A 48,772-nucleotide genomic window follows, 5' to 3' on the forward strand; every position below is an offset into this window, starting at 1 on the left:
GGGCTATTACAATAACAAAAGATTTCAAAAAAGATTAAACAACCTTAGTCCTATTGAATTTGGAACTAAGGCTGCTTAATGAAAAGACACCTAATCTATTACTGTCTACTTGACAGGGGTAAGACCAATATGCTAAAGTCATCTTTTTCTACCTTATTATTTTACTAACTCTCCATTATAAGCTTTTATATTAAGCGGAGCAGTTAAAAACTGTGCTGCTTTACTAACGAAAGATGTGAAGTGTTCACTCGTATTATGGCTCGCAACTGCTGCTTCATCTTTCCATACTTCTACCATCGTATAAACACTTTCTTTTTCTGTATCTTTATATAAGTCATAAGATACATTTCCACTTTCTTCTCTTGAACCATGAATGAGTGGCTGAATTTCTTCTAAAAATGCTTGTTGTTTTGCTGGGTCTACTTGAAATATTGCGTGAATAATAATCATGGTGTTTCCCCTTTCATATTCCATATATTTCTATGATCTAATTAGATTACTTCCACTCAGCAACTTTGTCAATTGGAAGACGTACTGATTGGTAACCACTGTCAGCAGCTTTCCCGATTGAAATTAGCATTACTGGTACGTAGCGTTCTTTATCTAGTCCAAACGCTTCTGCGATTTGGTCTTTTTCAAATCCACCAATTGGACAAGTGTCATAACCGTGCGCACGAGCTGCTAGCATAAATTGCATCGCTACAAGACCACCGTCAATTAATACTGTATCTTTCATTACTTCTGGTGTAACCATAGAGAAGTAAGCTGAAAGTTTTTTCATTTGATCTTCTTTTACTTCTGCTGGCATAAGTCCACGCTCTACTGCTGTACCATAAATTTCTTCTGCGTTATCAAAGTTGTTTAAGTCACCAAATAAAGCGATCATTGCTGAAGATGTTTCTACTTGAGATTGATTGAATTTCGCAAGTGGCGCAAGTGTTGCTTTCGCTTCGTCACTTTCAATCACTACGAATCTCCATGGTTGCATGTTTACTGAAGATGGTGCAAGTGTTGCTTCTGTAAGAATTTCTGTCATTTCTTCTTTGCTAATTTTCACTGAAGGGTCGTACTTACGAATTGAACGACGTCCTGTTAAAATTTCGTTAAAATCATTTGTTTTTACTGAGTTAGTCATAGTTGTATTCTCCCTTTTTTATAATTCTTTTATATTTTCTTGAATGTGATTTAACATATTTAAAAGATTATCGCGTTCTTCCTCACTTAATCCTTTAAATGCAGATGCTGCAAAACGTTCTTTTTCCTCTTGAAATGCTTGAATTTTATTTCGTCCCTCTTCAGTAAGAGAAACTAACGTAATTCTGTTATCATCTGGATTTTTACGTCTTACAATCATTTCATTGGCCTCAAGCTGCTTTAAATGCCTTGTTATCGCAGCATTATCAATATTCACTTCTTGTTGAAGTGCTTTTTGACTAATTTCACCTACTTCATATAACTGAAGTATAAGCTCTAATCGAGACTGGCTCATACCCGTACACCCTTCAAATTTCGAACTTACTTCTTTATTTAGAAAGTGTAATTTATATAAAATAATCGCTTCTTTTGAGCATGAACTTGTCAAATTAACCCTCCTTTACAATCAAAATAAAAACATTTGATGTATCAATAGTTGATATGTCAATTAATATAATCTATATCGATTTAGAATGCAAGCATTTTGTTTTCATTTTATTTTTTCCAAATTAAGGCGCTTTGTAGCGTTACAAATAATGTTAATTGCACTATAATAATACTAATTTAAAGAACTGGAGAGTGATTGATAATGCGGCAATATACAAATAGAAATGAGGAATTGAAAATGGAAAATGAAATGAGGATATTCACAAATGACAACAATAAATATAGGGATTGTCGCGCACGTAGACGCTGGCAAGACGAGTTTGACTGAGCGTATTCTTTATGAAACGAATGTGATTAAAGAAATTGGCCGAGTAGATAGTGGTAATACACAAACTGACTCAATGGAATTAGAAAGACAACGCGGAATTACGATTAAAGCATCTGTCGTTTCTTTCTTTATTGATGCTGTAAAAGTAAATGTCATTGATACACCTGGACACGCTGATTTTATCGCTGAAGTGGAGCGATCATTCCGCGTTCTAGACGGTGCGATTTTAGTTATCTCTGCCGTTGAAGGTGTGCAAGCACAAACAAAAATTTTAATGCGAACATTACAGAAACTAAACATACCGACTATTTTATTCGTTAATAAAATTGATCGTAGTGGCGCAAACACTGAAAAAGTTATGAAACAAATAAAAGAGGTTCTTTCAAATGAAGCATTCCCCTTCTACTCTGTTCTAAACGAAGGAACGAAAGAAGCCCGGATCATTGAATACAAATCATATGACGATTGTATGGAACTGTTAGCACCATTTAATGAATCGTTACTTGAATCATATGTAAATAACGAAATAATACCGGACGCACTATTAAGAGAAAAACTAGAACAGCAAATACAGCAAGCGAATGTGTATCCAATCTTTTTCGGTTCAGCAATGACTGGTATGAGCGTAACAGAACTTCTTGAAAAACTTCCGGCTCTCATTCCAGCTCTTACATCGGCACAAGAGGAACCATTATCCGGTGTTGTTTTTAAAATTGAACGTGAACCTTCTGGAGAAAAGGTTGCTTATATAAGAGTTTTTTCAGGTAGCTTACATGTTAGAAAATATGTTAATATACAGCGCAGTAAGTCTCTATTCCATAAAGAAAAGATAAAAAAAATGTGCCTATTTCATAATGGAGATACCGTTCAAACTTCTACCGTTCCTAGCGGTGAGTTTTGTAAAGTGTGGGGGCTGAATGATATTAAAATTGGTGATATTATCGGTGAACGTACGGATTATATAAAAGATATTCACTTTGCCGAACCACAAATGGAAGCTGCCATTGATGCGGTACCTAAAGAGCAAATTCATAATTTATACGCTGTTCTTATGGAACTCTGTGAAGAAGATCCGCTCATTAAAGTTTGGAAAGACGATGTTCATAATGAACTATATATTCGCCTTTTCGGTGAGGTACAAAAAGAAGTAATTGAAACAACACTTTATGAGAAATATAATTTGCAGGTTAATTTTTCAAATACGCGAGTTGTATGTATCGAGAAACCAATTGGCGTAGGCAATTCTGTTGAAGTAATGGGTGAAAAAGAGAATCCATTTTACGCAACAATCGGATTCAAAGTTGAACGTGGTGAACTTAATTGCGGTATAACATATAAATTAGGTGTTGAGCTCGGCTCACTACCTTTAGCATTTCATAAAGCGATTGAAGATACGGTATTTCAAACGTTAAAACAAGGATTATATGGGTGGGAAGTTACAGATATTATCGTCACGTTAACACATACTGGTTATGCTAGTCCTGTTACAACAGCGAGTGACTTTAGAAACTTAACACCGCTCGTTTTAATGGATGCTTTAAAACAAGCTGCAACATATGTATATGAACCAGTTAATGCGTTTGAATTAACTGTACCGGAGCAAGCAATTAGTACCGCAATGTATAAGCTCGCTGCCGTTCCAGCAACTTTTGCAGAGCCTATATTCAATAACAATTCTTATCAGTTAACAGGATCATTACCTGTTGCGAAAACAGAGAGTTTCAAACGAATACTACATTCATTTACAGAAGGAGAAGGCATATTTACAACGAAGCCAGCTGGTTTCACAAAACTTATGGCTCCCTTCCCTACTCGAAAACGTGTTGATTATAATCCGCTGAATCGTAAGGATTATTTACTTCATGTTTTGAAGGCTTATTAAAGTAAAAGAGGTGCAATTCGCACCTCTTTTGCATGTATTAATAGGTTAGTTTGTCCTAACAACTTCTTTAAGTTTTCCTATTATTTTCGCTATAGCCTCAATTGAATTTTCCGTTTCATATCCCCCAACATTTACAGAATGATTTGCATTTTTGACAACTTCAATCTGTAAATTCGTTTTATATAACTGATCAATTTGATCTGCATTGTATTGGTGATCTTTATCCCCAATAACTAAAAACCCTTCGTGTCGACTATGTAAGATAGAATCAAAAATTGTATCAAACGTCAGTAAAGGTGTAAGTAGTATCATTTTTGACTGCGCGAATTCTTCTCTCTTCATTAAATCATTTGCAATCGGAATTGTTCCGAGTGACTTCCCTAAAAACATAGTCTCGTTGTATTGCTCATCTTTTAATACTTCATTTATTACAGGATTAATATCATCCATCATTACTTTCGTTACTTCTTCCATTGGTTTATTCATTAATTGTCCATCATAAGAATAATGAATATGTACAACATCTATTTTATGTTCAAGCATTAACATCGTTGCGTAATAAAATAACGGCTTATCATAATTGTATCCTGAACCTGAAAACATAAAGCAAACGGTACTAGAGCCTTTTTCGATATATGTGTAATAAATTACTTTGTCATTTATATGTACCTCTTTTTTAGTTCCCTTCACCATTTTCCCCTCCGAATACATTTACTTTTGTAATACGATATGTTCTGTGTGAACTGATACATCCTTTACTTTCTCTTTTATAAATGCAGGCTGTAAGTTATATGTATGCAGTTCTTCTACTGGCACCCATCTAAACAAATACGTTCTACCCTCTTCTTCCAAAATATATTGATCTGCTCCACTCGCAGGTAACTCATGTAGCTCTACTTCATAATAAAAACTAATTTCATGAAACTTTCGCTCAGAAAGTGTAAAGAAATTTTCTACTGACCATATTAATCTCTTCCCTTTAATAGGAACACCTAGTTCTTCTGCAAGTTCTCGTTGTAACGCATCCTCACTATTTTCTAGCATTTTCACTCTTCCGCCTGGTACATACCAATAATGTTCCCCTTTGTTTTGAAGAATAAGTATTTTATTATCCAGTTTACAAATTGCTCCGACGCGGTAATTAAAACATGTTTCCTCTACTTTAAACGTAAGATCCAATCTTAACGCCCCCCTTATACAAATATTGAATTATTACAAAACAATTATGTAATTGCTGTACAAATAAGGTTACTAAATTTATTCACTTCATTCAATCATTTTCTAATTTTCTGAACCATTACTTTTCATCGTTACAAGTGTATATACATATGTTACAATCATATTGCACACTAGAAAACATTATGGGGGTACGGATGGAAACGTTATTAATCCAGCAAACTGAGAAATCAAATAAGTTTTGGAAAATCGTTGTGAAAGAAAAAGACTATGTTGTGTTTTACGGAAAAATCGGCACAGCTGGCAGTGTGAAAGCGAAAGAGTTTGAAACAGAAGAAGAATGTATGAAAGAAGCTAACAAACTAATTGCTTCCAAACGTAAAAAGGGATATACAGACCCGTTGCCTGGGGAAGATTACATAAAAGAAAAAACGATAACAGAAGAAGAATTTTGGGAACTACTTAATCGTGCAAAAACGAAAGGTGAAGACCAAGAAGAACAAATAGAATGGCTTACTTCCCACCTTGCTAAACGTACAGTACATGAAATTGTAGCTTTTGATACGCATATGCATCGTCTTTTGAAAGATTCCTATACCTCCCGTTTATGGGCAGCAGCCTATATTATTATGGGTGGTTGTTCAGATGATACTTTCGATTACTTCCGCGGATGGTTATTATATCAAGGAAAAGAGACATACGAAGCTTGTATTGAAGATCCAGAACGATTAATTCCTGTATTAGAAAATTTGAGTGAGTATGACGTCCCAGAAATAGAAGAACTTTCTTTATATTTCGGTTTCACTGTATATGCAGAAAAAACTGGTGACGAAGATGATACTTACTTTACACTTTACCATGTCTTATCTAATGAAGAATTCGACGATGTAGATTTTGAATTTGACTGGAATGAAGATGATGAAGAAGGTTTAAAAAAGATGTTTCCTAAGCTATGGGAGATGTACGGAGAAGAACCGATTGAGTGGTAGATTAATTATTCGTGAAAAAGTGCCTTGTTTCTTTAGTAACAAGGCACTTTTTTTGATACTATATTTAAATTATCATCTTTCCACTCTCCCACCACTCCATAAAAGTCTTTAAAGAAGGAGCAACCCACGTTCTACTATCATTTTCATGGTTCCATACATATATATCATCTCTTTGTACTTTTCCATTCAAAATGGAATAGCCAAACAAATCACCATTTCCCCCATCAGCAAAAAATAATAAACAGTCAAAAGGCATGTATAAATCCTTAAAATCAACTATATTTCTCATACTCATATTTTCAGTTTTAATTTTTGAAGCAGACCATATAAAGTCACCGTATTCACCTTCTATACCGTTTGTTTCCTGTAATAATTGATATAAATCATTCGGTAACTCCACATGTAAACATTTTTGTATATCAGTAAGTTCATCCTTCGTAGCTGGGTTTTTCAAGCTTAAATTTGATGAGATACTGTGAATGGTGTCTTTCCACATCACCTTTTCCTCCTTATGTGCAATCAAGCATATTCAAAGAACTCCGCTAAATTTATTGATACCATCTTTCTAACAATTCCTTCTCCCTCTCGCCTGAAATACCTGCTTTTAATTCCCATTCTTCCGTACTCTCCATCCACTCATACACATCTGTAACTGTCTCGTCTATTCTTCTAAAAGTAAGCCCTTCATTAACCGCACTTTCGATACAAATAGAAAACCCGCCTCTCCACGGCTTCGTCCCACCATCTAATGGGAAAGTTTCTGGAATCCACAAAGGCATTTCTGTCCAAGGCTGCACATTGTGTTCACTCATAAACGATTCGTCTACCCAAACAAATTCAGCATCGCTATTCGTAACTTTTTTACACGTATTTAATAGCTCTTCCATCGTCAATTCATCATTCGGACCTGTTATATTGAATGTACCTGCTTTATTATTTTCTGCCATGTTGAGTCCAAATCTCGCGACATCTTTTATATCAACTATCTGCACTGGACGATTTTTTCTTCCTGGAACTAACACGTTACCTCCTTTTGCTACACGCCCGATCCAGTATGGAAGTCGATCTGTATAATCGAACATTCCTGAAAGAAGTCCTGCTCTTACGTGTAAAACACGCCCCGGCCAATACTTCTCTGCTTCTTTTTCGCATAATACTTTCAGCGCACCATAATGCTCATAAGGAGATATTTCACCATTCTCTACAGCCTTTATTTGCTCTTCCGTCGGTTCAGGTTGTAATATATAGTCTTCTTTTATGTCATGCGGAATCCAATCTTTATATACGGAAAGGCTTGAGATGAATATATAGTGTTCAATATTATCTTTAAGTACTTCTCCAACATTTCTAATGTGATGCGGAGAAAACCCACATGTATCCACAACAACATCCCATTTTCGATTTTCTAAACTTGATACATCACCATTTCTGTCACCGATCAGCTGCTCCACTTCAGGAAAAATTTCTTTGTTTGTTCCGCGGTTAAATAATGTAACTTCATGCCCTCTGTTCAAAGCCTCTTCTACAACAGCTCTTCCCAAAAATCGTGTACCACCTAGTATTAACATTTTCATGGTTCTCCCCCATTCATTATTAAAAATCGTTTCTTTTGTTAAACGAATTTCTATCATAAAAAGTTACGGGGGATTTGTTGTTTTACTTTAATCCTACAAATAAAAAGAATCCATCTTGAAAAATTAATCAATACGGATTCTTAAATTAGATATAATTGTTGAATTACTAACTCCGCACAACTTCCCCATCAACTAACTCAATAATTCTATTACACTTATTCGCTACTTCCATATCATGCGTTACAATAATAATTGTTCGCCCTTCTTCATTCAGTTGTAATAGCAAACTCATAATTTCTTCTCCCGTTTTCCTATCTAAATTCCCAGTCGGTTCATCTGCCAATATTAATTCTGGTTCGCCTACTAACGCTCTTGCAATTGCGACGCGCTGCTGCTGTCCACCCGATAGCTCGTCCGGTGTTTTATACATATGTTCTTTTAAACCTACTTTTTCTAAATAGAACTTCGCCTTATTTTCTCTTTCCCGTTGCTTTAACTTTCTATATGTGAGTGGTAGCACTACATTATCTAGTACAGTATGTTCTTTTAACAATGCAAAATATTGAAAAATAAATCCAATCATTTCATTTCTTGTTTTATGAACTTTATTTGCTCTAATTTCAGTTAATGATTTTCCATTTAACATATATTCACCCTCATTTGGCATATCAATTAACCCTATAACATTTAGTAATGTACTCTTCCCTGAGCCTGATCGCCCCATTACCGCTATAATTTCGCCCTTATTTATCGTTAAATTTATACCGTTTAACGCGAACGTATTATGATTCTTATTACTATACACCTTCTTAATATCTTTTAGTTCAATTAACCCCATTATTCCATCCCACCTATTAATGTTTTCGGTTCAAGCTTTCTAATAAATAAGAAGACAATTACATTCGAGACAACGATGATTAATAATAAGAATAGAAATACTAAAAACAATATAGGCATATCCAATTTAAAGTCTAATACCGTTGCTTCCTTTAAATCCTTCGACATTTGTAATAGAACCCCATACCTCCATGAAAAGTAAGTTATCGACATTCCTAAGCCAGTTATTGCTACAATAATGTTCTCTAAAACAATTTGAATAAACATACCAAATTTCCTTTCGCCAAAAGCTATTTTTATACCAAATTCCCGCTTTCTCATCAAGATAGAAACAATGGTCGTTACTACAATTCCGACGATCGAGAATACAACGAATAAGATTCCTACTATAAGTTGAGGTATTTCCGAATAGCCGTTAAGAGTAACATCTTCATTTATTTCATCACCTAAACTTTTTAAATGAAACGTACCGCCGTTTCCTTTAAGTTGAATTGATTCTTCTAGTTTCTTTACATCTGCACCTTTTTGTAAATATAAAACTGTACTTTGATGTAGTCTTAAAAACATTGCTTCATATTTTTCAAATCTATCAAATGACATAGGCATTATCATTGCGTAATCCAACTTCAAATATGTGTTCGTCGTATTATTATTTACGATAAATTTATTTTCTGGCAAAAACCCTATAATTGTATATCGATCATTAATTGTATCTCCAACTTGAAAATATTTCTTAAAGTAAGAACCCATTAAAACTTTTGTTTTTTCTTCACTATTTTTTTGAAAGTCATCATGCGAGAAACCTTCTTCAGGTTTTAAAGGTAAACGTAACATTTTATAGTAATTTTCATCTACAAAAATTGTTTTAATAGTAGGTCTTTCATCGTGAAACGTTTTATGTTTCAAATCAGTAATCATACTGTTTTGAAATGGTCTATTACTTGACTCTATTTCAATAACTCGCTCCTCGTATGTACCATACGAAATCACATCTTTATTTTGATAAATTGTATTATAAACCGCTTGAATTTTCTCTTTATTAAATTGATTGCTTTGTAATCTATCTGTCGTCATTTCAAAAGTAACTAAATATGTTTTATCCACATTTAATACCGAGCTGGATTTATCGTTTAGATGGTGTAAATTATAAAATACATTAATTGAACTCGTTAGAGTTGCTAATCCAAATGTAATCTGTATTAGAAGAAGTACGGAAAATAGAAATCTCTTTTTTAATGCTATGAACGCACTTTTTATTCTCATCATTTTTACTCCTTTAATGCTTTAGCAGGTTCACTTTTAAGCACATATACAAATGGTATTACAGAGAGGATGAAAGCTATAGTAAGTGAAAGAAATACACACATTACAATATGAGTAGACTGTAAACTAATACTATAACTTGTAAACTCTATAATATTTTCACTCAAAATGCTAAAAATCCATTGTATGCATATTGCACAGGCTGATGCAGTGATTGCACATAAAAATAATTGACTAAATATAAAAATAAAAAGATTTATATTACTTGCTCCCAAAGCTTTCCTTAACGACAAACTTTTTTTCTTCGTATAAATCCAATAATAACTTACTATTATATTGGTAATGAAAGCTATACATAAAAGCCTATATGGAAAACTGAGTAACTCTTCTACGGCTTCACTTGAGTTTTTTTCCTTTTCATAGTTCTCTTTTTCACTAATCACTTTGGCATTTATATCTTTATTGTTCTGTTTCATATGCTGTATGAAAGTTTCTATTTCCTTGATAGGGTTTTCATTAGAACGAACAATCATTTGGAATGTATTATCTTTTTGTATCATCTGTTTCACCTCATCTGGCATGTCATTTAGAGAGACGAAAATTTTAATATTATACTCATATCCAGTATTTTCTCCAGCTACGCCTTTAACTGTATATTCCTTATTAAATAATTTTATTGTTGCCATATCCTTATAAATTTTCTTCCCCACTATTACACTATTTTTTTCATCTTGTCCCATCTGAGAACCTTTTAGCAAAGGTGGAGACCAATTTTTATTAAGGAGACCATTCATTATTACGTGGCCGATATCCGGAATAGTAATACGAATATCATTTGTAATAACACTAGCGTTTTTAAAATCAGATTCTATTAACGTCTGAAATTGTTCGAAATTGATTTCCCCCATATTAGTAAGTTGAACTGAATAGTAATAATTAAAATAACCATTTTTACTATCATAAAATTTCTCATCATAATAATCTCGCGTCGACATTGCGATCAGGATTGGCCATATTGTCAATACAAATCCAATAAATAGCATAATGAATATTGTTTTGTTCACCACTATTTCTTTTAATACTAGATTCATATATCCTCCTCATTTTAAAAACCGTGAAAAAGGTATGTATCCTTTTTCACGGTTTTTGTTGATTTTTATTTAATTACCATTTCCTTAGAAGTGTACGCACTATCCCCTACCATTATCCATTCATGACCCGAATAACCTCTGGTCACCGGTCCTTTGGATGCAACGCTAACGTTTATACGATCTGAAATTTTAGCATCATACAATGCTAACTCTTTAGAAGTCCCATCATCAAAGCTAGCTCTTACAGTCATCTTGTAAAAATGAGGTTCGTCCTTTTTTGCAGTATAGGCAGTTGCCTTAGCTTTTGCTCCGCTTCCTGTCCACGTTGCATTATTATCCCAACTAATCGAAGCAAATGAAACGGAAGAAACCATACCTAATAAAGAAGCAGTTAATCCTGTAACAGCTAAAGTTTTTGGAAGTAAGCTTTTCATATATCCTTAATCTCCCTTTTTAAAATATTCACTTAAATATTTAAGTATTTTTAGGCCTTGTCCCCATTATACATAAAGAAAGACTTTTTATATTAAAAAACCCTAATATTTACACTTTTAACAAAACCCTTACATTCCCATGAACTTTACGTCACAAAACAAAAAGATGGTATAAAACCAAAATTCACCCCATCTTTTTACTACCATTATTGATTTGACTGTATGCCAGGAAAAATATATTTCACAATCAATTCCCATCTATCCCGTGCATTCGGCATAGCTTCAGAAGCAATTACTACAACCAAATCCTTCTCTGGAATACAACAAATCATATTCCCACCGTCACCTATAGCACAGTATGAAAAGATTCCATCTTCTTCTCGAAACCACCATAAGTAACCATATTGATTTTGGTTCATTTCTGTTGATTCTTTTATCCATGATTTTGATAGTATTTGTTTTCCATTATGAATACCTTCATTCAAATACATCTGTCCAAACTTAGCCATATCCCTAACAGTTAACGTTAGTCCCCATCCGCCTGTCGAAATACCATTTGGATCGTGAACCCACCCTTTCACATCTTTTCCGAATAAGTCATCGAATCCAAATGCTTTCATATTATAGTTTGGAATTTCTCTCATACCGAGTGACTGAAATAGCTGTTCGTTCGCAAATTCACGCGCACTTTTTCCTGTTACGCTCGTAATAATTGCTGATAATAAATGAGCTCCTGCAGATGAATATTTAAAAGATCCAATTTCTCCGCCATTCCCCATCCTATTAAGTGTATACTGTACCCAATCCTGTTGTGTACATAATTCTTCTAACGGTTCCTGCCAGTCTACAAAAGGATATGGCGCTGTCATTGTAAGTAAGTGTCTCACTGTTACTTCAGATGCCGTACGTTTATATTCAGGGAAAAACTCTATTACTTTTTGATCTACACTTTTTATATAGCCCTTATCTATACATATTCCAATTAGCGCAGAGATTATCGTTTTTGTAACTGACGCTACATGAAATGTATCATTTTGTCCGTAATCGTTATAATATTTTTCAAAAATAACATTACCTTTCCGCACTACTAACATACCATTCATATTTTCATATTCTTCTTTTATAATCTGATCTAACTTTTCAGCAGTTTTCATTATTCTTTCCCCTTTAACCTATGATTAAAAAGGTTCGATAGGTACATATATATCAACTATATGTTTATGCTTTGGATGCTGCTTTGGATTATTTCTATATACTTCAAAAGGATACGAGTCTCTCGGTTTATATCCGCTATTTGGCAGCCATTCACCGTATAAGAAATCCCATGCTCCTTTATATTCATCTTGGAATATTTCAAAATGTCCTACTGCATATTTTCCAGAAGGTATTACCATTATTCCAACGTCGTTCGTTTCTACTGTGGATTCATCTGAAATTGTTACACATAGACTTGTTCTTAAATGATAGTCCTCAGTAAATTCATGATGATCGTGGTAAATGGTTAATACTTTCGTATCCTCAAATACATGATAGTTTTTCTTCGCCGCGTAATGAAATAATTTTTCTATCATTTCTGGAAAAGCTATAGCTAACTCTTCATATGTACCTGTATGTCTTATGTATGCGACGTTTATATCGTCCGCTGTTACAATTTCAACATTTCCTCGAACCTTCTTACATTCATTGTATTGAGGAATTCCCCTTACGTCTTTGCAATTCTTGCTATTATCGTTTCGATATTGAGACGGACTTACACCGTAATGACTTTTAAATGTTCGGGAAAAAACTGCTGAATCTGTGAATCCGAAGTGATACGCAATATCTGTAATCGTCATGTCTGCGCGATATGTAAGTAGATGTGTTGCCCTTTCTAGTTTCAAGCGATTCACATACCGAGATAATGGCTCATCAACTATTCCTTTAAAAATCCGATGAAAATGATACTTCGAAAATCCTGCTATATCAGCTAGCTCTTCAATGGATAATGAACTGTCTATGTTTGATTCTATATAATCTTGAACCTTATGTATGCGTCTTACATACTCATTTCTACTCTGTTTATTCTCCATACTCTTTATCTCCTCACAACAAAAAGAACCATCCTAGAATACTTTTAGGACGGCTTTCTATTCGTAATAGATTCTTCCATATTCTATTGTTAAATCGATATAATTTCACTATATTTTTTAAATTGATGGTAATGTGGCAGTATCCCGATTTAATTGAAAGAAACAACTATTTTTTTATAGCCCTACGCAAATTAATAATATTATTGGGATTTAGCTCCCATTGTCTCATAAGTTCTTTTTGTCTTGTTTTTAAGTCTTCAAATGGTTCTTCCACTATGTCGATTTTATTAAATTTCCCTTCGAAAACTAAAGCATTTTTTATCTTTTTATATCCACCAAAACCTAAGTCATCATTTAGTAACCAGACTACTCTCTGTATTTTTGCGAATAAAATACCCCCTGTACACATTGGACACGGTTCCAACGTGCTATAAATAGTAAACTTCTCATTTTTTATTTTTGCATCAAACATTGCTTCCCCTGCATTGCGAATAGCGTCTATCTCTGCGTGAGCTGTTATGTCTTTTTGTGGATGCACTCTATTTCTTCCTCTTGCAATGACATTATTATTTCCATCAACAATAACTGCTCCTACTGGATATGTATTTTCTTTTAATGCCATTTCAGCTTCTTCCAATGCCATCTGTAAAAAATATCTATCTCTTTCAAATTTCATATAGATCCCTCTTTTTTAGATGAAATTTTGTTACGGAAATTCATTTCGACTATCATACTACCCTCTATCAAGCTAACAAAATCAGTCATTCTTTATGCAACGGATAACGTTTTGATATACATTTAACTCAGTACGTTTAGGTAAAGCTTATTTCACTACACATGTTTCAAAAATAAAACTCTACTCCCGCCATTCCCATCATAATTTGTATGTACCGATACACCCTCTACCTCATCATCCCCAGCCTCAATTCGAAAACCGATTTCTTGATGAAACTGTATCGACTTTTTATTAGTTGGTGACGTAATTGCTCTTACAACTTTACGATTATTTGCACGAGCGACATCAAAGAAATAAGAATACAATGTCGATGCGATTCCTCTTCTTCTATACTTCGGATTTACACCGATAAAATGAACGTATGCTTCATCTTTATATGTTTGTGAAAAAAATCCACATAAGAAACCTAACGTTTCGCCCTCTTCTTCAATGATAAAACTCGTTTCTTGAAAGTGAACGAAAAACAATTTTGGCAACATGGCAGCCATGTCTCTCCCGCCCCACCAATCATTTAAAACAGAATGAATCTTTACATAATCTTCCCCTTGGATGTTTCTTACTCGCATATGTTTCTCCCTCTCACTCACTTCATTTTTTCATAAATTTTAATGACTGTTTCTACTAAAAGGATAAATACCCATATCCCGCAAAATACGAGAACGGACTGGAATATAGAACCTAGCATAACAATACTTATTAAACCTAATTCTGATCCTGAAATGGATATTTCATCAAACCCAAGATTATGTATAAATGGACCAGTAGAAAAAGCCATTAAAATAGAGCCTATTAAATAAATAGCACTCATTATTTTTAATATTTTTATAGAAAGATACGTAGTTTGTTTTTCTTCCACTTGTGATAATTCGATTTCTCCGCTTGCAATTCCTTTTTGCAAACAGTCCTCACATAGAAATTCTTCCTTAATTTTTTTACCACCGTGCAACGTACCTGTAATTTCTTTACAGCGCGTACACTTTCGATTTATCATTTTGTTATCACTCCAATCTCGTAAGATTATACTTATACAATTATTTCTACCTTATTATCCCTTTTATGTATTTTATAGAGAAAGGTTGTGTTTTATGATTTCAAAACTCACATTTGGTTCGAAAAAATCTACTGTTCATTATGTATTAAGACCTAGTTGTTATGCGATTATTTTCCATTTATCTTCTTCAATGATTGCTGTTATCCAAAAAGGAGACCGTTATTTTTTACCAGGTGGCGGTATGGAAGGTAATGAAACAAAAGAAGATTGTTTGCACCGTGAACTACTAGAGGAATTAGGATGGGCGATTGCAATTGATCAATATATCGGTAATGCAGCTCGATATTTTTATGCAGAAAAGGAAGATACATATTATTTGAATGTTGGGTTCTTTTACATTGCAAATATGGTACAGAAACAAACTGCAAACTGTGAGGATGATCATGTTCTAAGGTGGATGTCTCCTTTACTTGCTGTAGAACTTCTCATTCACGATCATCAAAAATGGGCTGTTGAACAAGCGCTTTTAATACGAAAACAAAAATGATCTCCTTCTATATGAAAGAGATCATTTTTACTGTTAACTTACTTTTTTCAAATTGAGAGCAGGCTTTTTCATTCCACCTTTTTTTACAACATATAAACCGATGAAGATAATAAGCCCGCCAACTAGTTGCATCAAATTAATTTGCTCTCCAATGGTTACTGCCGCAAAGATCACTGCAAACAATGGCACAAGATACATATAAACCATTACTTTCGTTGAGCCTATTTTACTAATACCGACATACCACATTGCAAGTCCGAATATGGTCGCAAAGACGATTGAATATGCTAGTGATTCCCAGCTTGGTGTATCTACTGGCCACGTTAGTGTGTTTACATTGAATAAACAGTATATAACGAGAGGTACAATTCCAATTAAAGTAGACCATGATGTGACTCTCATTGCGGAGTACTTTGTAATAAGAGGTTGTGCTAAAATTGGGTACCATCCCCACGCAATTGCTGCGACTAATCCAATTATATTTCCGAGCCACGCATACTCGTAAGTAGCTCCTCCTGTGTGTCCTGTTAATAAAACGAATGCTGCACCAATAAACGCTACGATTGAACCAATTTGTACTTTCATCGAAAAACGTTCTTGTTTGTGCAATACTGCTAATATCCCTGTAAAAATAGGGGACATCGCAATTAATAATGAGGCGTTCGTTGCTGAAGTATATTTCACGGATAGCATAAACATCGTTTGATACATTGTCGTACCAACGATGCCGACTGCTACTAATCGTAACCAATCTTTTCTTTCAATACGTAATGAGCGTTCCATCATAAAAGTAATAAGTAATAATACCGGTGATGCTACTAAAAATCGTAAACTATTAAATTGAATGGATGACATAAATGCCACGCCATACTTTCCTATTGTATAATTTGCTCCCCATACTAACGCAACTGATACTAGGAGCCATTCCATTTGCCATCGTTTCATCCGAATCTCCCCTTCCATATTTAGCATAGTAAAATTGGCTGGATATAACACCGTCCAATTGGCTGTTTTTTTACCCAGCCAATTTGCTATACTGGATTTATATAAGAGATACGGAGGCGTTTTTTATGGAATGGAAGCTAGATAATGACAGTAAAATCCCTATTTATCAGCAAGTTGTTGACTTTATTGAGAAACGTATTACATACGGAGAACTTCCTCCAGGAAGCTTCCTACCTTCCGAACGGAAATTAGCTACGCAGTTAAATGTAAACCGTAGTACAGTAACGACTGCTTATAATGAGTTACGTGCTATGGGAATTGTAGAAAGTACGACTGGTAAAGGTACACGTGTAAGTACACATATGTGGGGCGTTTCTCCAACATTAACGCCGAACTGGAGAAATTTCGTAGAAGGTGGTACGTTTTTACCAAACTTACCGTTACTTCGCCATATTCGGGCAGAAATACAACAAAATGAAAATATTATTGATTTCGCAAACGGAGAACTCGGTTGTAATCTCTACCCACACGATCAACTACAAACAATTTTACGAGAACAACCGTTAACGCATTCATTAAGTTATGATCATCCGCAAGGCTATCTCCCGCTAAGACAAGCGGTCGTAAAATATATGAAAGAATATTTAAAAGTTGAGGCGACTGAACAATCCATTATGATTACATCCGGCGCCCAGCAAGCACTTCACCTTATCGTGCAATGTTTATTAAATCCAGGTGATGCCGTCGCTTTCGAAAGTCCATCGCACTGTTATTCCTTACCGTTATTCCAATCAGCAGGTATTCGTATTTTCCCATTACCTGTCGATGAACATGGGATTAATCCAGACGATGTACAGGAGTTATATAGAAAACACCGTATTAAAATGATCTTTTTAAATCCAAATTTCCAAAACCCTACGGGAACGATGCTTCATCCAAACCGTAGAAAAACACTGTTATCACTTTGCGCAGATTTACGAATTGCAATCGTTGAGGATGATCCATCCAGCTTGCTGACGCTAGAAAAGAAACAGCCTTGTCCTACTTTGAAATCAATAGATGAAAACGGAACAGTTATTTATGTACATTCTTTATCAAAAATGATTGCGCCAGGATTACGAGTCGGCTGGCTCGTTGCTCCGCAATCTGTAGTAGAAAGATTATCCGACGCACGGCACCAAATGGAATTAGGTATGAGCATATTCCCGCAGTGGCTTATGCAGCAGTTTTTCGAAACTGTACCATTTCAGTCGCATATCGTACCGCTACGAAAACAACTAGCAGAAAAAAGAGACGTTATCGTTCACGCCCTAAACGAGCAACTTCATGATAAAATCTCTTTTTCAAACCCTACTGGTGGTATTTACATATGGGGAAAATTAAAAGAACCGATAAACGAAAAACAACTCATTATGCAAAGCTTAAAACAAGAAATTGCTTTTATGCCTGGTAGTATTTTCGGCGCGAAAGATGGTTATATTCGTTTATCTTATGGAAAAGTGGATATTGATCAAATTGAGGAAGGTATTTCTCGTTTGCGGGAGGCTATTTTAGTTTGTGAAAAATAACTTTACATAAAGCCCTATCGTTTGACAAAAGAAAAATCTACCATTATTATCAACACGAACCTAGTTACCCCGCATTAACGGGCAATAAAACTCCCAGCTCAAAATTCAGCTGTAACAAAGAAGTTAGGTGGGAGATTAACTGCCCGTAAATGCCCGATTGGTTCAACTAATAATCAGTGGAGGATGAACCCCCCACTGATTAAAGTTTCACTTTATAGGAGTGGTAAAAATGAAAATTTACGTTGATGCAGATGCTTGTCCTGTAAAAGATGTAATTATTTTTGAAGCTACGAATGCAGAAATCCCTGTAACCCTCGTTACTAGCTTTTCTCATTATTCTAATGCTCAGCAACCTAAAGGTGTGGAAACAATATATGTTGATTCCGGAGCAGATGCTGCAGATTACCGAATTATGCAGTTAGCAAAAAAAGAAGATTTAATCGTAACACAAGATTACGGTCTTGCTTCGCTCGCTTTAGCAAAAGGCTGTATCGTTCTACACCATAAAGGCTATAAGTATACGAATGATAACATTGAACAATTGTTACAAACACGATATTTAAGTGCAATGGTTCGAAAAAGTGGTAAACGTACAAAGGGACCGAAACCATTTACAGCAGAAGATAAAGAGAAATTTAGAGAGCTCTTTAAAAGTATGATCGCACTTTAAAAATGAATCGTCTATTTGCAAGGAAAACTTCGTAAAACAAAGAAGAGAATATCGTAATGAACATTCTCTTCTTGAGGTTTACCCGTTTAAAATGAAGGTAAATTATCAAAGTTATTTTCTTTTATTCCATCCGGTTCACTACGTATAATATCTCTGCCATACTTATGAAATACGTCCACATGAGCTAACTTCCCTGATTTTGCTTCACTAAGAGCAGTCATATGATCTAACTCTCTCCCGCTACTTGTTTTAAAAGCAATCAAATCACCTTCATCATTTTTACGAACAGCAACAATTTGTTCTGCTCCTGAAGTAACTTCCTGAGCTATTTCAAATTGAGCTTGCTCTTCCCCTTGATGTAAATAATCATTATATACTTTTTCAAAGTCTTTTTTGTCCATTAAACTCACCTCCAAAACATTTTATTAGTATGGTTGGGAGGTGTTGGTTTTATGTACTTTTCTGTTAGAAAAACGAATTTTTAATACCTACGCAAACCCTTCAAAGTCTCCAATATATCATCTGTAAAGGCTGTACTACCCTCTGTCTCTAAAGCTCTGAAATATAAACTTCTTAAGAAAGCTCTAATATTTTGTACTAAAATATCATATTGAGGATGCGGGATGTCTTCAACAATTGCTATACTATGTAACCAATTGCTCCACTCTTCTTCAGTTAAAAGATTTTGGTTACGTAACGACATAATTGGTGCTACTAATCTCTCATCCTCAAAGTGAATGTATACGTAGTCATGTAAGCGTACCTTCTGACGAACAGCTGCAAGAATCGCATACGAAAATTCACGATTTTGGATTGTACGTGCTAACGCATCAAGCGCATCTGCTGCATGTGCCGTAGAGTGTGCCCAGCCTTTTCCTTCTACGTAACCTCTTACATCTTCTTCTAAATATACATATTCCAGCACTTGTTCTGCTACACTGTACAGTTGTTCTTCGGATAACAACGGTTCCCTTTCATGAACAGATAAAATAAGTGGTGGAATTAATACGGAGAATGCACGTTTAAATACAGAGTCTGTTCCCTTTTCACCAATTTTATAAAATAAATAATCAGGACTAATTGCTTGTAGCATTAACCCTCGTAATTCTTTTTGTCTAAACACATCATTTGTAATCCATGTATGAAGCGTACTATAAATTAAATCATCACGTAATTCAGCATCTGGTGATCCGATATAATCTAGCATCCACTGCGCATATGGATATGCATCTACGTCTTCTGGTACAGCATAATTATTATTTTTAATTTGTAGTAGTTCTTCTTTTAGTTCTAGTACTTCTGTCATTTTTTTATCCCCTTTAAATTTCTCTTCCTAAATTATTCCCTATTAGTATCATAAAATTAAACCCATTCTTAACGCAATATAAAATGGAATCATTAATTATCTTCACTATGTAACAGTTCTTCCAATGTTGCTTTAACTTCTTCTTCTAATTCATTAATCGTTCCGCTATAAAGTGTTCCTATGCTACTACTTTTTCGATATCCTTGGTAATAATACCAAAGCGAAATAGTACAGACTTCCCATGATTTTGAAGCATCATATTCAAAATTAATTTCTGATCTATATTCATACTCTAAACAATTCTTAGATGTTAGTTCTTCTAATTCATCACCGTCTATATCTCTTTTAATTGACAGCTTCAAATTTAATTTACCCTTTTGCGCAAAACGTTCTTCATATATTTTTTGATACTTACTGCAAATGTCTTCACTTATACTCTCTAGTTCCATTATTTTTTGTTTTAACTGTTCATTTATCTGTTCATTTTTGATTTCTAAATATTGTTCATCCTTCTCTTCATTCACTTTATTATTTTTTTGAAACCATCTAAACAAATGTTCATTCCCCCTATATAAACTGTATTAATGTCTTTTAAATAGAACTACTGGATCATCAAATTTACTATTTTCAAATAAAACATCTGCAAGTTCTTTCGGATTATGCTCATCTATATACATTTTACAAGCCGCGTGATACCTGTTTAAAAACATCTTCTCTGCTTCTTCATAACTTCCAAAAGCTTCAGTTTCCCGCTTAGCACCACGTTTTCTCGCAATCTCAAAATTTGTATCTACAAAGATTTTGTAATCAAATAAATGCGCAACGTCTTTTTTCAATAGAAACGTTCCATCTACTATTAATATCATATTTTTCGTGGCCAATAGCGGCTCATTATGTACAGGCATATCCGTTATTAAGTTATGAGAAATCGTTTCATATTGTAAATTCCCGTTAGGTCCTAAAGGCATTAATAATCTTTCTTTGAAAGCTGTATAATCGTGTGCATCTTCATAATACCCTCTTGCAGATTCTTTTCCTTTTGCATAGCGAATCACTCTTGGATTATGAAAATCATCAATGCTGGCGCGTGTTACTGGTAATCCTCGTTTTTTTATTTCTTCCGCTAGTTCGTTTGCAAATGTTGTTTTTCCTGAGGCTGTAATACCGCTTACTCCAACTCTTATTGGATGGGTTAAGTTTAGCTTTACAATATGATCTGCAATTTCTTTGATTCGTTGTTTTCGGTTCATGATATCTCCCTTTATAATTAGTTGACATAATATAATTATAGATAATAATTCATGTCACTATTTGTCAGTAAATTGATATCCTTTCTCGAATCGCTGATATCTCGAAAAAATCATTGATATATTTTAAGTTATGATAGATATATTTGAAAAATCGTTGATATATTATTAGCTTACTTTCCCTTAAACCCTCGATATAAAGCAGTCCGTAATTCTTGTTTGTATTCTTCAATTTCTGGCATTTCGAGTTCTTCTGCTAGTCTGATAGCTAATTCAATATCATACGGTACTCGTACAAGTTGAATAGAAAAGCTCGCTGCTTCTTTTTCATTGTAAGTCCCTTCAAATATTAAATAGGAAGCTTGCGTTATTTCAAGCGGGTTTCCTACGCTACCGGCATTACATAACGTTTTCCCTCTGAAATTTTGAACGAACGCTTGGTGAACGTCACCGTAACAAACGACATCTGGTTTTCTTTCCCCTTCTATATTTTCCGTCAGATCACTATTTTCGAACATACTAATACGTTCTTCTCTTGAAGCGTGTGGTTGAATTCTTTCATATAAACTTCTCGGTGAAGCGTGAAACATACGAATGAATTTCCCACTCATATAAAACTCGATTGAAAATGGTAAGTTTCTTAAATAGTCATTTTGTTCTTCCGATAATTGTTTTTGATGCCATTTCAATGCTTCAAATTCAGTCGGCTTTGTAATAAAATCATCCCAGTTTCCCATTACGACTACTTCACATTCTTTACGAATGATTTCAATTGCTTCACTGGAATGAGGTCCTTTTCCTACTAAATCTCCAAGGCAAATAATGCGCTCGATCCCTCTTAATTTAATATCATTCAACACGGATTCTAATGCTTGAATATTACCGTGAATATCTGAAATTACTGCTATTTTATCCATATAAATTACTCCTTTATTTATTAAATTCGCTTGATTGATACCATTTTGGAATATAAGATGAAAAATGATTATGATCTTCTAAAATTCCATTTAATCTTTCCTTCATATCATCTACTAAATGCGGTGTACTTCGATTCGTCCAAACGATATCCGCTGGGAATGTCATCGCGACGTACAATGTATACAGTTTCCAAAAATGAAGCGATGGTTCGCCTCCGAAATAACCGTGAACTTGTCCAACCGCAAATGGTTTACTTATTCTTATAGTAAAAATCGCTACGTTATAAAAATCGTGTATTGGATCACCAAAATCATATCCACCAAAATCGATAACGATAAATTCCTTATTATGAATCATGCTATTTGCTGGATGGAAGTCATCATGTAAAAATCTTATTGGACGATTTTCCAATAAATCTTTATGATTTTCTACAAAGGTTAATACTGGCTTCAAATCCAGAAAATTCACCTCGTAATCTGTTAGTGCCTCTATGTATCTTTCGTATTTATTCCATCTAGATGTTTCCCATTTATTACTTGCACTTTCTCTTTCAATTGAGTGAATCCTCTTTAATACTTCCCCTGCTTTTCTTCCTGCATTATACTGTTCTTCCACCGATAACTTCTTTAAACCTTCTTCACCATTTATACCTCGGGTCCATTCAAATACTTGAACACATTTATTTAATTTCTCAATTATTATGAAATGAATTAACTTGGGTGTTGGAATATGTAATGACTCTAATTGTTTCATATACGTATATTCTTCTTGTTTACGTTCAAAATGAACAGCATCACATACTTTTACAAAATAGGTTTCTTGATTCTTTAATTCAATTTTATACTTCTCTTCATGTGAAAAACCTTTTGAAATAGCTGTACACGTTGCAATACGAGGCCATTCTAGTATTCTCTCTATCTCTCTAAGCATTTCTTCCACAACGTTCACCTCTATCAATATATGTACAAACTCCCTAACACTTCATGCTCTCGTTTATTTCCCCCTTTAAACTCTACTGCAAATGGATATTCGCCATGATTCTTTATGTATTCTTGCACTAGACCTTCTCCAACCGGTTCACAAAACTGTACTTGAATGTCACCAAACGATACACTTTGACACTCAGCATTCCATTTTTCATTTTTCACAACTAAGCTTGTAGATAGCTCCATTACTTCTTTCCATTTCCGTACTGTTTCTCGAACATTTTTTACTGCGTAATGAATCGTTTCAATTTGTTGCACTTTGTTTTTATGTTCAGTAATCGTCCCACTGTTACGTAAATCGTTTCTTCTTTCTTCGTCCGTTTCATTCCACTGTATAAAGAAAGGTAATTTCGGTCCGTTCTCTTCTTGCTTAACGAATAACATTTTCCATTCTAAAAGTCGGCCATCTTTTCTCATACGTTTCCCTTCAAATGGCCCTATCGTATGTAAGCCGTACTTATTAAAGTTAACTGCTAGCTCCTCAATTGCATCTGTTCGGATCGCGATTTGTAGCATTCCTTCTCCATTTTGTAGTTTCACCACTGTTTCTTGTACTAATGGATTTTCTGCTTCTTTCGCTTTTTCTTCATGTTGAACTGCTAAAAATTCAATATATGATAAATCAAAATAACTTAAACTATTCCAAGTACCCCAATTCGTATGCTCTCCGCCTAATACAGTATGAAATCCAAGTTCCTGCATTTGTTTTGCCGCTTCCTCCGGTGTACCATGAACTGCGTGAACGAGATGATCAAATCGTAACATGTCTTTCTCCCCTTTCTCTCCATCCTTTTATTGTATATTTTATTTTTCTTTCATTCAATTCAAAAACTTTAAAACCTAGTTGATTTATACGATTAATATGTATTATAATGAAACAAATTTAATTATTGCTGATTGGAAAAACCAAAGGCACTTTTCTCATACGGGAAAAGTGTCTTTTTCATTTATTATTACAGGGGGATTATTTATGCAGAAATTAATTGTCTTTGCTATTATTGGATTTTTCGCTCAATTGATCGATGGAGCACTTGGAATGGCGTATGGAGTAACGTCTTCCTCTTTATTATTAATGTTTGGTATTGCACCAGCTGTTGCATCTGCATCAGTTCATTTAGCTGAAGTCGTTACAACTGCAGCTTCCGGCGCATCTCATATCAAATTTGGAAACGTTGATAAATATACAGTTTCCAGGCTTACATTGCCTGGGGCAATCGGCGCATTTGTTGGGGCATGTTTTTTAAGTAATTTGCCCGGAGATGTAATCAAACCATACATTTCCGTATTTTTATTTACTTTAGGGGTTTATATTTTATTACGATTCATCATCCAAAAACAAATTGTCACTTCAAATAAGCGTATGTCTGCAAAACAACTTGTGCCGCTTGGTTTATTCGCTGGATTCGTTGATTCAACTGGTGGCGGTGGTTGGGGGCCCATTACGACACCTGTACTTTTGGCAAGAGGAAATGAAGCTAGAAAAGTTATTGGATCTGTAGATACGAGTGAATTTCCTGTTTCACTCGCTGCAACAATCGGCTTTTTCATTTCACTTGGCTGGGAACAAGTAAGCTGGGTTTGGGTATTTGCCTTAATGCTCGGCGGTCTTGTCGCAGCTCCAATTGCTGCATGGTTAGTCCGCATCGTTCCACCCCATTTACTTGGCGTATTAGTTGGTGGTCTTATTATCTTTACAAATATTCGTACACTGCTTACTACATTTAAAGTGGATCCAACTGTTATTTCACTTTCTTACGTTGCAGTTGGTCTTGTCGTTATTATTTCTATTTTCATTGCTGTTCGAAATCATTCCAATCGCCCTCACACATCAACGGCTGAGTATCCAAATGATCAGAAGCAAATGCTACCATAACTATAAAAAAATACCGCTCAATTTAGAGCGGTATTTTTTATTTTTCTATTTTCCAATTAATCATCGTTTCTGTAGCATTTACTCTCTTCATATGTAACTTTTCTAAAACACGCATCGAACTATAGTTATCTATGAGTGTCTCTGCAATTATTGTTTCTACCTCTCCTGTTTTGAAAGCCCAATCGATTAGTTCTTTTACAGCTTCTGTTGTATAGCCCTGATTCCAATATTTCTCAATAAATCCATAGCCAATTTCTACTGTTTGATCCTCGTTTGGTTTCCCTTTAAATCCAATATCTCCTAAAACGCTATCATCTTCTTTCCGAAAAACATACCACGCCCCCCATGGTAATAAAGCCGCATCTTGTTTTACATTCTCTACATGCCCTACAATATGCAGACCGCTATTATATCCTTGCTCGTTAGCAACTTGAATCCTCTCTTCTGTACACGGCACTATATAGAGCCTTTCTGTTTCTAATTTCATTTTGATTTCCCCTTTTTGCTTAAACGTTACGTTACTCTAATTATAACAAATAATATGACTTTATCATGAATGTCGAATTATATTTTTCTGAATTTTCTTTTTATTTAGAGGGTTTTTCAATATTTTTTGCGAAACATTTGTATAACAATTTTTTCTTTGCTTATTGCTACATAATAGTAGGTTCGGGTGGAGTTTTGCAAGCGTTTCCTATACAATAACCGATATTTTTTGACTTTTCCTAACAAAATATCTTGCAATATATTCAGAAAGTCATTACAATTGCCATATATTAAAAATCTTAGCAATATATAAATCCTCATCAATCCGATGAGGTAGAGGTTGCGACTTTTAATAGTAAAACGGACGAGACACAGAGAATGTCACTGACTCCGTTTGAAAGGAAAAGTTGCCGAAGTTTATATTTCTTCTCTGGAAATATGAGCTGGGGCTGTCTCCGAAAGGAACAGAACTGTCACGTTTACAAAATTACCGTGTAAACGTGGGGTGCTATCTTAACGGAAGGGTATGATGGGGTGGTTATTTGTGAAACGTTCCGCCAAATTCCTTTGGCGGTTTTTTGTATTTTTCTCCCCCGCTCCTTCCTAACCTACAAGAAAAGGAGTGTTGAACATGAATAGCGCAACAAATCAATCTACCTCTAAAACGCAAACTACACAAGGACAAGGTGAATTAAAACGCGGATTAAAATCGCGGCACCTTACGATGATTTCTCTCGGCGGTACAATCGGTACCGGACTATTTCTTGCCAGCGGTGGTGTCATTCATTCAGCTGGTCCTGGCGGCGCATTAATTGCATACGCCGCAATTGGAATTATGGTATATTTCTTAATGACAAGCTTAGCTGAACTTGCAGCTTACATGCCTGTTACTGGATCTTTTAGTACGTATGCAACAAAATTTGTTGATCCATCACTTGGTTTTGCACTTGGATGGAACTATTGGTATAACTGGGCGATTACAATTGCGGCAGAACTAGCGGCCGTAACATTAATTATGAAATTTTGGTTCCCAGATACCCCTTCTCTTATTTGGAGCGGATTATGTTTAGCTATTATTTTCCTTTTAAACTATTTATCTGTTAAAGGGTTTGGTGAATCTGAATATTGGTTCGCACTTATTAAAGTAGTTACGATTATTATCTTTTTAATTGTCGGCTTTATGATGATTTTCGGAATTATGGGGGGCGAAACTGTTGGCTTCAAAAACTTCACTGTTGCTGATGCACCATTTAACGGTGGTATCATGGCAATTATCGGTGTATTTATGGCAGCTGGTTTCTCCTTCCAAGGAACTGAATTACTTGGGGTAGCTGCTGGTGAAACGTCTGATCCAGAACGTAATATCCCAAAAGCAATTCGTTCAATCTTTTGGCGTATTCTTTTATTCTATATCCTTGCGATTCTCGTTATCGGTTTACTAATTCCTTATACAACTGAAAGCCTTGCTGCAAGTGATGTTACAGTAAGTCCGTTTACACTTATTTTTGAAAAAGCGGGCGTTGCCTTTGCTGCTTCTGTTATGAACGCTGTTATTTTAACTGCTGTACTATCTGCTGGTAACTCTGGTATGTATGCATCAACTCGTATGCTTTGGGATTTAGCTCGCCAAGGAAAAGCACCAAAGTTTCTTGGTAAATTAGATAGCCGCGGTGTACCTGTTAACGCGTTAATCGTAACATCGATTGTCGGTAGTATTGCTTTCATTGCTTCTTTATTCGGTGACGGTGTTGTATACATTTGGTTATTAAACGCATCCGGAATGTCTGGCTTTATCGCATGGGTCGGAATTGCAATTAGTCATTACCGTTTCCGTAAAGCGTATATCACACAAGGAAAAGATTTAAATGACTTACCATATAGAGCAAAATGGTTCCCATTCGGTCCACTCTTCGCATTTACTCTTTGTATTATCGTAATTTTAGGACAAAACTATGGCGCATTTATGGGTGAATCAATCGATTGGAACGGCGTACTTGTTTCTTACATCGGTTTACCACTCTTCTTAGTACTATGGTTAGGATATAAATTTACGAAAAAAACAAAAGTGATTCCACTCGATAAATGTGAACTAAAATAAAGTGAAACGAGCAAACAAATTTGTTTGCTCGTTTTTTGTTGCAAACCTCTTTGCTTCCCTATTGCTCCTGTTTTTGCAATAATAAAGGAAATATAAATAAAGGTTGGGATACAATGAACATTCGCATTACTGATGAAGCGAAAGCAGCTATACATAGATTAGAACGTGAAGATAAAAAGATCGTTCGCATTAGAGGAACAATGACGAACTCTTGTAGTATTTTCGTTGATGTCGATTTAATTTTGGATACATATAACGCAGATGATGTTGTATATGAAGATGCGGAGCTTATCGTACAAATGGATTCATTCACGAAAGACTACACTGGTGATACAGTGAAGCTTGATTATAAGACGACAGGTTTTAGTATTACGACTCCGAATGAGACGTTAGTTTATGGTTTGTCGATAAAAAAATAAAAATTGTTTTCATTTGACCACTGAGGTGAAAAAATGGGTAAATATGTTCCGTTAAAATTTTTATTTAACGAAGAATTAGCAGAAAAAATGGCTGATTCTATTTGTAAACACGATCCTACTTTCTCTAAAAGAAACTTTGTATCTTCCGTAACATGTAAAGTTGAAAATTTAGAGTTAAAGCAGCGTATTGAAGTAATAGCAGATGAATTACATAATGCATTACAAAAAGATTTTAATGAAGCAATACATATATTACTAAAAACATTAGGCCCAGAAAATACAACAGAAGTAGGCACATTTACAAACGGATATATGTACATGCCTCTTGCAAAATACGTTGAAAAATATGGACTTAACGACTTTGAAACCTCATTCAACGCCATGTATGAAATAACGAAAAGAAATACTGCTGAATATGCCATTCGGCCTTTTCTTGAAACATACCATGAAGACACACTAAATATATTACAACAGTGGATTTATGACGAAAACAGCCACATTAGAAGATTAGTTTCTGAAGGTACAAGACCAAGGCTTCCTTGGGCTAAAAAAATAGGAGCTCTAAAAGATGATTTTAAGTACAATTTACAGCTTCTTGAACCATTAATGAATGACCCTTCTAAATATGTTCAAAAATCTGTAGCCAATCATATTAACGATATTACGAAAGAAGATAAAGAACTCGTTTTTCAGTGGTTACAGCAATTACGTGATAAACAGCATCCTATTAAACCTTGGATTATAAAACATGGACTAAGAACAGTAATAAAAAGTGGTACTTTACCAAAAAATTTTTCTTTTTAAGTATTTTAAACAAAACCGCTTATGCTTCAAAAATGAAGCATAAGCGGTTTTCCTTTTGAATACAGAAATAACAAACATAAAAAGTACTTTAAATTTCTTCTTTATATCATTATTTTACTAACTCTTCTATGTTATTACTTTCCTTAATTTTTTCGGATGATAGCCAGAGTGAATAACTTGTTCCATCCTTGTTCCTTAAATATATGTTAAATTCCTTATTATATAGTTCTTCTTTAAGAATAGTGACTACCTTTCTCAAATCATCTATTACATATGGATCATTTCTATATTTTATCTCACTGTCATTGAAAACTAAAGTCAATTCATACTCTAGACAATTGCCGTCTTTCGGGTGTGGACAAGTAATATCCTCAATTACAAAACGATCATTTTGAATTTCATTTAACCTTACGCCTACTTTTGTTTCAGTTTGAATCAAATATGTCCAATAACCGCTTACAGTGTTTTTCATTGTTAAAAGCAGTTCTTCTTTCGTTATAGCTTTTTGCACATTTTGAAAAGGGAAACCTATAGATTCACCATTATAATCCTCAATTTCAAGTGTTGTTATCTTTCTATTACTCTTCTGAATGAATTGAATTAGAGCATATAAACGATCTAATTCTTTTGATTCAAATTGACTGTAATCAATCTTGTCACTCGTTTTTAAAGTTAATAATAACTTATCCGTTAGTTTCTCCTCTATATCATCATCCACTATATATTGAAAAACATTTTTATTTTCTGGTTCCACGTAACCTAATTTTTTAATTTCTTCTAGCATTGGTTTAAATTTCTTATATTCCTCATATGTTTTTTTTCCGTATTGATATTCATCACCTTTTATTCTTGAATATAAGAAGCCATCTACCTCTACTCTAAATTGAATATTTTTGTTATTTTTTGCTTGAACAGTATGATATGTATGCCCCATATTCCCTTCGTTTATAGCACCCCAATGTGTTACAATCACATCAATTCCGTGCTTTTTTTTCACATATTTTTTCACCTGATCGTCATCTTTATAATTACACCCACTTAAACATAAGAAACATAACAATACTAACATTACATTTTTCATTCTTTTCATATAGCACCTTGCCCTCTTTTCGCATAAACAAAATATTCCATATATAAAGAATACTAAATCGCTGAATGTTTTCAAAGAATTAAAATATTTTTACACTCGGTTTATATATCTATTTCTTTTATTAATAGCTCTAATAAGTTTTAATATTGATAATCGAATATAATAAAAAGAAACCTAAATTTAAGGTTTCCCATTTTTACCAACAATTTAAATTTTAATAGATATTTTTTAGCCAAGTAATAATTTGTAGTACCTGAAACGACTCAAACCAAGTAATGAAAAACAGGAGAACAAAGAAAGAGATAAGTGATATGAATTTTAATCTTCCATCTTCACGTCTAGCAATCGCTATAATACTCAGAACCACTCCAATTAAAAAAGAAATATACCCTAATAGGATAATAGGCTCAGAATAGCTATCTATTATCCTATTTAATCCAAATAATAACATTCCAAAAGTCATCAATGTTATTGAAAATACACTAAATTTTTTCATAATTCAACCTCCAATATAATTTTACTATTTTATGGAGAGAATAATTTTTTTATGCGTATGGATGAACAATTACACTATAAAATTAGATAACTCAATTTATTTTTTCATTAAACAACTGCCTTCTTTTATACCCTCAAAGGATTTTCACTCAATTAACCCGAATATATAAATAACAATTCTCACAAGGAGTAACTTTATATGAATCTATTCGAACACGAAACATAAAACCGTTCCACTTTAATAAGAGGTCCTCCCTTTTTCTTTTCTCATCATATCATCCATTAAAAAAATAGGAGGACATAATTATGAAACGTGATCCATTATTTTTAACTTTATTAGAAAGTGCAAATACACATTTTAGCGGCTGGGATTTTTCTTTCATTTCAGAAACAGGTCGAATGAAGAGCGAGCCTTTATCGTGGTCATACGGCAGTACTACTTTTCAGCTTATGCAACGTGCAGAATCAATGCTCGATATGGGTACTGGCGACGGAGAGTTTTTATCTATGTTACAACCGTTCCCGTCAACTATATTCGCTACTGAGGGCTACGCTCCAAATGTGCCAATTGCTCGAAAGAAATTAGAGCCTTTAGGGGTTACCGTTGTAGAAGTGACCGATGATACTGCTTTGCCATTTCAAGATGGTCAATTTAATTTAATTATAAATCAACATGAATCGTATGCTGCTTCTGAGGTAAACGGAATTCTTTCTCCAAGTGGCGTTTTTCTTACACAACAAGTTGGCGGTCTTGATTGCGCGGAACTTAATGAGCAGTTTGGCTCACCACTAAATAGCGAATTTGCAAGTTGGTCTCTCGAAACCGCATGCAGTGAGTTAAAGCAAAATAGATTTACTATCTTAGATGCAAAAGAGGAATTCCCTTTCCAACGCTTTTATGACATTGGCGCTATCGTCTATTATTTAAAAGCAATTCCGTGGCAAATTCCTGATTTTACTGTTGAAAGGTATTGTGAGGAATTATATCGTATACATGAAATCATCTTACAAAAAGGTTATTTTGATGTGAAGCAACATCGTTTTATGATTAAGGCGATTTGTAGCTAACAAAAAGAGGTGGCAAAGCCACCTCCTTTTTGCTCCGTTTACATATGTTCTCTACTCTTTCATAATAAGAAAAGTTATATCATGCATATTACAATTATGACCAATGAATTGTATTTCTGAAACATATAATCACCTCGCATATATGATAAGAGCAAAAACGTGATTTTTCACTTTCCTCTTCTATTGAGAAATGAGTTGTTTTTCATATCGCTTGTTCGCATCATCTTCTGTCAAACATGCAGTTGTGTAATGAATAATATTCCGGTTATCATACGTAAACATATGTTCTAACTTATTTTCTTCTGTTAATACTGTCGGTAAGTATTTTGGTAAATTGCTAACTACTCCTCTATTATCACCATCTAATATCCAATCAATTTCTTTCCATTCTAATAGACCTTCAGCCGTACGTAATGGTGTATTCATTTGCATTCCATCTGGCAAATCAGCAACGAACACATACATTCCTTCACTAGCCTGGGGCTCATCTTTACCTTTAAAACCAACAGTCCCTTTATACGTTACACTTGAAAGTTCTATGCCCGTTTCCTCAAATGTTTCTCTAATTATTCCTTCGTATGGCGTTTCATTATCTTCTATTTTTCCTCCAACACCATTCCACATCCCCATATTCGGCTTTTTATTTCTATTTAATAGCAGTATTTTATCGCTTTTTCTAATAAAGCAAATTGTGTATTTGTACATACGATCATTTCCTTTCATTTTCCACATGAGTTATTTGGCTTATTTTCAAGTAAAAACACTCGCCTTACAATTCCTTACTACATAATATATAGTACAACTTTCATGCGTAAACACTTTACGTCAAACGAGAGAATCCTTTTTAGAAAGGAGAATTTAAAATCGATAATATAAGCAATGAATTTCTAAACCAATATTACAACAGCCTCGTATGGTTAAACGATACACACTGGTTCGGGGTTCCAATCTGTAAACTTCCCTCTGATCTCTTTTTGTATCAAGAAATCATTTATGAATTAAAGCCCGATTTAATTATTGAATGCGGGACTTTTCACGGTGGTAGTGCACTGTATTTAGCTTCTATGTTAGATTTAATTGGAAAAGGTCACGTACTTACTATCGATATAACTCCGCAGCCAAATCGACCATCACATAATCGGATTACGTATTTAACAGCATCTTCTGTTTCTGTGCAGGCCGTCCAAACAATAGTAAGCATGCGCAAACCTGATGATGTGGTTTTAGTTATTTTAGATTCTGATCATAGTAAAGAGCATGTATCCAAAGAACTATTACTATATAAATCTATCGTCACTACTGGCAGTTATATGATTGTAGAAGATACCTCCATTAATGGACATCCGCTTCTTCCCGATTGGGGGCCTGGCCCGATGGAGGCTGTGGATGAGTTTTTAACTAAAAATAATAACTTCATAATCGACGAGTCTAAACATAAATTTTTCATATCATTTAATCCAAAAGGTTTTTTAAAGAAAATAAAGTGAAACTTTAATAAGTGGGGTTTTGCTCCTCTCCCACTTATTCTATTATTTTCATTTTTGAAAAAGGATAATATACAAATTCCACCTTGCCAATTATGTTATCTTCTTCAATATATCCTAAGCCATTTCGACTATCTCTACTTACTTCGCGGTTATCTCCCATTACAAATAACTTATTTGGCGGAATTTTTGTCTTTTGAAAGTTATAAAACACTTGTGTGTTGTTAAATAAATCTTTGTTTGTATATGGTTCTTCTTGCTTTTTATCGTTCACATATACCTTTCCGTTCGTTATGTTAATTACATCACCAGGAAGCCCTATTACACGTTTCACATAATATTTCGATTCATCCGCTTCCTTTATAATGACAATTTCTCCGTGTTGTAAATTAGAAAGACGTACTACTGCTTTATTTACAAATACGTAGTCTTCTTCATATAAAGTCGGCTGCATCGATTCCCCTTCCACCTTACATAAAGTAAAAGAATGGTAGCCTATGACTATCACCAATATAAATAGTATGTACTTGCCCCAGCCTCTCTTAATCTCCTTTTTCATATCCATTCCCACCTTATAAAGCGCTTTTTAACTCAAAAAATATATCACTGCACAATATGTTTCCATGCAGTGATACTATTTTTACTGTGCCTTGTTCGGTTGTTCTACTGGAATTGAATTTGCATTTGATCTATTTGTTTTTAACTCAAAATACGCATCCAAAATTTCTTTACCAATCGCAGAATTAATTCCTGATTTATCATCATTCACCCATGGTACAACAACTGAAAAAGCTACTTCCGGATCAGCATCATATGGTGCATAACCGGCAAGAGTTAAATTATAACATTTTTTTCGGTTGTTGTTCTCATCTCTTCCAATATCACTTTCTCCACCATATACTGTCTCAGCTGTTCCTGTTTTTCCCGCTGGTTTATATGGTAGACCTTTAAACGTTCCGGTACCTGTTCCGTCAGCTTCTTGAAAAACTCTTCTAAATCCTTCTTTTACATGATTAATGTACGAAGTGTCCATATCCACTCGATTTAATACAACTGGTTCAATCGACCGAACGACTTTTCCTACATCCTCTGGTCTATTCGGTTGCTCTCTAACTTCTTGTACAATTTGTGGTTTCATTCGGTAACCGCCATTTGCAATGGTTGAAATATATTGTGCAAGCTGAAGCGGCGTATATGTATCATACTGTCCAATCGCGTAATCAAGTAAAAATCCGGGTATGTTATCAGTTCTACCTACTTGACCAATTGATTCATTTGGCAGGTCAATACCAGTCGACACACCTAGGCCAAATTGTCTAAAATAGTAGCGCATTTTATTAAATGTTTCTTGTTTAATGTCCAATGGATTGTTTGGGACATAATTAATGCCTGCCATTTTTAAAGCCGTATTAAACATATAAACGTTCGATGACACTTGCAAAGCTCTTAAATCATCAATATCCCCAAATTCTTTCCACGATTTCTTCGGCTTAGAACTTCCTTTAAAATACATTGGTGCATCAAAGAAATGTGTATACGGCTTAATCGCTTCTGTTTGATATCCAGTTAATAAAGTAGCACCTTTTACAGTTGACCCTAACTCATAAGAACTTGTCATCGTTCCTAATGCATAATCTTCTATTTGCATACCGCCATCTTTATTTACAATTTTCTTTCCTGCCATTGATAAAATTTGACCGTTTTTCGGATTCATCATTACTACGAACGCACGATCCATCATCGGCTCTGCAGCATGAAAGGCTCGTAAATTCTTTTCAAGGCTTCCCTCTACTCTTTTCTGTAAATCCATATCGACTGTTAACATCAAGTTATTTCCACTTTTTCCTTCAGTCACTTTTTCTGTTCGAACAATCTTCCCTGCTTTATCCATAATATTTTTAGACTGTTCTTTCGTTCCGTGTAGTGCATCTTCGTATTGTTTTTCGATGTAACTTTTACCAATACGGTCGTTTCGATTATAATCACGAACTAAATAATAATCTAATTGTTCTCTTGGCAAGCCCTCATTTTCAGTAGAAACGCTACCAAGGATGGAACGAAGTATTTTATCATTTGGGTATTCACGTTCCCAGTCCACTGTCGTATCCACTCCTGGCAAACTTGCCAATCTTTCACTTACGACTGCGTATTCATTTTGACTTACATCTTTTTTTACGATTTGCGGCGTCATTTTATATCCCGCATTCATTTTACTTTTAATTGCTAGTACTTCTAAATCCTCTTTTGAAAGCTCGCTTAATTCTTCTTGCGTAATTCTTTCCCTACGTAACTCTTCTACTTTTTTATCTAATTCTTTTCCTTCTATTTCTTGCTCCCTAAATTTACTATCATCTTCTTTTGTCACTTTTGCAGCTGCTCGCTTTTCATTTAACTGCATCCAAAAATCTTTTTTATCTGTTTCTGTCAACTTATCTATATCTTCTGGTGACATTTCTATTAGCTGCGCTAACTGCCTTGCTACTTGTAAAACTTCTTTCGAATCTACCCCTTTCATTTTCGTATATGTAACGGTTCGTAGTGGTTTGTTATTTACAATCACTTGGCCTTGCCGATCAAACATTTTCCCTCTAGGAACAGGCGTGCTTACCGTTACATCTTCCTTTTTGTTCACTTCATTTCTATACGTTTCTCCATCAATGATTTGTACTTTACCTAATTGAATTATAATAGCTGAAAATAAAAGAAAGACGATAAAAAATAGTACATTTAACCGAAAAGGAATATGGGTCTTTTTCTTTTTCGATTGTTTCTTCTGCTCCTTTTTCTGTCTCATTTCGCTCCCTCGCTTCATTCTATTAACATTTCTACATAGAACCATTATGTATCAAATTTATTTATATGATATATATAGAATTTTATATTAATTACAAAAGAAATAAAAGATTTAATTTTCAGTTTTTTAATTTTATATCCTATTTATTACCATTCCCCTTAATTCGTCATAACATGAATTTTCTTCAAACAAAAAACTGAGGTGTTCTCTATACACCCCAGTGTTTTCGTTAACTTATTTCATTGAAGATAACCCTTCAACAAACTCACCAATCTTATTTTGAAAAACAAAATCAAAGTTATATTCTTGTCCTGTTAACTCTTCATTTACTAAAATTGTCGTTGCCCCGATTTCCCTCTTTGCGATTTGTGGGAATGAAGCGACAGGTTGTACTTTTAACGACGTTCCTAAAACGATAAGTACATCTGTTTCATATAAACGTTTCATCGCATTTTGATATTGAGGCAGTGTATCTCCGTATAAAACAACGTCTGGATTTAAAATGAAATTACACTTCTGACAACGCGGCACTTCATGATCAATCATATACTGTAAATCATATCCCGCTTTACACTTCGGACAATGTGCTGTTTGAAGTGTTCCATGTAAATCAATGACATGTTTACTGCCACCTAATTGATGTAAACCGTCAATATTTTGCGTTAAAATCGTAATATCTTTCCCTTGTTCTTCTAGCTCAGCTAAAAAACGATGTCCACGATTTGGTTTATATTGATGGAACGTATTAATTTGAAAGATTTCTTTATAATGCTTCCAAAATTCTTTCGGACTTCGGTTATAATACCCTCTTGATAAGTACATCTCCACATTCGCATCAGCATACAATCCATTTGCTGAACGGAAATCTGGGATACCACTTTCCGTACTTGCACCAGCGCCTGTTAATACTGTAATTTTCTTCGCTTTTTCTAAAATTGAACGAACTTCTTCAAATTGTTGCACAAAAATCACCTCTATGTATTTTCCTATTCTTATTATACCAGTTGTTTACAGGAGGTGTTGTACAATTCATTTTACTTAATGCGTTGCGCCCCCAATCTCTACAATATCTACTTCAACTGTCATCGTTACTTCAATTGCCAATTCTATTCCCTTACGAATAGTAGAAAGTGACATACTCGGTTGCCCTGGATAGTTACTCGCTTGTTCTGGTAAAAACGGAATATGAATGAATCCGCCTTTTATTTTCTTATCATGTTTCTCTAGTTCATGCATAAGTCCATAGAATAAGTGATTACAAACGAATGTGCCTGCCGTCTGTGAAACAGATGACGGTATGCCCTCTTCGCGAAGTTTTTTTACGATTGCTTTCATCGGAAGTGTAGACCAATACGCAATCGCTCCTTCTTCTACAACCGGTACATCTACTGGCTGATTCCCTTCATTATCAGCAATTCTTGCATCATCAATATTAATTGCGACACGTTCTATCGTAATATCTGGTCTGCCCCCAGCTTGTCCGATACATATAATAATTTCCGGCGCTAGTTCTTCTATATACTCTTTTAATACGCTTATTGATTTATGAAATACAGTTGGTATTTGTTTGCTTATTATCTTGTATTCTCCAATTGTTTTTTCATGCAAACCTTTTGCTACTTCCCAAGCTGGATTGATATTTTCTCCGCCAAACGGATCAAACCCTGTTAATAATACTGTTTTCATAGTTTTATCCTCCTAATTAAAAACGATATACAAGGCCGTACATAATAAACATATTTATGATAAAAATTGAAAGAGCAATTGGTACTTGCGCTTTAATAACCGCATTTTTATCCTTTAGCTCTAAAAGCATCGCAGGTACGATATTAAAGTTTGCTGCCATTGGCGTAAGCAGTGTTCCGCAATATCCAGCAAACATACCGAGTGCTGCCATAATTGCTGGGTTTCCGCCGTGCATTTGAACTATTAAAGGTAAGCCAATTCCGCCAGTAATAACAGCAAACGCTGCGAATGCATTTCCCATTACGACTGTAAATAGCATCATGCCTAAACAGTACGCCATAACAGCAACGAACGGATACTCTGTCGGTAACACTTGTCCGACTAAATCAGAAACGACTTGTCCAACGCCCGACTTCGCAAAAATACCGCCAAGTGCCGCTAACATTTGTGGTAAAATAACAGCCCAGCCGACAGCTTGTAATAGTCTGCTTCCTTCTTGAACAGGCGTTGTTATTTTCGATTTTGTAATACGCATCGCCGCGACAAATGCGAGTAATGCACCAAGCGCTAATGCAACTAAAGTTACTTTATCTGGATCAACAAGAGAGACATTTCCCCATTTAATTTTCCCTAACGTCAACGTACCGATAATTGTAAAAATAGGAATTAATAGTGCAGGCATAAAAATTTTATTTTTTAATTTCTCAGCATGTTTTACACGTTCTTGTACTGGAACTTCTTTTTCCTCTGATTTTGTCACTTTATTTAGCGAGGCTAAAACGACCATAGCGAGCACGATACAGCCAACGTAAAACGAAGGAATTACATTTCCAAATAAAAATGTAACTGCAAACAATGCCCAAAATAAACTAGAACCGAATCTGTTTGGATGTTCACGATCGAATGCAATACGAACAGCGATAAAAGCAACAATTATCCCTAATACATAATAGATTGTATCCATTGTGATGATGTTCATATTAGATTGCCTCCTTCTCTTCTTTTCCTTCTGCCTTCATTGTTTTCTCTATATATTTATCAAACCTTCTAAATCTAATCCAGCTTACAATAAGTGCAGATATTGCTGTCGGAATGCCCCAAAGTGCCATATCCCATACACCGACATGCATACCTACTGAATCGAAGAATCCTTTCATTAATAAAATAGCACCAGTTGCGATGAAAATATCTTCTCCGAAAAACCAAGCTGTATTTTCCGCAGCAGCTGCGTTTGCTTTAATCTTTTCTCTTAATTTTTCAGGAAGTTTACCGTATTTACCTTGCGCAGCCCCTTCTGCCATCGGTGCAACGAGCGGCCTTACTGTTTGCGCATGCCCACCAATATTAAGCCCTAGTGCTGCTGATGATTCTCTTATCGTAAAATATGACATTAATACTCTTCCAGTTGTTGCTCCTTTTGATTTCGTTATAAGTGCTTGGGCTCTTTCTTTTAAACCGTAACGCTCTAAAATTCCGATTACCGGTAAAGTTAATATAATTGGCATAGACATATATCTATTTTCTATGAAAAATTTACCGAACATGCTGATCACATCATAAAAACTTAATCCTGAAACCATACCAGTAACAATACCTGCAACCATAACTACTAAAAGTGTATTTAATCTAAATAAAAAGCCCACTGCCACTAATAATATCCCGATTAATTTCACCAATTCCAACACTTCCCCTCATTTTTTATTTCGGTGCACATATAGAAATACCATAATACCCGAATGTTCTGTATATTCTTTCTGCAAATTGCACTGCTTTTTCCCCATCACCGTGTAAACAAATCGTTTGCGTCTGAACTGCTACTTTCTCTCCATTGATCGAATTTACATGGCCTTCTTTCACCATTTGAAGTACTTGCTTTATCGCTTCGTCTTCATCTTTTATAAGCGCATTTTCTTCTGTACGGCTCGTTAATGTACCATCTTGCTTATACGTACGATCCGCAAAAGCCTCTTGTACGAGAGTTACATTGTATTTTTCTGCAGCCTGTATAAACGCCTCGCTATTTGCTAATCCGTAAAGTAATAGACTTGGATTTATATGATAAATTGCCTTTGCGATTGCATCTGCAATTTCCGGATTAGACGCCGCCATATTATATAAGGCACCGTGCGGCTTTACGTGCTGCATCTTCCCGCCAGCCACTTTTACAAACCCGTCTAATGCGCCGATTTGATATAAAACATAATCGTATACTTCACTTGCTGAAACATTCATGTTTCTTCTACCAAATCCAATTAAATCAGGAAATCCAGGATGCGCCCCTATTGCTACGTTATGCTCCAAAGCTTTTTCAACAGTTTGACGCATAATAGACGGATCACCCGCATGAAAACCGCAAGCAACGTTTATAGAGGAAACGAACGGAAGAATTTCATCATCATTCCCCATTTTATAAGCTCCAAAACTTTCTCCTAAATCACAGTTTAAATCGATTGTAGTCACAATGTATTCCTCCTAATTCCAGCTTCGTAAAGCGATGAATTTCTTTAATAGATTCATATTTACTTCCTGTTCTATGTACAATTGTTCCGCTTCTTCAAGCGTAATTTTCTCAAAAGAAACATAGTCCCCCGGCTTTAGCTGGGCAAGAAGAGGTAAATCTACTGAAATGATATTTCCCATTCTCGGATAGCCACCTGTCGTTTGCCTATCTGCCATTAATATAATCGGCTGTCCGCCATTAGGAACTTGAATAGTTCCAAATGTAACAGGACTCGATAAAATCTCTTTTTCTTCAATCCTATTTAAAACTTCTCCCTCAACCCTGTAGCCCATACGGTCAGCATAATTAGATACCTTATACTCTTTCGTAAAAAATGCCTTTCTACTTTCTTCTGTAAATTGATCGTATTCAAAGTCAGCTATGACACGAAGCTTAGGATGTTTCTTATACTTTGGTAGTACGCTGTTGCTAATTACCCATTTCGTTTTTATTCGCTCATCTTTTTGTAAGTCTTGAATGAAACGATTCGCCATTTCTGAGTACGTACCAATTTGAAAACAATCTCCTTTTTTCAGCATTCTTCCTTCTATACCACCAATCGCAGCACGTATGTACGTACTTTTGCTTCCCATTGTACGCTCAATATGTATACCACCCGCAAAAGTCACATACGCTCTACAACCACTTTTCACTTTTCCAAAACAAAGCATACTACCTTCTTCCGCTAAAATGGGACGCCATAATGGGATACGTTCTCCATTTAACAACGGTTCCATATCAACCCCACCAATTGCGAGTAAAGTCGTTTTCTTTATTAACAATTTAGGACCTAAAATCGTCATTTCTAATCCTGCTTCATTCTCTTCATTACCGACTAACATATTGATGAGCCTAAGCGCATTTTTATCCATAGCACCCCCAACAGATACACCAAACTGTTGATAATAAGATCGCCCTAAATCTTGGACTGTTGTAAACATTCCTGCATGCAAAACTTCTACATCCATTCTTTAGCCCCCTCAAGTGATACGTACTCTTCCTTCGTTATCGGGATAAATCGTAAATACATACCACTTTGAATATATGTTGGCATTTCTTCTTTCGGATTAAATAGAGCAATAGGTGTTCGGCCGATAATATTCCATCCACCTGGTGTTTCAAGCGGATAAATACCTGTTTGATTTCCGCCAATACCTACTGAACCAGGAGAGATTTGTAATCGTGGTGTTTCTTTTCTAGGTGTTTCTAATTCTTTTGATAGTCCTCCTAAATACGGGAACCCTGGTGTAAAACCAAGCATATATACAAAATATATAGTTTCACTATGTATTCGAATCACATCTTCTACTTGTAAACCGTGATAATGCGCGACCTCTTCTAAATCAGGTCCATATTCTCCCCCGTAGCACACTGGTATAGAAATATGTTTCATATCCTGTTTTACTTCTTCTTTATAAGAATCACACAGCTCCTTTATATACTGGCGAACGTAATCATATGACCTTTCACTTCTCTCATTTCTCTTCCATACTTCGTATACATTGTAGTAAACAGCTAATGAAGTAAACGACGGAACACACTCAATCATTCCTGCAAACGGATGTTGCTGCAGTGCTTTAAATAACCGCTGTACTTTCTCATATATACCCATCTTAATTTCTTCACCAAATGTAACAATAATTGCTTGATCCCCTAACGCAGAAAATTTCATCCTACTCCCTCTTTCTATGCCAAAAAGCCGAGTTCTTTCGAAATGCGATGCGCTGTTTCTTTCACCTTCGCAATAAAATATGAAATGTTACTTTCGCTGTACTCAATTGCTAATCCTGAAATACTAATGCCTGCTACAACCGTTCCATCGCTCGCGAAAATGGGTGCTGCTATCGCGGCTGTATGATTTTCTAACTCAGAATAACTAATTGTGTAGCCTTCCTTTTTTGCCATTTGCAACACTTCTAACAATTGTTCCTTATCCACGATTGTTCCATCTGCAAACTGTTTTAAATCCACTTCCTCTATGTATCTCCGTTTCTCTTCCTCGGAGAAATACGATAGTAAAATTCTTGGACATGCACCAGCATAAAGCGGTGCTCTTCTTCCAACCGCCGTATACACGCGTACCGGCTGAACACCCTCCATCTTTTCAACGTAAATTGCCTCATTATCATCTTGAATTATTAAATTAACTGCCTGTCCTAAACTATCTCTAAGTTCTTTCATATAAGGAATTGCTATATTTCTTACTGATAATCGGTGTGAAACAAGTTGACCGAACCGTAAAAATACGACCCCTAAACGATATTTCCCCTTTTCGTTTTTTTGTAAAAACTCCATCTCTTCCAACGAACCAATTAAACGATAAACAGATGTTTTCGGCATATTTGTAAGCTGAACCATCTCAGTTAAACTTAGCTCTTCATGCTCATAAAACAACTCTAAAATATCCATTGTCTTAACTGCCGTTTTATTTATACTCATTCTATCTCCCTTTCGTTCCGAATTACGGAACTTAAATTCCGTTTTTCGAAACAAACATATAATTTAAAATTATAAAATATTCTTTCAATTCAATCAATAGATTTTAAGCAAATAAAAAAGTATGGAAGAATATCTCTCCCATACTTCACCACACTTTATAACGCTCTTACTTGTTCCAACGGCCAGAAAACAGCTTGTCCTTTTCCGACAATTTCATCTTCTGAAATAAAGCCAAACATGCGACCATCCTTAGAAACTTCACGATTATCCCCTAAAACAAATACTTGGCCTTCTGGCACTTTCGTTTTCCCAGTGATTTGTTCTAACGTAAAGTCTGGAGTTAATACACGACCTACTGCTTTTTCTTTAAACTTTTTTAAATATGGTTCTTCCATCGCTTTTCCGTTTACATATAAAACATCATTTTTATACTCAACTGTATCGCCTGGCAAACCAATTACTCGTTTTACTAAATCGTATCCTTCTTTTCCGTGGAAGACGATAATATCAAAGCGATCTAATCCACTTATACTATAACCAATCTTATTCACGAGAACTCGTTCGTTATTTTTTAAAGTGGGCATCATTGATTCACCTTGCACTAAAGAAGGTGTAAATAAAACACCGCGAATAATAGCAATTAATACAAGGGTAAAACCTATCGTTTTAGCCCAAGAGAATAATTCTTTCTTTGTATTTTCCTTCATCGTTTCTCCTCTTTCTTAAGCACTTATTTTATTATTTCAACTAATTCTTGTACTAAATTAGGATCTATTTCAGAAAAACATGATTTTCCTTCTCTTACCGCTGTACCGACATGCGCCTGCGTGATTCCAGTTTCATCTAGCAATCGCTTTATATTTTCTTTCGTCACGCCAGCTCCAGCTACAAGCTGAATTTGACCATCGCTTACCTTTTGCATTTCTGTAAGCACCGGAATATTCTCTACTATATTTCCTTGTCCACCTGAAGTTAAAACGTGAGTCACTTTATGAAACTTCTTTAAAGTTCTCATCGCTTCTACTGGATTTTCTATATCATCTATCGCACGGTGGTACGTTACATTTATTCCATCTACAACAGATAGTAAGTCCGCTAATTTCTCTTCATTCACTTCATTTCGTTCATTTAATACGCCTAATACTACACCAGCTGCTCCTAACTTCTGTGCAACTATAATATCTTCTTTCATCATTTCAATTTCTTCTTCCGTATATGTAAAAGACTTCGCATGCGGACGAATCATAACATGAATTGGTATACTTACCGCTTCTACCGCTTTTTTTATAAAAGCATAACTCGGTGTTAAACCACCTTCTGTATAAGATGAAATTAATTCAATCCGCTTCCCGCCAGCGCTTTCAATTCGTTTTACATCTTCTAAACATGTTGCAATAACCTCTAGCATGAGATGACCTCTTTTCGTGCTTTTTTCTTATTATAACATTAGTAAAAATAAGAAGCCTAGCTTTCTCCTTTAAAACTTAAAAAAGAAGAATGAAAAGAAAGATTTTTTTATTGGCAACAATTATTGGTAACATCCTATTATTCATGTACACTCCTACCATAATGAAAAAACCCGTCATTTTGACGGACTTTTCTAATTTCAAGCTTTTCTTTCCTCAGTTTTCATATCAATGCCTAATTGATCTTCCAATAACTTTACACCTTTCTTTGTAAGATGGACAGCTCGGTTCTTATCCGTTTTTGTAATCCATTCCTGTTCAAAAAATAGTTTTGCTATTGCAGATCCTAACCAACCGGCAATATGGTAGCGTCGTTCACTCCAATCAAGGCAAGGTTTTGCAAATACCCTCCTTTTTGTATCTGCCTCATCAACATTTATTCCAAAATTCAGAAACCATTGCTTACCTTGTTCCGTTACAATGTATTCTCCATCCTCTAAAATTATAAATTGCCTATCTAGTAATTTTTCAGTTATCTCTACACCGAGTTTGCCTGCAAGATGATCATAACAAGTTCGAGCATAACGAATTTGTTTTAGTTGGCTTGATTGTTTTAAAGAGCGAACTTGAACTGTTGGTGCAATTGTCCCTAACTTTTCAAGCACTTCTGCAACTTCTTGATTAGCAAGTCGATAGTAACGATGTCTACCATGTTGTTCAACTGTAAGTAAATTCCCTTCTACTAATTTAGAAAGATGCGAACTAATTGTTGGATGTGACACTTTTGCCATATAAGCCAATTCACTAGCAGGTAGTGCCTGATTATTCATTAGACAATCTAATATGATTGCTCTTGTAGGTTCAGCAATTAGTTTAGCTATATATGAGATATTCGGATATACATTCATATTTCGATGATACCCTAACTATTAAATTGATACAATTATTTTAAGTTTAATAGTAAAGGAGAATGTATTATGAATGCAATTGATCTTAGTATATTAAATTTGAAAGAAACGAGAAGGCGCTCAGAAAAATTATGGAATTCTCTTCCTAATAATTTTCTTAATTGGAAGCCTGATCCTGAGGCTATGTCTTTTGGTGAGATGATTCGTCATGTATGGAGTTCAACTTTTTACTACCATATGATTATAAAAAACAACGGTTCAATAAACGACATACGTATCCCGTATGATGACGAGCCGATTACTTGTGTAAAAAAAGAAATTGAATTGGCACAATCATACTTTACTGACTTCATAGAATATGTTCAATCGATAAGCATAGCCGAGCTAGATTCAAGACTTATTGATAGAAGCGATGTTGGCTATCAACGATATTTAGGCGATATGCTATTACGAATTGCCTATCATGATGCGGTCCATGCAGGTCAATTTTTACAATATTTACGAACGGTAAACTTAGAAAGACCATTAATTTGGGATTAAATACGAAAAATGTTTATACAGCCTCCAAACTGGCATTACAATAAGAATTTTTCAACAAGAAACAATCACAAAACCATGATAATCATTTATATTAAAAACCTACATCTCAACCAAGTGCTTCATACACATAAAAAGCACGGGTTTGATTACTAATCAAACCCGTGCTTTCAAAACAAATATAATATCCATAAACAATAAAATGTAAGCTTTAAAAACTACGACCGAAACGCCGCATCCGCCAGCATAGACAATGTTGCATCATCCATCGGTGGATTATGCAGTCCTGCTCTGACGTTTAAATAGTAACGATGGAGCGGATTTTTTTCTGATAAACTTTTTGCTCCTACGATGCGCATCGATTTATCCACTATAGATATCGCCGCATTTGTTACAGCATATTTCACGGCTGCTAATTCTGCTTGCAGTGATAGTTTATCTTCTGCCTCATCGTACTTTTTCGCAATTTGATATAAAAAGACGCGAGCTTGCATAAGCTCGAGTTCTAATTCTCCAACTAATCTTCTAACATTCGGCAATAAACTAATAGAATGGTTTAAACTGTTTGGCTTGTATGATTCCGCAAATTGAACTGCATAATTTCTTGCTGATTGTGCAATTCCTAAATAACATGCTGGTATATGTAGCAACCAGCCAACACCCTTTTGTTTTACTTTCCCGCCTTTTATATCTGTAAAAAAGCGACTTTCTATCTCTACATTTTGTAAGACAAGGTCGTGGCTAGCAGTCCCTCGCATTGCAACGCTATCCCACGTTTCTTCAATAGATACACCGAGTGTATTTCTTGGAATAACAAACTCACCAACTTCTTCTTGGCCTTCCATACTTGCTGAAATAATAAAATAATCAAGTACTGGCGCCATCGTTGTAAAAGTTTTTCTTCCATTTATAACCCACTTCTCGCCTTGTTGAACCGCTATTGTTTCTGGTTTGCCGCCACGCGTCGGACTCCCTGTTTTCGGTTCTGTTGCTGCCCTGTTAAAGAGCGCACCATTACGTACTTCTTCGCAAAACCATTTGAACATCTCATCATTCCAAGAGCGATTTTCCGCTAGCTCTTTCACAATGCCAAGATGCCAGCCAATCGATAATGCAGTAGCTCCGCAGCCTTCCGCGATTTTCTCTTGAAATAAAACAAAGTCATATAAAGAAATCGCACTACCACCAAATTCCTTCGGTAACGTTAATTTCGTATATCCGATATCTTTCAAATCATTTATATTTTCATACGGAAATGATCCTAATTCACTTAGCTGATGCTCCCTTTCCATGAACTTCGGAATCAATTTATTTATTTGTGCAATAATGAAAGATTGTTCTTCTGTTTCAACAAATGAGAGTGCCATACTATAATCTCCTTTATGTTCGATTCATCAACCGCTCACTTTTTCATTATGATTATATGAAGCTACCTCTCTATTGTTTCACTATTCCGATAAAAATACAATGTTTTTGACTAATAAGAAAAGTTCCTATTTAAGGATAGGTTCTTTTCTTATGTTAATCTCCCTTCAATGCCTTTAATGGCAAAGAGGTTACATATCCAATATACGAGAATAATTCTTTAAAAAAGAATGGAATTTCTGTGTCTAACGTTTTATATGCTGATGTCGGCGTTGGTGAAGCATACGCTTCAATATTAATATGTTTTGCAATTCTCATTGCGCGTTTCATATGAAGTGGATCACTTACAATCGTGTATGTGCGTATTCCGTTCTCTATTCCAACTTGCTTCGCATTTTTTAAATTTTCTTCAGTGAAAAGGGATTTAGTTTCAATTAAAATATCTTCCTCTTTTACACCTTGTTTCATTGCATATACTCTTGCAGTACGTGCTTCCTCAAGTTCTGCCTCGAACTTTGTACCACCTGTAAAAATAATCTTTTTAATATTTCCGTTCTTATATAAAGAAATCGCATGATTAATTCTTTCTTTAAATACAGGAGATGGTTTTCCGTTCCATGAAGCTGCTCCTAGTACGATACCAGCATCCGTTTTCACGTCATCATTTGCTTTAAAACGATAACTCCAAATATCGTAAGCTGCATAACTTACATATAAAATAGCAGAACAAATCATTAGTAAAAATACTTGAAAGATTCGTCTTTTCTTACTCTTCTTATTTTCTTTCATTTGTAATTGCCTCCGTACATCATCCATACTTCTATAAAAAACATTTATATCAAATCGTTTTGTTTGAGTTTATTTAAAAGAAGGAACTTTACTTGTTATTTATGTATAAAAGGGTTTTCATTTAAAATTGAGGATTATCAATTCATTTTCATTTGCGGTTTTCATTACATTTTTTAAATTCATAAGTTTATTACCATACAACTACATTGTAACGAATTTTTTCTCAGAAGGGAACGATGAAACAAAAGGAATTAAAATAAAGTAGCATTTTGTAAGAAAAAAGGTATATTTTTCATGTCTCACGAACAATATACCTTTCAAAACACGAATTATAACTTTTCTTTATACAACTCTAATTTTTCTAACAATTGTTCTTTTACGCCTGGCCATTCACTCGAGATAATACTGTACACCACCGCATCTCTCACATAACCATTCGGTAATTTTCTTTCATTTCTAAGCACACCTTCTTTTAATGCGCCTAATCTTTCAATTGCTCGTTGTGCTTTTTCATTTCTTGCATCCGTCTTAATTTGTACCCTAAGCATATGCAGTTTTTCAAAAGCATACTGAAGAAGCATATACTTACACTCTGTATTTATACTCGTACGTTGTACACTCGGATGATACCACGTTTGCCCTAACTCAACTGTCTTATCTTCTACTGAAATATTATATAAACGTGTACTTCCTACAATCTTATTCGACTGTTGATCTACGGTTACGAAAGGTATTTGATTACCTCTTCCGTAGCCCTTTATCGCTTTTTGAACGTATTGTTGCATATCTTGCACACTATCCATTTTAGAGATTAAATACGCCCCAATATCCCGATTTCCTTCTACAATCGAAAACAAAGTTTCGACATCAGTATTATCCATTAACCGCAACTTTGCTCTTTCGTGAATAATTTCCATTTTTAAGCCCCCTTTGTTGTTACTATATCATAAGAATCAAAAACGTATTATACTAATATAAAAATATAGAGCGAAGAATTCTTTTCAAATATATTCTTCTCGTATAAGGTAGGAAGACTCATCAGTAAACCTCAAAAAAATAATTTTTTGATAATTTCCAATAAATTCTATATAATGATAAACGGGAGGGGATAAAAAATGCTAGATCAAATTACTTGGGGAACGCCAGGCAGCTTATTATGCTTAGGGTTCTTTTTTGCGGGACTAGGAATCTTCTTAAGAAGCGTTACGTCATATACGAAAAATAAATAAGAATATCCCGCTTTTAAACAAAAGAAGCCCTCTTTTTTGAGCTGCACCCCAATTGTTAGACACAGTCTAACAATTGGAGGTGCAGTTTTTTGTATGACAAAATTTACGAAGGATTTAAAGTTAACGCTCGTTCAAGGATTTAATCCGAAAATAATTTCTCAAGC

The 48,772-nt window shown here is 34.9% G+C and carries 56 protein-coding genes and 1 riboswitch; of the genes, 12 read left to right on the forward strand and 44 right to left on the reverse strand.

Features of this window, described 5'->3' with window-relative positions; translation table 11 throughout:
- Positions 1–156: 156 nt before the first annotated feature.
- Genes D1166_RS25810 through D1166_RS25820 form a run of 3 tightly spaced genes read right to left on the reverse strand, consistent with a single transcriptional unit; the run spans position 157 to position 1,582 of the window.
- Complete coding sequence (locus tag D1166_RS25810) at positions 157–450, reverse strand: putative quinol monooxygenase (RefSeq protein WP_000583805.1); 294 nt, start codon at positions 448–450, stop codon at positions 157–159.
- Positions 451–496: 46 nt separating this feature from the next.
- Positions 497–1,135, reverse strand: a complete 639-nt coding sequence (locus D1166_RS25815; protein ID WP_000185390.1) for a nitroreductase family protein — start codon at positions 1,133–1,135, stop codon at positions 497–499.
- An 18-nt stretch (positions 1,136–1,153) separates the two neighbouring features.
- Positions 1,154–1,582, reverse strand: a complete 429-nt coding sequence (locus tag D1166_RS25820; protein ID WP_000204172.1) for a MarR family winged helix-turn-helix transcriptional regulator — start codon at positions 1,580–1,582, stop codon at positions 1,154–1,156.
- Between the two features lie 265 nt (positions 1,583–1,847).
- On the opposite strand from D1166_RS25820, the gene D1166_RS25830 reads away from it, so the two are divergent.
- The gene (locus tag D1166_RS25830) at positions 1,848–3,791 is read left to right on the forward strand and encodes an elongation factor G (RefSeq protein WP_000207799.1); all 1,944 of its coding nucleotides are present in this window, start codon (positions 1,848–1,850) and stop codon (positions 3,789–3,791) included.
- 45 nt (positions 3,792–3,836) lie between these two features.
- Here the strand turns inward: D1166_RS25830 and D1166_RS25835 are convergent, their stop codons facing one another.
- Positions 3,837–4,502 carry an alpha/beta hydrolase gene (locus tag D1166_RS25835; protein ID WP_118043482.1) on the reverse strand — a complete coding sequence of 222 codons (666 nt, stop codon included), beginning with the start codon at positions 4,500–4,502 and terminating at the stop codon, positions 3,837–3,839.
- Positions 4,503–4,970, reverse strand: a complete 468-nt coding sequence (locus D1166_RS25840) for an NUDIX hydrolase (protein ID WP_000366240.1) — start codon at positions 4,968–4,970, stop codon at positions 4,503–4,505. It lies immediately after the preceding gene.
- Between the two features lie 194 nt (positions 4,971–5,164).
- Here D1166_RS25840 and D1166_RS25845 point away from each other — a divergent pair, with 194 nt between their 5' ends.
- The gene (locus tag D1166_RS25845) at positions 5,165–5,956 is read left to right on the forward strand and encodes a DUF4240 domain-containing protein (protein ID WP_000449110.1); all 792 of its coding nucleotides are present in this window, start codon (positions 5,165–5,167) and stop codon (positions 5,954–5,956) included.
- A 64-nt stretch (positions 5,957–6,020) separates the two neighbouring features.
- On the opposite strand, the gene D1166_RS25850 is transcribed toward D1166_RS25845, so the two are convergent.
- The 11 genes from D1166_RS25850 to D1166_RS25900 form a co-directional block, all read right to left on the reverse strand.
- On the reverse strand, positions 6,021–6,452 hold the full coding sequence (locus D1166_RS25850; protein ID WP_000265342.1) for an SMI1/KNR4 family protein: 432 nt from the start codon (positions 6,450–6,452) through the stop codon (positions 6,021–6,023).
- A gap of 52 nt (positions 6,453–6,504) precedes the next feature.
- Positions 6,505–7,530: an SDR family oxidoreductase gene (locus D1166_RS25855; protein WP_000783060.1), complete on the reverse strand. Its 1,026-nt coding sequence runs from the start codon at positions 7,528–7,530 to the stop codon at positions 6,505–6,507.
- A gap of 166 nt (positions 7,531–7,696) precedes the next feature.
- Positions 7,697–8,368, reverse strand: a complete 672-nt coding sequence (locus tag D1166_RS25860; RefSeq protein WP_000522860.1) for an ABC transporter ATP-binding protein — start codon at positions 8,366–8,368, stop codon at positions 7,697–7,699.
- Positions 8,368–9,633, reverse strand: coding sequence for an ABC transporter permease (locus D1166_RS25865; RefSeq protein ID WP_255422603.1), 1,266 nt, complete (start codon positions 9,631–9,633; stop codon positions 8,368–8,370). The genes D1166_RS25860 and D1166_RS25865 overlap by 1 nt, the downstream gene beginning before the upstream one ends.
- Positions 9,634–9,635: 2 nt before the next feature.
- A complete protein-coding gene (locus D1166_RS25870; RefSeq protein WP_001055055.1) occupies positions 9,636–10,721 on the reverse strand; it encodes an FtsX-like permease family protein in 1,086 nt (361 codons plus the stop codon).
- Between the two features lie 65 nt (positions 10,722–10,786).
- Entirely contained in the window at positions 10,787–11,155 is a 369-nt protein-coding gene (locus D1166_RS25875) for a hypothetical protein (protein WP_000838682.1), read from the reverse strand.
- Positions 11,156–11,361: 206 nt separating this feature from the next.
- Positions 11,362–12,309: a serine hydrolase domain-containing protein gene (locus D1166_RS25880; RefSeq protein WP_000844657.1), complete on the reverse strand. Its 948-nt coding sequence runs from the start codon at positions 12,307–12,309 to the stop codon at positions 11,362–11,364.
- A gap of 24 nt (positions 12,310–12,333) precedes the next feature.
- On the reverse strand, positions 12,334–13,224 hold the full coding sequence (locus D1166_RS25885; protein WP_088361018.1) for an AraC family transcriptional regulator: 891 nt from the start codon (positions 13,222–13,224) through the stop codon (positions 12,334–12,336).
- A 166-nt stretch (positions 13,225–13,390) separates the two neighbouring features.
- The gene (locus D1166_RS25890) at positions 13,391–13,900 is read right to left on the reverse strand and encodes a nucleoside deaminase (protein ID WP_000667405.1); all 510 of its coding nucleotides are present in this window, start codon (positions 13,898–13,900) and stop codon (positions 13,391–13,393) included.
- 155 nt (positions 13,901–14,055) lie between these two features.
- Positions 14,056–14,526, reverse strand: coding sequence for a GNAT family N-acetyltransferase (locus D1166_RS25895; RefSeq protein WP_001266059.1), 471 nt, complete (start codon positions 14,524–14,526; stop codon positions 14,056–14,058).
- Positions 14,527–14,543: 17 nt separating this feature from the next.
- Entirely contained in the window at positions 14,544–14,951 is a 408-nt protein-coding gene (locus D1166_RS25900) for a DUF3980 domain-containing protein (RefSeq protein ID WP_000610503.1), read from the reverse strand.
- 94 nt (positions 14,952–15,045) lie between these two features.
- Between D1166_RS25900 and D1166_RS25905 the strand changes: the two genes are divergently transcribed.
- Positions 15,046–15,498, forward strand: coding sequence for an NUDIX hydrolase (locus tag D1166_RS25905; RefSeq protein ID WP_000624008.1), 453 nt, complete (start codon positions 15,046–15,048; stop codon positions 15,496–15,498).
- Between the two features lie 33 nt (positions 15,499–15,531).
- Here D1166_RS25905 and D1166_RS25910 read toward each other — a convergent pair whose 3' ends face one another.
- Positions 15,532–16,443: a DMT family transporter gene (locus tag D1166_RS25910; protein WP_000832958.1), complete on the reverse strand. Its 912-nt coding sequence runs from the start codon at positions 16,441–16,443 to the stop codon at positions 15,532–15,534.
- Between the two features lie 125 nt (positions 16,444–16,568).
- Here D1166_RS25910 and pdxR point away from each other — a divergent pair, with 125 nt between their 5' ends.
- Positions 16,569–18,011, forward strand: a complete 1,443-nt coding sequence (pdxR, locus tag D1166_RS25915) for a MocR-like pyridoxine biosynthesis transcription factor PdxR (protein ID WP_000454888.1) — start codon at positions 16,569–16,571, stop codon at positions 18,009–18,011.
- A gap of 229 nt (positions 18,012–18,240) precedes the next feature.
- Entirely contained in the window at positions 18,241–18,681 is a 441-nt protein-coding gene (locus tag D1166_RS25920; protein ID WP_000708769.1) for a YaiI/YqxD family protein, read from the forward strand.
- Positions 18,682–18,767: 86 nt separating this feature from the next.
- Here the strand turns inward: D1166_RS25920 and D1166_RS25925 are convergent, their stop codons facing one another.
- From D1166_RS25925 to D1166_RS25955, 7 genes are all read right to left on the reverse strand, one after another.
- Positions 18,768–19,082, reverse strand: coding sequence for a DUF3892 domain-containing protein (locus D1166_RS25925; protein WP_000358160.1), 315 nt, complete (start codon positions 19,080–19,082; stop codon positions 18,768–18,770).
- Positions 19,083–19,162: 80 nt separating this feature from the next.
- Complete coding sequence (locus D1166_RS25930; protein WP_000141230.1) at positions 19,163–19,987, reverse strand: DUF2785 domain-containing protein; 825 nt, start codon at positions 19,985–19,987, stop codon at positions 19,163–19,165.
- Positions 19,988–20,079: 92 nt separating this feature from the next.
- Positions 20,080–20,541 (reverse strand): hypothetical protein, encoded by a 462-nt coding sequence (locus tag D1166_RS25935; RefSeq protein WP_000490268.1) that lies wholly within the window; start codon positions 20,539–20,541, stop codon positions 20,080–20,082.
- Positions 20,542–20,568: 27 nt separating this feature from the next.
- Positions 20,569–21,237: a nucleoside/nucleotide kinase family protein gene (locus D1166_RS25940; protein WP_001080551.1), complete on the reverse strand. Its 669-nt coding sequence runs from the start codon at positions 21,235–21,237 to the stop codon at positions 20,569–20,571.
- 170 nt (positions 21,238–21,407) lie between these two features.
- Positions 21,408–22,151, reverse strand: a complete 744-nt coding sequence (locus D1166_RS25945) for a metallophosphoesterase family protein (RefSeq protein WP_000357653.1) — start codon at positions 22,149–22,151, stop codon at positions 21,408–21,410.
- A gap of 13 nt (positions 22,152–22,164) precedes the next feature.
- Complete coding sequence (locus D1166_RS25950; RefSeq protein WP_047386435.1) at positions 22,165–23,091, reverse strand: aminoglycoside phosphotransferase family protein; 927 nt, start codon at positions 23,089–23,091, stop codon at positions 22,165–22,167.
- Between the two features lie 14 nt (positions 23,092–23,105).
- Positions 23,106–23,903 (reverse strand): VOC family protein, encoded by a 798-nt coding sequence (locus D1166_RS25955; protein ID WP_000943348.1) that lies wholly within the window; start codon positions 23,901–23,903, stop codon positions 23,106–23,108.
- A 205-nt stretch (positions 23,904–24,108) separates the two neighbouring features.
- On the opposite strand from D1166_RS25955, the gene D1166_RS25960 reads away from it, so the two are divergent.
- Positions 24,109–25,011, forward strand: a complete 903-nt coding sequence (locus D1166_RS25960) for a sulfite exporter TauE/SafE family protein (RefSeq protein ID WP_001170722.1) — start codon at positions 24,109–24,111, stop codon at positions 25,009–25,011.
- 37 nt (positions 25,012–25,048) lie between these two features.
- Here the strand turns inward: D1166_RS25960 and D1166_RS25965 are convergent, their stop codons facing one another.
- Positions 25,049–25,498, reverse strand: a complete 450-nt coding sequence (locus D1166_RS25965) for a GNAT family N-acetyltransferase (protein ID WP_097856689.1) — start codon at positions 25,496–25,498, stop codon at positions 25,049–25,051.
- 325 nt (positions 25,499–25,823) lie between these two features.
- A riboswitch (Lysine riboswitch) is annotated at positions 25,824–26,016 on the forward strand.
- Between the two features lie 112 nt (positions 26,017–26,128).
- Between D1166_RS25965 and D1166_RS25970 the strand changes: the two genes are divergently transcribed.
- The 3 genes from D1166_RS25970 to D1166_RS25985 all read left to right on the forward strand — a co-directional run bounded on the left by D1166_RS25970 (position 26,129) and on the right by D1166_RS25985 (position 28,818).
- Complete coding sequence (locus tag D1166_RS25970) at positions 26,129–27,595, forward strand: amino acid permease (RefSeq protein ID WP_001083388.1); 1,467 nt, start codon at positions 26,129–26,131, stop codon at positions 27,593–27,595.
- Positions 27,596–27,708: 113 nt separating this feature from the next.
- Complete coding sequence (locus D1166_RS25980; protein WP_001026190.1) at positions 27,709–28,014, forward strand: iron-sulfur cluster biosynthesis family protein; 306 nt, start codon at positions 27,709–27,711, stop codon at positions 28,012–28,014.
- 33 nt (positions 28,015–28,047) lie between these two features.
- Entirely contained in the window at positions 28,048–28,818 is a 771-nt protein-coding gene (locus D1166_RS25985) for a DNA alkylation repair protein (RefSeq protein WP_000521708.1), read from the forward strand.
- A gap of 109 nt (positions 28,819–28,927) precedes the next feature.
- On the opposite strand, the gene D1166_RS25990 is transcribed toward D1166_RS25985, so the two are convergent.
- Both D1166_RS25990 and D1166_RS25995 read right to left on the reverse strand, forming a co-directional pair.
- Positions 28,928–29,908: a hypothetical protein gene (locus D1166_RS25990; protein ID WP_097861377.1), complete on the reverse strand. Its 981-nt coding sequence runs from the start codon at positions 29,906–29,908 to the stop codon at positions 28,928–28,930.
- A 214-nt stretch (positions 29,909–30,122) separates the two neighbouring features.
- The gene (locus D1166_RS25995; RefSeq protein WP_000714729.1) at positions 30,123–30,404 is read right to left on the reverse strand and encodes a hypothetical protein; all 282 of its coding nucleotides are present in this window, start codon (positions 30,402–30,404) and stop codon (positions 30,123–30,125) included.
- A gap of 305 nt (positions 30,405–30,709) precedes the next feature.
- Between D1166_RS25995 and D1166_RS26000 the strand changes: the two genes are divergently transcribed.
- Positions 30,710–31,471 carry a methyltransferase domain-containing protein gene (locus tag D1166_RS26000; protein WP_000817578.1) on the forward strand — a complete coding sequence of 254 codons (762 nt, stop codon included), beginning with the start codon at positions 30,710–30,712 and terminating at the stop codon, positions 31,469–31,471.
- Positions 31,472–31,651: 180 nt separating this feature from the next.
- Here the strand turns inward: D1166_RS26000 and D1166_RS26005 are convergent, their stop codons facing one another.
- Positions 31,652–32,194: an NUDIX hydrolase gene (locus D1166_RS26005; RefSeq protein WP_000677958.1), complete on the reverse strand. Its 543-nt coding sequence runs from the start codon at positions 32,192–32,194 to the stop codon at positions 31,652–31,654.
- Between the two features lie 140 nt (positions 32,195–32,334).
- Between D1166_RS26005 and D1166_RS26015 the strand changes: the two genes are divergently transcribed.
- Positions 32,335–32,958: a cephalosporin hydroxylase family protein gene (locus tag D1166_RS26015; RefSeq protein WP_080008954.1), complete on the forward strand. Its 624-nt coding sequence runs from the start codon at positions 32,335–32,337 to the stop codon at positions 32,956–32,958.
- A gap of 34 nt (positions 32,959–32,992) precedes the next feature.
- Here D1166_RS26015 and lepB (D1166_RS26020) read toward each other — a convergent pair whose 3' ends face one another.
- The 13 genes from lepB (D1166_RS26020) to D1166_RS26080 form a co-directional block, all read right to left on the reverse strand.
- Entirely contained in the window at positions 32,993–33,514 is a 522-nt protein-coding gene (lepB, locus tag D1166_RS26020; RefSeq protein ID WP_001986493.1) for a signal peptidase I, read from the reverse strand.
- Positions 33,515–33,595: 81 nt separating this feature from the next.
- On the reverse strand, positions 33,596–35,749 hold the full coding sequence (locus D1166_RS26025; RefSeq protein WP_001249202.1) for a peptidoglycan D,D-transpeptidase FtsI family protein: 2,154 nt from the start codon (positions 35,747–35,749) through the stop codon (positions 33,596–33,598).
- A gap of 234 nt (positions 35,750–35,983) precedes the next feature.
- Positions 35,984–36,712, reverse strand: a complete 729-nt coding sequence (locus D1166_RS26030; RefSeq protein ID WP_001183799.1) for an NAD-dependent protein deacylase — start codon at positions 36,710–36,712, stop codon at positions 35,984–35,986.
- Between the two features lie 75 nt (positions 36,713–36,787).
- Positions 36,788–37,435, reverse strand: a complete 648-nt coding sequence (pcp, locus tag D1166_RS26035) for a pyroglutamyl-peptidase I (RefSeq protein WP_000859703.1) — start codon at positions 37,433–37,435, stop codon at positions 36,788–36,790.
- 16 nt (positions 37,436–37,451) lie between these two features.
- Positions 37,452–38,414, reverse strand: coding sequence for a DUF979 domain-containing protein (locus D1166_RS26040; RefSeq protein ID WP_001021658.1), 963 nt, complete (start codon positions 38,412–38,414; stop codon positions 37,452–37,454).
- Between the two features lies 1 nt (position 38,415).
- Positions 38,416–39,111, reverse strand: coding sequence for a DUF969 domain-containing protein (locus tag D1166_RS26045; protein WP_000239814.1), 696 nt, complete (start codon positions 39,109–39,111; stop codon positions 38,416–38,418).
- A 22-nt stretch (positions 39,112–39,133) separates the two neighbouring features.
- Complete coding sequence (pxpA, locus tag D1166_RS26050) at positions 39,134–39,895, reverse strand: 5-oxoprolinase subunit PxpA (protein WP_000207314.1); 762 nt, start codon at positions 39,893–39,895, stop codon at positions 39,134–39,136.
- A gap of 12 nt (positions 39,896–39,907) precedes the next feature.
- Positions 39,908–40,903, reverse strand: coding sequence for a 5-oxoprolinase subunit C family protein (locus tag D1166_RS26055; RefSeq protein WP_000382258.1), 996 nt, complete (start codon positions 40,901–40,903; stop codon positions 39,908–39,910).
- Positions 40,894–41,607 (reverse strand): 5-oxoprolinase subunit PxpB, encoded by a 714-nt coding sequence (gene pxpB, locus D1166_RS26060; RefSeq protein ID WP_000672274.1) that lies wholly within the window; start codon positions 41,605–41,607, stop codon positions 40,894–40,896. Before pxpB ends, D1166_RS26055 begins: the two co-directional genes overlap by 10 nt.
- A gap of 14 nt (positions 41,608–41,621) precedes the next feature.
- A complete protein-coding gene (locus tag D1166_RS26065; RefSeq protein ID WP_000026357.1) occupies positions 41,622–42,374 on the reverse strand; it encodes an IclR family transcriptional regulator in 753 nt (250 codons plus the stop codon).
- Positions 42,375–42,529: 155 nt separating this feature from the next.
- The gene (gene lepB / locus D1166_RS26070) at positions 42,530–43,081 is read right to left on the reverse strand and encodes a signal peptidase I (RefSeq protein WP_000662498.1); all 552 of its coding nucleotides are present in this window, start codon (positions 43,079–43,081) and stop codon (positions 42,530–42,532) included.
- Between the two features lie 23 nt (positions 43,082–43,104).
- On the reverse strand, positions 43,105–43,782 hold the full coding sequence (locus D1166_RS26075; RefSeq protein WP_000895112.1) for a copper homeostasis protein CutC: 678 nt from the start codon (positions 43,780–43,782) through the stop codon (positions 43,105–43,107).
- A gap of 198 nt (positions 43,783–43,980) precedes the next feature.
- Positions 43,981–44,688 (reverse strand): ArsR/SmtB family transcription factor, encoded by a 708-nt coding sequence (locus D1166_RS26080; protein WP_001103809.1) that lies wholly within the window; start codon positions 44,686–44,688, stop codon positions 43,981–43,983.
- Between the two features lie 69 nt (positions 44,689–44,757).
- On the opposite strand from D1166_RS26080, the gene D1166_RS26085 reads away from it, so the two are divergent.
- Positions 44,758–45,228, forward strand: coding sequence for a DinB family protein (locus tag D1166_RS26085; RefSeq protein ID WP_000991284.1), 471 nt, complete (start codon positions 44,758–44,760; stop codon positions 45,226–45,228).
- Positions 45,229–45,443: 215 nt separating this feature from the next.
- On the opposite strand, the gene D1166_RS26090 is transcribed toward D1166_RS26085, so the two are convergent.
- From D1166_RS26090 to D1166_RS26100, 3 genes are all read right to left on the reverse strand, one after another.
- On the reverse strand, positions 45,444–46,592 hold the full coding sequence (locus D1166_RS26090; protein WP_001218341.1) for an acyl-CoA dehydrogenase family protein: 1,149 nt from the start codon (positions 46,590–46,592) through the stop codon (positions 45,444–45,446).
- Between the two features lie 154 nt (positions 46,593–46,746).
- A complete protein-coding gene (locus D1166_RS26095) occupies positions 46,747–47,379 on the reverse strand; it encodes a YdcF family protein (RefSeq protein ID WP_000662216.1) in 633 nt (210 codons plus the stop codon).
- A gap of 329 nt (positions 47,380–47,708) precedes the next feature.
- A complete protein-coding gene (locus D1166_RS26100) occupies positions 47,709–48,296 on the reverse strand; it encodes a GNAT family N-acetyltransferase (RefSeq protein ID WP_097861379.1) in 588 nt (195 codons plus the stop codon).
- Between the last annotated feature and the right edge of the window lie 476 nt (positions 48,297–48,772).

It is taken from the genome of Bacillus sp. ISO11 (assembly GCF_003458115.1).
GTDB classification, from domain to species: Bacteria; Bacillota; Bacilli; order Bacillales; family Bacillaceae_G; genus Bacillus_A; species Bacillus_A cereus.

Coding starts and splice junctions, on each gene's coding strand:
- D1166_RS25810 (WP_000583805.1), bottom strand. CDS start 450: ATGATTATTATTCACGCAATATTTCAAGTAGACCCAGCAAAACAACAA.
- D1166_RS25815 (WP_000185390.1), bottom strand. CDS start 1,135: ATGACTAACTCAGTAAAAACAAATGATTTTAACGAAATTTTAACAGGA.
- D1166_RS25830 (WP_000207799.1), top strand. CDS start 1,848: ATGACAACAATAAATATAGGGATTGTCGCGCACGTAGACGCTGGCAAG.
- D1166_RS25835 (WP_118043482.1), bottom strand. CDS start 4,502: ATGTATTCGGAGGGGAAAATGGTGAAGGGAACTAAAAAAGAGGTACAT.
- D1166_RS25845 (WP_000449110.1), top strand. CDS start 5,165: ATGGAAACGTTATTAATCCAGCAAACTGAGAAATCAAATAAGTTTTGG.
- D1166_RS25850 (WP_000265342.1), bottom strand. CDS start 6,452: ATGTGGAAAGACACCATTCACAGTATCTCATCAAATTTAAGCTTGAAA.
- D1166_RS25855 (WP_000783060.1), bottom strand. CDS start 7,530: ATGAAAATGTTAATACTAGGTGGTACACGATTTTTGGGAAGAGCTGTT.
- D1166_RS25860 (WP_000522860.1), bottom strand. CDS start 8,368: ATGGGGTTAATTGAACTAAAAGATATTAAGAAGGTGTATAGTAATAAG.
- D1166_RS25865 (WP_255422603.1), bottom strand. CDS start 9,633: ATGATGAGAATAAAAAGTGCGTTCATAGCATTAAAAAAGAGATTTCTA.
- D1166_RS25870 (WP_001055055.1), bottom strand. CDS start 10,721: ATGAATCTAGTATTAAAAGAAATAGTGGTGAACAAAACAATATTCATT.
- D1166_RS25875 (WP_000838682.1), bottom strand. CDS start 11,155: ATGAAAAGCTTACTTCCAAAAACTTTAGCTGTTACAGGATTAACTGCT.
- D1166_RS25880 (WP_000844657.1), bottom strand. CDS start 12,309: ATGAAAACTGCTGAAAAGTTAGATCAGATTATAAAAGAAGAATATGAA.
- D1166_RS25885 (WP_088361018.1), bottom strand. CDS start 13,224: ATGGAGAATAAACAGAGTAGAAATGAGTATGTAAGACGCATACATAAG.
- D1166_RS25890 (WP_000667405.1), bottom strand. CDS start 13,900: ATGAAATTTGAAAGAGATAGATATTTTTTACAGATGGCATTGGAAGAA.
- D1166_RS25895 (WP_001266059.1), bottom strand. CDS start 14,526: ATGCGAGTAAGAAACATCCAAGGGGAAGATTATGTAAAGATTCATTCT.
- D1166_RS25900 (WP_000610503.1), bottom strand. CDS start 14,951: ATGATAAATCGAAAGTGTACGCGCTGTAAAGAAATTACAGGTACGTTG.
- D1166_RS25905 (WP_000624008.1), top strand. CDS start 15,046: ATGATTTCAAAACTCACATTTGGTTCGAAAAAATCTACTGTTCATTAT.
- D1166_RS25910 (WP_000832958.1), bottom strand. CDS start 16,443: ATGAAACGATGGCAAATGGAATGGCTCCTAGTATCAGTTGCGTTAGTA.
- pdxR (WP_000454888.1), top strand. CDS start 16,569: ATGGAATGGAAGCTAGATAATGACAGTAAAATCCCTATTTATCAGCAA.
- D1166_RS25920 (WP_000708769.1), top strand. CDS start 18,241: ATGAAAATTTACGTTGATGCAGATGCTTGTCCTGTAAAAGATGTAATT.
- D1166_RS25925 (WP_000358160.1), bottom strand. CDS start 19,082: ATGGACAAAAAAGACTTTGAAAAAGTATATAATGATTATTTACATCAA.
- D1166_RS25930 (WP_000141230.1), bottom strand. CDS start 19,987: ATGACAGAAGTACTAGAACTAAAAGAAGAACTACTACAAATTAAAAAT.
- D1166_RS25940 (WP_001080551.1), bottom strand. CDS start 21,237: ATGAACCGAAAACAACGAATCAAAGAAATTGCAGATCATATTGTAAAG.
- D1166_RS25945 (WP_000357653.1), bottom strand. CDS start 22,151: ATGGATAAAATAGCAGTAATTTCAGATATTCACGGTAATATTCAAGCA.
- D1166_RS25955 (WP_000943348.1), bottom strand. CDS start 23,903: ATGTTACGATTTGATCATCTCGTTCACGCAGTTCATGGTACACCGGAG.
- D1166_RS25960 (WP_001170722.1), top strand. CDS start 24,109: ATGCAGAAATTAATTGTCTTTGCTATTATTGGATTTTTCGCTCAATTG.
- D1166_RS25965 (WP_097856689.1), bottom strand. CDS start 25,498: ATGAAATTAGAAACAGAAAGGCTCTATATAGTGCCGTGTACAGAAGAG.
- D1166_RS25970 (WP_001083388.1), top strand. CDS start 26,129: ATGAATAGCGCAACAAATCAATCTACCTCTAAAACGCAAACTACACAA.
- D1166_RS25980 (WP_001026190.1), top strand. CDS start 27,709: ATGAACATTCGCATTACTGATGAAGCGAAAGCAGCTATACATAGATTA.
- D1166_RS25985 (WP_000521708.1), top strand. CDS start 28,048: ATGGGTAAATATGTTCCGTTAAAATTTTTATTTAACGAAGAATTAGCA.
- D1166_RS25990 (WP_097861377.1), bottom strand. CDS start 29,908: ATGAAAAGAATGAAAAATGTAATGTTAGTATTGTTATGTTTCTTATGT.
- D1166_RS25995 (WP_000714729.1), bottom strand. CDS start 30,404: ATGAAAAAATTTAGTGTATTTTCAATAACATTGATGACTTTTGGAATG.
- D1166_RS26000 (WP_000817578.1), top strand. CDS start 30,710: ATGAAACGTGATCCATTATTTTTAACTTTATTAGAAAGTGCAAATACA.
- D1166_RS26005 (WP_000677958.1), bottom strand. CDS start 32,194: ATGAAAGGAAATGATCGTATGTACAAATACACAATTTGCTTTATTAGA.
- lepB (WP_001986493.1), bottom strand. CDS start 33,514: ATGAAAAAGGAGATTAAGAGAGGCTGGGGCAAGTACATACTATTTATA.
- D1166_RS26025 (WP_001249202.1), bottom strand. CDS start 35,749: ATGAGACAGAAAAAGGAGCAGAAGAAACAATCGAAAAAGAAAAAGACC.
- pcp (WP_000859703.1), bottom strand. CDS start 37,435: ATGAAAACAGTATTATTAACAGGGTTTGATCCGTTTGGCGGAGAAAAT.
- D1166_RS26040 (WP_001021658.1), bottom strand. CDS start 38,414: ATGAACATCATCACAATGGATACAATCTATTATGTATTAGGGATAATT.
- D1166_RS26055 (WP_000382258.1), bottom strand. CDS start 40,903: ATGGATGTAGAAGTTTTGCATGCAGGAATGTTTACAACAGTCCAAGAT.
- pxpB (WP_000672274.1), bottom strand. CDS start 41,607: ATGAAATTTTCTGCGTTAGGGGATCAAGCAATTATTGTTACATTTGGT.
- D1166_RS26065 (WP_000026357.1), bottom strand. CDS start 42,374: ATGAGTATAAATAAAACGGCAGTTAAGACAATGGATATTTTAGAGTTG.
- lepB (WP_000662498.1), bottom strand. CDS start 43,081: ATGAAGGAAAATACAAAGAAAGAATTATTCTCTTGGGCTAAAACGATA.
- D1166_RS26075 (WP_000895112.1), bottom strand. CDS start 43,782: ATGCTAGAGGTTATTGCAACATGTTTAGAAGATGTAAAACGAATTGAA.
- D1166_RS26080 (WP_001103809.1), bottom strand. CDS start 44,688: ATGAATGTATATCCGAATATCTCATATATAGCTAAACTAATTGCTGAA.
- D1166_RS26085 (WP_000991284.1), top strand. CDS start 44,758: ATGAATGCAATTGATCTTAGTATATTAAATTTGAAAGAAACGAGAAGG.
- D1166_RS26090 (WP_001218341.1), bottom strand. CDS start 46,592: ATGGCACTCTCATTTGTTGAAACAGAAGAACAATCTTTCATTATTGCA.
- D1166_RS26095 (WP_000662216.1), bottom strand. CDS start 47,379: ATGAAAGAAAATAAGAAGAGTAAGAAAAGACGAATCTTTCAAGTATTT.
- D1166_RS26100 (WP_097861379.1), bottom strand. CDS start 48,296: ATGGAAATTATTCACGAAAGAGCAAAGTTGCGGTTAATGGATAATACT.